Origin of the sequence: Eubacterium sp. Marseille-QA0814, from assembly GCF_965119675.1 — a bacterium.
Taxonomy (GTDB): Bacteria; Bacillota; Clostridia; order Lachnospirales; family Lachnospiraceae; genus Eubacterium_G.
This window is the reverse complement of record NZ_CBCPMG010000001.1, coordinates 1,895,001-1,952,671: the sequence shown is the minus strand read 5'-3', so window position 1 is coordinate 1,952,671 and position 57,671 is coordinate 1,895,001. Positions and strand designations below refer to the sequence as shown.

Genomic DNA, 57,671 nt, shown 5'->3' with positions numbered 1-57,671 from the left:
AAATAACATTTCAAAACTAAACTTAACCGGTTCTTTGTATACCACTTCTGCATTATAACCATTTTTATCCAATATATTTTTTAATGCTGAAACTTTACCTAATTCATTATCCTGTACCATAAAATATCTGGCTTTTCTATCTTTCCTTTTTTCATTTGGTACTATTTCTATATGTCTATTTGGAAACAGGCTCTTCATAACACCATATTGAGTATTATGTTTAGGGTTAATAACCTCAATTTTGCATTGAACATTTCCAAAAGAATAATTATTAAATGTTCTAATCTGTACTGATACATCGCTTTCCTTTGCAAATTTTTCAAGTGTATCAAACCCAACTTGTTTTTCTAATGAGAAATCGGAAATCCTTTCGTCACTAATATAGTTAGATTTATCAACTACAAGTAGCATAAAATATACTGAAAAAATCACAAGCATCACGCCAATTAGTGAGAATATTTTTTTCATAAAGCCTCCCCTATTTATTCATAAAATTAATAGTGTATATTTAGAAAACCTTGATATATCATTATCAAGGTTTTCTATCCTTTAAAGATTATTTTACAGCGACAGCCTTGAAATCTTTATATCCGCATTTTTCTGCCACAAAAGGATTTTTATGAGTAGCTGCTTTTGCAACATGTACTCTTCCTTTCTTTCCTTTAGCAGTCGTTTCACCAGATTTTTCTTTTTTAGGACTCCAATCTGGATCTACCCATACTGTAACATTATATTTTATACCATCTTCTTTTTCATCATACAAATTAGAGTATAATATACCATCTGATGTTTCTCCACCCGTCCATTTTGCTCCGCCACCGTTAAGTGTTTTTGACGCTCCTGCATAAACTGCTGTAGTAGCGCCAAAAACTGTTGCCACCGTACAAACATAAACCATTACTTTCTTCAATTTGTTCACTTTAATTTCCTCCTCTTATTATGTTTTTAAAGAAAATAAATTCTTATAAGATTTTATTTTTCGTTGTTTCAAAACAATCTGAATATATCCTTTTACTTTCATAAACTCAATATCTTTTGCCTAAATGGTATATATTTTTACTTAAATGGTAGTTCTAAATGTGAAAATGTTTATTATTAATATTTTTCCCATACTTTTGTAGCAAAAAAAAGCCACTTGCGTGACTTTTTAACCATTTGCACATTCATATTGTCTTTTCAAAAAAACTTTTTTAAACTCACTGACCTTCCTTCTTGATATATCTATATCATTACCGTTCTTCATATATATTACTGTGCCTTTTAGTGATTCTATTTCGTCCAGATTTACTATAAACGAATTATGGCATCTGTAAAACCATTTATTGTCCAGTTTCTGTTCCATCTCCGACATACTGTCGTTACATCTTTTTACTCCCAATGTCGTATAAATCAGTACCCCATGTCTTTGTGCTTCAAAATAATAAATGTTTTTTAGCGCTACCTCCTGCTGTGCTTCTCCAACGATATTTAAGGTTATCTTTTTATCCTTTTCAAGCAATTTTTTTGCTGAATAAAACGCCTCTTTCAGCTCTTCTTTTAAATTCACTTTGTCCAAATATCTAAATGCATTTACGAGATAACCTCTTCTACTCATTTCCGTATGTGTTGTTAATATCATAAAGATGGTGTCCTTATTTTTCTCCCTGGCTTTTTTAATAGTTTCAAAGCCATCCAACTCATCCATTTCTATATCTATTAAAGATATATCATATTCATCCTTAGATTCCAAATAGGATATTGGATTGTCATACACTGTAATCTCTATTTCATTCTTCATCTCTTCCTTAATGCATTCTTCTGCCTTTTCTCTCCAGTAAGCCTCATCATCAACTATTGCAATTTTCATGTTATTTACCTTTTTATAGAAATAGTTTCCATAAACTCTTCCTTCCCTATCTCTATGTATATAAGACCATTATTCCTTTCTACACATTCTCTAACATTTTCAAGTCCGAAACCATGATATTCTCTGTCACTTTTTGTTGTAACCAGATTCTTATTTTTAAATTGTCCATTATCCTTATAGGTATTTCTTATGTTTATAATTATGTTTTCATCGTTGTATCTGCAATCTAAATAAATCTGTTTCTTTTTTGACTTACCTGCAGCTTCAATTGCATTGCTTAAAACATTTGAAAATATTGTACATAAATCATAAGCATCAATCCTACACTCTGTAGGTAAAACACCTGAAACTTTCATTTTTACACCTGAATCTATTGCCTGATAATAGTATTTATTCACTATTGCTTCCGCTATTCCGTTTCCGATGCTAACTGCATTTCCCAACTCATCTATTTTTATGTTTATTTTTTCTAAATAGTCATTTACTTCTTCATACTGTTTGCTATTTATAAGTTTTGTAAGCAATTCTAAGTGATTTCTAACATCGTGTCTGAACTTTTTTGTGTTTTTTTCACGTTCTTCAAGATATTCATAATAGTTTTGCTGCTCCTTCAAGTACATTTTTGTTTCCAGTTCTCTTTCCTGAGAAACATTTTTTGAAACCTTAAGTAGAATTACTGCCCCCAATTGTATGAATATCCCAACTATAACAGCTATGAACGCACCTGAAAATACTAGTTTATGTTTTTCAGACAATTCAATTGTTGCAACTTTTGCAACCGTCATCACCACAATGGAATTTACAACAATTAGCACTGTCAGTAATACCAGATTTTTATATTCTATTTTTTTCAATCCGTATTGATAATGTTTCCTATAAATATAGCCTACCGTATAAATAAACATTAACGATAAAACTGACGCCATAAGTTCTTCAAAACTCTTAATGCCAAACGGTAAAAGTCCCAAAAAGAGTTTTACCAAAATTAAAAACATAGTGTCTATCATAGACATCATAAATGGAATCCATATAGAAAATAAAAGCAATAATTTTCTTTTTTCTGCATACCACATTCTAAACACTGAATATGTTGTAATAAAGTATACAATTGAACCAATCTTCATTTTCTCATCAAAGTAAATAATACCTGATGCCAGTGCTATGATTGCAGCTATCAATATGATTTTATACTTATTAATTCTCTCTTCAAAATTTCCAAACAAATTCATTGCCATTATTATTTTTATAAAATGGCTGAAATCTGTTAATATTGCTATAAATAGATTCATATATTCCTCTTGCTGTTACTAAGTTACATCCATTATAACAAAATAACCTTCATTGCAAAAGGAATATATAATAACATTTTATATATTAATAATATGTGTTTCTAGAAAAATCTAAGAAACCATTTGTAAATGTATGAGTACAATACTTTTCCTTCCCGTATATACTAAAGTATTGTCCGGACAAGTACATATTACTTTTATTTTTTCTAATGTAAATGGATTTTTCCTAAGTGTATGTCTTAATTTCCTAAATGGTATCAATATACGCTTAACAAAATAATTTATGAATAGATATAAGAAAATATAATCGAAAATAACATTCTTCCCACAACTTGTGGGAAGATTTGTGGGAAAGATTTACATAACATCGATTTTTTCAAACCTTTTTCCTCCTAATTTAATCTAATTTTTATCGATGTTTTTTAATGTTGATGTTGTTGTCACATTAATTTTTTAATAATGATTTTAAAACTGAAATATGTAGATTGGTAGTTATTTTAAGATTGTATTTTTCAGGGGAAAACAAGTTACTTTTATGTTTCAGAGAAGTTTCTGGTTTTATAAGTGATTTTGCGGAATGTGCCTTTAAATAAGGCAGTGCACAGCTCGATTGCACTTCGCTTCATTTCGCTGATGCGGCATTCGCCGATTACCCACCACTTCAATGAGTCACATACAGCTCGATTACACTCCGCTTCATCTCGCTGATGCGGCATTCGCCGATTACCCACCACTTGAATGAGTCACATACAGCTCAATTACGCTTCGCTTCATCTCGCTGATGCGGCATTCGTCTCCAATGATTTGCTATAAGCAGTACACAGTTCGATTGCGCTTCGCTCCATCTCACTGATGCGACATTCGTCGCATAAAAATAAGAGAGCAGACTTTTCTCGGAATACAAGTATTCCTCTCTAAGTCTGCTCTCTTATTTTTGTACTGCTCATTGTTTACGCACAAAGAAAAGTACCACCCCAGGCAATTTAATGTCCGAAACGGTACCCGCAAGTGCGCCTCCAGGGGCTCGAACCCTGCACACCCTGAAAGCCCTAGTGCATTTTATATCAGTTTATTAAACATTATTTTGTATTATAAAAATGCCCGCAATTCCTTTGTTTATCGGGCATTGCAGGCAATATAAAACTTTATGGTATTTTATAATAAAATGTAAAAAGTTCAAGTGTTTGTGGGAAGGATTTTAGGTTTTTATATAAACAACATCTATTATTATAAGTTGCTGTGTTACGCTGAACAAATTTAACTTTGCTACTCATTAAAATTTTAACTTCACTATGACTTGCTCTTTTTACCACTAGTATATTTTTTTCTAAAAAGCTCTACCATATCTTCTAATTTATCTAAATTATCAATATCACTTTCTGTCACATAAAGGTTTATATAGCCTTCTACTACATTTCTAAAATCTAAAATTAGTCCTTTTTTCATTAATTCATAGATATTATTAATTCTATCCTTTATAAATTCCATATTTTCGTCCTGATCATTTTGATTTATAATAATCTTACAATACGAGAATTTCTCAATAATATAACCCACAATTTTTTTATACTGTTCCACATCATCCATATATATGGTATTCCAAATACCATCATCATGACACAAATATGCAATCGTATTGTTTATTGTTTTTATTTTATAGGAATTCAAAGGATTTTTCATATGACACATATATAGCAATTCAGCTAATTCTTCTTTTTTTACGCACTTAAGAACATTCTGATCTACAAAATTTACCCAACAAAAATCTCCCCAATTTTCAACATCTTCACTTACAAATTCTTTTCTATTATCTCCTGAAACATACTCCAAAAACAAATCTGTATTAAATTCCGAATTTATTGGCTCTCCTGCTAATATTAAATAATTATCACAATATCCTAATGCCTCTGTAAATTCATGAAAATCTATACCAGATGAAACTATTTTGTTTTTTTTTGTGTATATTTTTAAATATATAAAATCACTCCACATATAACCTCCTATATCAATTACATTTTTATTCCAAGCAATTACATGCCCCTGTTGAAACATTATTACTATTTGCACTAAAAAGTTTATCGCATTTCATATTAACCAGATATACCTTCCTATATCCCTTTTCATACATTATGTTAAACATTTCACTCGCTCTATTACCACTATAACACATTAAAACAATTGTCTTTTCATCGTATTTATTGTCATATAAAAATTTAAAAAATATATCTTCTTTCCCTTCTGAATATGGTATATTTACAAAATTATCTAAATGACTCTTAGCATAATCTTCTTCATCCCTTAAATCAACAAATAATAATTTAGGTTGATTTGAATAATATATCTCATTAAATTCTTTTTTTTTCGTAAGTATCTTTATATCACTACTGTCTTTATTCGCTAAAAATATAAAAACTAAAACAATTATTGTCATTGCCACTAATATAATTGCCTTTATTCTATTATTCATACTTTTTCCTTACCTTTGAAATATTTTTATAACTAGTATACTCATATATAATTCCAGCAAAAAATATACTCATAATACCTGATACTAGTAACACTAACACCTTATGCCAATCACAATTATACGTTGTTGCCGTTATTATTTCGCTATATAAAATATAATATATTTCGTCTTTATAATATCCAAAGATATTATAAAAACTACCACCTGATGCTATTACAAAGATTACAATAAGTACAACTTGAAAAAACATTGCTACTATTTTTTCTAATTTAATTATTTTACATATACACGCATATATTATTCCTATACCATACACAAACCAAAGTGCAACTAAATAGATAAGCATTAAATACATATAATTTATTATAGAATATTGCACACCCGTCATTATAATAAATGATATTGCTAAAACTATTGTCATTAACATATTAGCTACTGAACTTATTAAAAATCTACTACATAAAATTTGTTTTTGACTCTTGATGCTGATAGTTATATTATACAATACTTTATTCTCATACTCTTCTTTAAAGATTTCTCCATATGGTGTTGCAATTCCATTTGAAACAATCCTTAGAATAATTAAATAATATATCAAAGTAAAGTAAGTTAAACGCTCATAGTTATTTATATTATATCCCTCAATTTTAAAATAAACTCCTAAACTGCATAGCAAAAGAAGAGCCATAAACATCAATGTATACTGAATAAAATGTCTTTTAAACTGCATGCAATATCTTCTTAATTCGACAAACAAACTTTTTATCATTTCATACTCTCCTTCTTGTCAATTGTTAATACTTTATAACCTATTTCTTCTACAATGCTTTTCTTAGTATGAGTAGACATAATAACACTTCTTTCCTTTATTTTGTTTATATCATCATAGAATCTTCTTAAAGTTTCTTCATCTAAATTTTTATCTGGCTCATCTAATAAAATTAAACTTTTTGTTGTATTTATTGCAAAAATAATCACTAGTTTTTGCCTGGTTCCTTCTGATAAATATTTAATAGGCTTGTTTAATGATTCTCCTATTTTGTATCTGATTAAATCATCATATATTTTAATTCTGTTAAAATCTCCAATTTCTGAAAAGTACTCTATGTTATCTTTAATTGATAACTCTTTATAAAAAAAGGAAGAATTATCTAGATACAACACACTTTTTTTAATAAATCTTTCCCATTTTTTATAACTTAAATAACTCATTGGGAACTCAATCTTAATTTCTTTATTATATTTTATTATTCCAGACTTAGGAACATAAAGTCCAGATAAAGCTTTCAGGAAAGTAGTCTTTCCCGATCCATTTTGTCCCAAAACAGCAATTTTATCATTTTCCTCCGTAACAAGTTTTATTGTACTTTCTACACCTTCTATGTCTATACTAATTTCCATCTATATTCCTTATCTATTAAAGGGGATATTTTTCAATCCCCCTTATTCTCCTTATATTTTACCACGCTAATGCTTTTAAAAAGCACGCCCAAGCGACTGCATCATCAGCAACCCCTGTAAATATATTAAATAATGATAATACAACCAAGATTGCCGAAACCGTAACTGCTCCCACTTTGAGTATCCACTTAAATACACTACTTCTTTCAACTTTCGGATTATATGTTTTTACGGCACTTTGAACCTTTTTGTGTTCCATTACCTTTTCCATTACTTTTCTAGGTACTTTGTCTTTACCATTTTTTCCATCACAATATTTGAAATTATTTAATTTTAAACAATATACATGTTTACCTTTCTGATAAAAATGCAAGTGCCAATAGGTTTTCCCATCTGTATTAGGAGAATCGAGTCTTACTTTCCAATCCCCCTTATTATACACATATGTAGTACTTGCACTAACTATAGTTGTCCCAATAACCATAAGTAAGATTGTCATCAACACCAATATTATTCTTTTAGTTTTTTTCATATTTCCTCCTATCACAATCAACTTTGTATTTAAATCTCTAATTTCACAACCATATGGTAATCTTTCTTGTAGATTTTGTCAAATTATACCATATTCAACTTTAATTATGCAAATAATTTATTTAATGTATTCTTTTGCTAACATAAAAACAACTAACGCAACTCCAATCCCCCCACTTATTAATATCAGCACATAATTTCTTCTAACTATATCTTCAACATTCACCATCACTTTTATAATGGCATAAATCACCAACACAACCATTGCACCGATAACTAAATTGATTTTCCATAAATTATTTATTACATCTCCAAAAATAATTATTGCCAGTAATTCTGTTAATACAACTATAGCTGCGTTTCTATCTAATACTTTATTTCTAATCAGCTTTACGATTTTTATAACTAAAACCATTATTAACATAACGATCAACAAAAGCATTATTGTTATTCCAACATATGCCAATATTTTCACACCATCTTCCATGTTTTTGTTACCTATATTACAATTTATTTCCAATCCAACAATGTTATATGCTTTTTTAATTAATCTAATTACTCTAATAAATATATTTTTAATCCAATTACCAATTTGAAAAATGTCTTTTTTCAAAACACTATTTCTATATGCAACGCATAACGAAAATACAATTCCATATGTAAATAATATAAAAATCAATCCCTTATACCTTTTCTCCATTTGGTTTTCTGTTTTCAATTTTTCCATCAGGACTTGTTGACTTACTTCTTTTTGTAAGTCCTGCTTTCTTAATTCAAGTTTTTTCTCTTTTTCTGACAATTTTATTTCTTTATTTTCAAGTAATTTCTTTTGCACCTTGATTTCGTTTATTATTGCGTTGTTATCTTCTCTTTGCCTGTCTGTCTGTTCTTTTATTTTCATTGCTTCTTTCATCATTTCTTCTGCTTTCCTCAACTGCAAGTCGCTCTCGCTCAAGCTCTCTATTTTCTCGTTCAACGATTTTATTTTCTCTGCTTGATTCTGAATCTGCAATGATGCTTTCTGCAATGTCTGTTGCAGTTTTAAGTTGTCTGATGATTGTTTCTGTATCTTTGCTTTCTGCGTTAATATTGTTGTTTCCATCTGCTGTAACTCCGCTGTCAGTTCTTCTGCTAAGTCTGCCAGCTCGTTCATTTTTAATTTTTCTGATTCTGTCATCTATCTTACTACTCTCCTTCCTCATTCTTCTTTTGATTTCAGCAATTGCTGATTCTGTTGTTTTAATGTTTTGTTCTGTTCTATTAATTTTCTGTTCTGTATCATTAATGAATCTACCTGTTGACTCAACAGACTGTTTTCCTGATTCAGTTCTTCCATTAGGCTCAATGTATCCCCTACCTTTTCTATCACTGCCAATACTTCCTTTAACTCTTCCAACTCTTTCATATATCTGTTCAACCCTTTCCTTTAATATTTTTGTTATTTCAGCAATGCTCTTCTTAATCTGCATTACCAGTTTATTTGATTCCTTAACTTTTCTGTTATACTCACATCTGTCTGATACTTTTCCCTTTTGTTCCATTTGTCTTGCTGCATAGCCTTCATGAATTGTAGGTTCAATATCTAATCCCTGCTCTTCAAAACTTCTATGATCTATTTTTTGTTCCTCTATAAGAAATTTATTGCAATAATCAGCCCAGTTTTTTCTCCATTCCTTAAGCTGTTCTTTTGAATTCCATTGATTTTGAATCACATCAATTCTTTTCCAAAGTTTTTCTTCGCCCTTTCCTTTTCTGATTCTTACCTTTTGTTTTCCATTTTCATCAAGCAATGGTATTTTGTTTCCATTATCATCACGTGCGAACTCTGTCTTTCGCATATTTGACCAACTTCCATCTTTATTAAATGCTCTCATTGTACACATACAATGCACATGATGATTTCCTTCTTTTTCATGATATGCCCAGTCTGCTGCCATTCCTTTATTTACAAAATTCTCCTTTATAAATTCCCGCATTCTTGAAATTGTCTGCTCCCGATTCCACTCATTGGGAACTGCTATTTCAAACTCTCTTGCATACTGACTGTTTCGTTTATTTTCCCTTTTTTCAACTGCATTCCATAAAGTTTCTCTATCAGCCAAATCTTCAGGTGCATTTTTAGGTAAGAGTACTTCTGCAAATACAACTTCTTCTTTTCTTGTATAGTTAAAAGATAAACCAAGTCTTGTATCCTTTAATTTTTGTCCTGAAATATATGCAGCTGACGCAACAGCACATTTTCCAATACTTGATTTAATTATTCTTGTTGTAAAATGATATATTGCCATATTTACACCTCCATCCAAGTGAAACTTGGTGCTATCCAAACGCATAGTTTGGCTCCCTCTGAGTAAGAGCGCACAATGAGCAACGCGAATGTTTATAAACGTTGGGCTCCGCCCACGTATAAGTGCGCCCTTCTTAAAAGAAGAAGGGAATAGAAAAATATCTACTCCCTTTCACAAACTACTTATTTGAATTAACATTTGTTTCCTTAACTCCCATTGCTGTTGAAAAATATTTACCATTTTGTTCCTGCTTGTTTAAAAATCCTATCAATTTAGGTATGTCATCTTTTTCAATAGGTTTTCCCAAAACTGATTCAACTGCTGCACCTACCTCAATTAACCTGTGATTTCGCTTTCTTCTATTTTCCTCAGCCTGCTTCTTTTCCAACTCTTTAATCTGTTCCTTTAAATTGTTTGCCTTTTCCAAATATGCAATTTGTTTCTTTGAAAGTTCATCTTTTCTTTCTTCATATGTTCTTTTTGCCATTTTAAATTCCTCCTATTATTTAATTGCTTCAACATCATTTCTTATTCTTAAATCTCTGCCTTCATTTTTTGACAAAAAATTTTCCAGCACATCTTTTTTAATAAGAAACTTTCTGCCTACCTTTATTACAGGTATTTTTTTCCACTCAATTAGATTTCTTAAAGTATTCTTTCCTATACCTGTAGATTTTGAAGCTTCTTCTACTGTATAAGCTAATTTGGCATTTTGCATGTTTATCATCTCCTTTCTCACTTGCATATTGCAATTATTGTTTTATAATATAATTTGCTTTTTAAAATTTGTCAATATCTTTAGCAAATTAATTTCAATATTCAATATTGCATTATGCAAATATGTATGATATTATTTTGTTATCTTAAAGAGAGGAGTTTATTCCTATGAGAGATAAACAATTATGTGCTGATATTGGAAAACGTATCAAGCAAAGACGTAAAGAATTAAATCTGAGTTTAGGATATATAGCTGACAAAATGGGCGTTAATATATCCACAGCTCAAAGATATGAAGCAGGACTTATTGATAATTCTAAAAAAATTGTTGTGGACAGTCTTGCTGAAATACTTCACACTACACCGGAATGGTTACGTGGAGAAACATCAGATTTGAACTCTGATGTAAAAGATTATATGGAACTGAAACTAATTGATTCATTCAATTCAGTTTTAAAATCTTTCTCTAATAATTTAACTGAAGACGCATCAATGTTTTCTAAAAACATGTTTTTATTATTATTAAATGAATTTGCAGAATTTAACAAATCTTTTGAATTTGCTCTTTCTAATTATTCTAATAATGATAATAGTGATATTGCTAAAACTATTGGGTTTAGTTCTTCAAATGAGTTTAATGAAGTTATGTTTTTAAGAGAGCTTAACAGTACAATAAATACTTTTACCGAGTTAAGCGATATTCTTAGAACTTATGCAAAAAATCCAACTGTTGCAAACAACAGACTTAACGCTCTTTTGAAGCAATAATATTTAAATAATTTTATGTAGGAGGTATTTCACATGGTTACAAAAAAATAAAAAGTTAATTACTTGAAGAAAAATGATATATTAACCTATTATCCTTTCCCAAGTACTTAACTTGGAAAGGAAATAATATGAATAATTTTGAATCACTACAAACAGGAAGTGTAAGAAAAAAAGGTTCTCAATGGTATTACCGATTTAGAATAAAAGATCAGGATGGAAATTGGAAAATGCATGAATTCAAGGGCGGTCAAACTAAAGCCGAAACTACTTTTATGCTAAAGCAGGCTCTTGAAGAATATCGTCAGGATGGTTCTATATTTTATGCTGGTTCCTTAACCGTAGGACAGCTTGCCGATATGTGGTACAATGCCGAAATTGAAAATAGTAATCTTACCACTAATGGCAAATACGGATATAAAAATGTAATAAATAATATTCACAATAATCCTTTTTCTCAAATCAAATTAAAGGATTTAACTATAGAAGACATTCAGGAATATGTTGACGGATTATATTTTGGCGTTTATGACAATGAAGGCAATCAGATTGCCAAACCTTATGCAAAAGCAACTATGAGGAAATTTTTTCTTGTTCTTAACAATATGTTTAAGTATGCGGTCTATCCCAAAAAACTGCTTAGAGAAAATTTAATGCAATATGTTAAAAAGAGAAAAGTTGCAAAAGATAATTCTCTTTTTGGTAACTCTAATGAAGCTAAAATACAAACCATAACGCATCAGGAATTTTTAAAAATAATTAACTACTTATCTTCCGTAGAAGATTATTGTTATTTGGCATTACCAATTCAAATTGCTTACCATACAGGTATGAGAGCCGGAGAAGTATGTGGACTAACTTGGGATGATATTGATTTTGAAAATCAGGTTTTATATGTTAGACGTTCGATGTATTATGACAAGGATTTGAAAACTTGGGAGCTGAAAGTTCCTAAAAATGGCAAGCCACGAGCTATAGATTTTGGAGATAGTCTTGCCCATATTTTATTAATTGCAAAACACGAGCAACAACGAGACAAAAAAATCTATGGCGATTTGTATCAGAATCAGTTTTATCATACAACCGAAATAAGAGGTAAATCACATTGTCAGATTTATACGGACTATAACGAATCTTATATTAAGAATTCCACACGTTTTTGTCATGGAATTCATGTGGATGATATTGATTCCAACGTTTCACTATCTCCTTTAACTTTTGTATGTACAAAGCCTGATGGAGAATTACTTACAACTCAAACTCTCAAATGGTGTAACAAAGTAGTTCAGAAGAATTTGCCTGAAATCAGTCACTTTCATTTTCACTGTTTAAGACATACTTACGCTTCTACATTAGTATTAAATGGTGCTAACATTAAAGATGTACAGTCACTACTTGGACATTCAGATATAAAGATTACTCTGAATACTTATTCTCATGTTACTGAAAAATCCAGAAAGAAAGCTGTCAATATATTTGAGAATGCTATTTCTGATAAGATAGGATAGGATAAGATGAGATAAGATTTTTTACAAAATAATTTATGAATAGATATAAGAAAATATAATCGAAAATAACATCCTTCCCACAACTTGTGGGAAGATTTGTGGGAAAGGTTTACATAACATTGATTTTTTCGAACCTTTTTCCTTCTAATTTAATCTGATTTTTATTGATGTTTTTTAATGTTGATGTTGTTGTCACATTAATTTTTTAATAATGATTTTAAAACAGAAATATGTAGATTGGTAGTTATTTTAAGATTGTATTTTTCAGGGGAAAACAAGTTACTTTTATGTTTCAGAGAAGTTTCTGGTTTTATAAGGGATTTTGTGGAATGTGCCTTTAAATAAGGCAGTGCACAGCTCGATTGCACTTCGTTTCATCTCGCTGATGCGGCATTCGCCGCATTAAATAAAAAGAAAAAAGACGCTCTGTCTTGAATGCAAGCATTCAGACCATATCGTCCTTTTTCTTTCCATTTTACACTGCTCATTGCTTACGCACAAAGAAAAGTACCACCCCAGGCAATTTAATGTCCGAAACGGTACCCGCAAGTGCGCCTCCAGGGGCTCGAACCCTGCACACCCTGATTAAGAGTCAGGTGCTCTACCAAATGAGCTAGAGGCGCTTGTTTTGTTTTTGTCACTTCATCAGCGACAAGTGTTATTATATACTAGCCTTCACACTTTTTCAAGAGTTTTTTCAATTTTTTTTAACTTTTTTGTAATTTTTTATTTTTTTGCCTTACTTGATGTAGTTTCTACCTATTATATATGAATTTATTTTACCATAAGTACAACTTTTACCCTTGTACTTATTTCATTTTATATTTATACTTAACAGTGTCAAAAAGTTATTAGCCTACTTGTGCTTGCACAAAAGTGGGAAATGAAATTGAATTTTTTAGGAGACTTATATGAGCGATAACAAAAACAAATTCGAAGGTAACAGTAGATATTTTACTATTTGCATTTACAGCACTGTAACTGTTTTGATTATGGCTATTATTATTAGAGCTGTTTTCTTTTGGGAATCAACTTCAGCCACCCTTAATACTCTGTTATCTACTTTGTCACCTTTTTTTATGGGTATTTTAATTGCCTTTCTTATTAGTCCTCTTGTTTCTTGGATGAGAAAGACTGTTTTTAAGAAATGGCTTCACATTACAAATAATGCATTAAACAGATTACTTGCAATTCTTTTTTCCTATTTGCTTGTTATTTCTGTTTTGGTAATTGGCTTGGTTTATCTTATTCCTGAGATTATTGACAGTTTGACGCAGTTGCTTGACAAAATGCCTGATTGGGCAAACAGCATTATGGATTTTATCAATAATCTTTCAAAAAGATATCCTGATATTGATTTTAAATATATTCAGAATACCGTTACTAACGCTGATACTACTTTACAAAGTACATTAAGCAAATTCATTTCAACACTTACAACTACTATTGTTACAACCGGTGTTTCTGTTGTGAAGTTTGCTATTAATTTTATTGTAGCCATTATTGTCTCATGCTACCTTATTATTGATGAAAGAATGCAGGCTCGTGGAATTAAACGTGTTGTTTTTGCATTTTTCAAAAAAGAACGTGCTGAAAGAATCTGGTATGTGACAAAACGTTCAATTAAAATTTTCAGTGATTTCTTTGATGGCAAAATGGTAGACTCACTTATTATTGGTCTTTTATGTTTTGTTTCAATGATTGTAATTTCGTTCTTTGGTGTTAAAGGATTTTCCGATTGTGCTTTGCTTGTAAGCATTGTTGTTTGTATAACAAATATGATTCCATATTTTGGACCGTTCATTGGTGGTGTACCAAGTGTTTTACTTCTTTGCATTTACTCGCCAAAGAGTGCATTGGTATTCGCTGTTTTAATTATTATTATTCAGCAGCTTGATGGTAATGTTATTGGTCCAAAGATTCTTGGTGACTCAACAGGTCTTAGACCTTTATGGATTATTTTTGCCATCACTATTGGTGGATGGTTTGCCGGTGTTATCGGTATGCTGCTTGGTGTTCCATGTGTTGCGGTTATTACCGGTTTAACTGAGGATGCCGTAGACAAACGACTTAAAGAAAAGAATATAGACCTACCAATTTTAACTAATGAAAAGGTACGAAAAAATAAACCTGATAAAAAATTATATAATAAATTAAAAGATAGATTTAAAAATCAAACAGAAGAAAAATAAATTTTTACTATATAAAAGAGGAAAGATTAAGTTTTTTGCTTATCCTTTCCTCTTTTTAACTTCCTAATAAATTATCTTTTGGCAATTAGCTTGTGTATTGGATTTCCCATTTGTGAAAATTTGCTTTCGTATTCAGTCATAACATTTCCCTGCATTAATCTTTCATCATTATGTAAATCCCATGTTTGTTCTATTAATTCCCAGCCGGCTTCCGGAACCTGCTCTAATGAAAACTGGAATAATAAATCATTGTCTGTTTTAAATTCAACAATACCATCTTTTTTTAGAATTACATCATAACGTTCAAAAAACTGTTTTGAAGTTAATCTTCTTTTAGCATGTCTGTCCTTTGGCCATGGATCTGAGAAATTTAAGTAAATTCTATCCACTTCACCTTTTTCGAAAACATCACAGATATATTCTGCTTCCATTCTTATAAATCTAAGGTTAGGTACTTCAATCTCTTCACATCTTTCGATTGCTCTAATAAGTACACTTGAATATTTCTCAATTCCAATATAGTTAATGTCTGGATTTTCCATTGCAAGAGTTGTAATGAACTTTCCCTTACCCATTCCTATTTCAATTCTAATAGGGTTGTCATTTCCAAACTCTTCCTTCCACTTTCCTTTAAGTTCTGTTGGTTCATTAATTGCCATATCGTTATCGGCAATGGCTTCTCTTGAACCGGGTACATTTCTTAATCTCATGAATTTCTCCTTTTGTGTATATTTTAACAATTTTTAAAGTATTATATTCATATATTATTGTCTCTAAGGATTTTATGATTAATTGCACAATTTTTCAAGTTTTTTATTGTAATTTCTTGTAAAAGTGCTAAAGTTAAATTGTGAGATTTATTACTCATGTATGATTTTTAAATACCGGTACAAAAACCGGTTCTTTTATATTTACGGCATATTAATTTATAAAACTTCCTATATTTATCATATGTTTTATGAATTTGTAATGCCAATCAAAATAAGGAGGACCTACTATGAGTCAGGAACTTAACAGTATTATCGACCAACTTGCAAACATTGACTCTGCTTCTGCTAAGATAATGCAGAAAACTCAGGATGAAAAAGCCAAATATGCTGACTACATTAGCAAGGAAAAGCAGGCTTTTGACCAGAACTTAGAAGATCAGGTTAATGCGCAGGTTAATGAATACGAGAAGACTCTTGCAAAGGAAAGCGAAAAGGAAATCGCTAAATATCAGAAAGACTGCAACGCTGAACTTGCCAAGTTAGAGTCTGCATATAATGAAAAAACTGAATCTCTTGCACAGGAGATTTTTAACAATATTATTAAGGAGTAGTCAATGAAATCAGGAAAACTCACTGCTTACAGTGGTATGACTACCAAAATAAGAGCTATGAAGAAACGACTGCTTTCTTCCCAACAATACGAAGAAATTACAGGACTAAAAACTGTGTCTGAACTACTTACTTATCTTCAGACTTTTCCGGCATACTCGGAAGTTTTATCCGGAATTGATTCTACTCAGGCTCATCGTGGTGAAATAGAAAGTCGACTGACTTTTTCAACTTATCATGATTTTTCCAAGATTTTTCATTTTGCAGGAACGTCACAACGAAAATATTTGGAATTTTATTTTATGAAATATGAAATTGCCACATTGAAAGCCTGTATGCGTAATATTATGGACAGTCGTAGCAGCACTATACCGATGTTGGTAGACAAACACTTTAAGCGAAATTCAAAATTAAATATTGATAATTTGGTTAATTCTAACACAATGGAAGAATTTATAAGCAATCTAAATGGTTCTGTTTATGAGAAAGTAATTAAGGCGGTATCCAATTTGGAGAACCCTGTTTTATTTGATTACGAAATGTCTTTAGATTTATTTTTCTTTAGTTACATTTGGAATCATGCAGACTCATTTGTACCAAAGGGCGAGAAGAAATATTTTATTAACTCCTTTGGTTCTCAGGTTGATTTGCTTAACATATTGTGGATTTACAGAATGAAACACTATTACTCAGTTTCTCATTCTCAAATCTACTCGTTTTTAATTCCAATATATTATAATCTTGACCGTTCTAACATTAAGGCTTTTGTTGAATGTGAAAGTGACGGAGAATTTTTTGAACTTCTTAACAAATGCTATTATGGCAGGACCTACGGTTTTAATGATTATGATGATATGGAAACACAATTTGGCAGCGTTTTAAATACCATATATATGAAAGATTTTAAAACTGCCCCATACTCTTTGGCAGCCATTAATGCTTACCTACATTTGAAAAGTTTGGAAGTTGCCAAAATTATTACTGCAATGGAATGTATACGATATGGTTATGACAGTGAAAACATTGCACACTATATTAATAGGAAGAAAGGGGTGTTATAATGATTGAAAAAATGAGTTTTGTCACTCTTGCCGGTCCCAAAACTGAGATTGATAATTTGGTAGAAAATTATTTAAGCAAGCATGACATTCATCTTGAAAATGCCCTAACGGAATTTAGTTCTAACGAACAATTTACTACTTTTTCTGAAGAAAATCCTTTTAAAGCTGCACTTAACAAAAGTCACGAGTTAATGCAACTTGTTAAGGAACCTGAAAAAGCTAAAGTTTCTAATGTTGGTGTAAAGGATGCTGAGAAGTTCCTTTACAAAATTGATGACAGTCTGGCTGACGTTAGAAGTGAAATTGATGACTTAGACAAAGAAATAGAAAGTCTTAACACGGACTATGGCATTTTAGCACCTTTTAAGACACTTAATTATACTCTTAAAAGAATTTATGACATGGAATTTTTCAAATATCGTTTTGGTAGAATTCCAAAAAGCAGTTTCGACAAGTTTGAATCTTACTTAGATCCCGACATTAATGCGATTTTCATATCAACTCTTAATGATACGGATTTTGTTTATGGTGTATTCTTCGCTCCATTAGATTATTTTGATGAAGTTGAGAAAGATTTCCATAACATTAGATTTGACGAAATAGCTATACCAAAGAAATATAAAGGCTTTCCTAATGACGAATGTTTGGAAATAGCTAATAAAAAAACTGAAATAGAAGAAAAGAAAAAACAAAAAGAACAGGAAATAAATCAGATTATCGAGAAGAATAAGGATAAACTGGTTTCAGCCATTAGACGAATTGAGTCAGCTTACAGCAATTTTGATGTTAGAAAATTAGCTGCTGTAACAAAAGATTCCGGCGTTACATTTCAGGTTCTTTGTGGTTGGATGACAAGTAAGGAAGCTAAAAAGCTTTTAAAGGAAACAGACAATGACGTAAATGTTGTTTGTATTGTAAGCGATGATGTTGAGGATCACAAAACAACTCCTCCAACTAAGCTTAAAAACTTTAAATTTGCCAAACCATTTGAACTTTTTGTTCGTATGTATGGCTTACCAGGTTACAATGAATTTGATCCTACCCTGTTTTTGACAATTACCTATGCACTTATATTTGGTGTAATGTTTGGTGATTTAGGTCAGGGCTTATGTTTAGTAATCGGTGGTGGCATTTTATACAAAGTTAAGAAAATGGATCTTGCCGGCATTGTTTGTGCCGCCGGAGTGTTCTCATGTATATTCGGTGCCCTGTTTGGAAGTTTCTTCGGTTTTGAATTTGAATCAGTTATAAAACCTTTGGATTCCATGATGACACTTCCATTTTTAGGTGAGATTAACATTGTTTTAGTTGCAGCATTTTTATTTGGTTCATTTGTTATTTTAACAACCATGATTTTAAACATTGCTACAGCCATAAAACAAAAGAATTTAGGGAAAGCGTTGTTTGGACCTAATGCTGTAACAGGATTTATTTTCTACGGTAGTGTGATTCTTGTTATTCTCTTATACATGACAGGTCATCCATTACCTGGAACTGCTTTGCTGGTAGTTATGTTTGTTATACCACTAATTTTAATATTTTTAGAGGAACCTTTGAAAAACATACTGGCAAAGAAGAAACCTATTGATGATTCACCGGGAATTTTTGCAGCCACAGCATTTTTTGAATTGTTTGATTACTTAATCACTTATTTATCAAATGCCTTATCCTTCCTGCGTATTGGCGTTTTTGCAATCAGCCACGCAGCCATGATGCAGGTTGTAATGACTTTGGCAGGTGCGGAAAATGGTGGCAGTGCTAATATTTTCGTTGTAATTATCGGAAACATCATTGTTTTAGCAATGGAAGGTCTTGTAGTTGGTATACAGGTTCTTCGTTTGGAATATTACGAAATCTTTGGTCGTTTCTATGAAGGAAATGGCAGGGAATTCGTTCCATATAGAAAAAGAAACAAAAAATAATTTTAAACATCAGGAGGAATTTTAATATGTTAATTAATGTTTTATTTTCAGTAGCTTTATTACTTACAATTGTTTTACCATTAGTAGTTTACTTTGTTGGAGAACAGAGTAAAGGTCGTTTCAAAAGAACAGTTTTAACAAACTGCTTAACATTCTTTGGAACTTTCCTTTTAGGAACTATCGTTATTTTCAGTAACACAGCAAGTGCCGCTGTAACAAGTGATGCAGCTTCTTCTAACGGTTTAGGTCTTATTGCCGCAGGTCTTGCAATTGGTCTTTCATGTATAGGTTCAGGTTACGCAGTTGCAAGCTCAGCTAGTGCAGCTCTTGGAGCATTAAGCGAAGATTCAAGCATTTTCGGTAAAGCACTTATCTTCGTTGCCTTAGCAGAAGGTATTGCTCTTTGGGGATTTATTGTTGCATTCCTTATTCTTACACACGTTGCATAAATTCATTTGTACACAGTGTTTAGGAGGCTTTTATGAAAATGTATTTAATCAGCGACAATGTAGACACTTTAACAGGCATGCGTTTAGCCGGTGTTGAAGGCGTAGTTGTCCATGGTCGTAAAGAGGCAAAAGCCGCAGTTGAAAAAGTTCTGGAAGATAAAAATCTTGGAATTTTACTTATAACAGAAAAATTAAGTTTTGAAATTCCTGAAGTAATAGACGACATAAAACTTAACAAGAAACAGCCTTTGTTAGTAGAAATTCCCGACCGACATGGTCTTGGTCGCCAAAAGAATTTCATTACTAACTATATTAACGAGGCTATTGGAATCAAAATTTAGAAAGGATACAGGGCTATGACTATAGAAGAAAAGATGGAGCACTTTAGAAGTATTTCCTTAGAAAGTGCCAACAACAAAAGCGCTGAATCACTTAGTAGCTACAAGGCATCTTTAGATGATGAACTGGCAATTCACAAAGAAAATGCCACTCTTTTATCAGAAGAATCTAAACGTGCCAGAATGAATCAGGTTAAAGCTAATTCAAAAAAGGAGTTAGCTTCAGCCCAAATGCTTATTAAGAAACAAATTACAAATAAGCAGTCGGAATTAAAATCCAAAGTTTTCGAATCTGTTAGGGGAAAACTCATAGCATATAGAAAAACACCTGAATATGTTAAACAGCTTGAAAACCAAATAGATAAAATCATTAAGGAATATGGTGACTTAAACATTACTATTTACATTGATCCTGAAGATTCTCATTTACTTAACGTTTTAAAAGAATCTTTTAATGTAAATATTGAAGTTTATAAAAAAGAATTTCTAGGTGGGACAAGAACTATCGTTCCTGAGAAAAATATTCTTATAGACAATTCTTTTAAAACACGCCTTATTGAAGAACAGGAACAATTTACATTTACATTTTAGGAGGCAGTCAATTGGAGAAAACAGGAAAGATTTATGGAATTAACGGGCCTGTTGTTTATATTAAAGGTAAAACAGACTTTAAAATGGGCGAAATGGTTTACGTTAGTTCTGAAAGATTGGTTGGTGAAGTTATTGGTCTTTCATCTGAAATGACTACCATCCAAGTTTATGAAGAAACCAGTGGTCTAAAACCCTGGGAACTAATATATGGTACAGACAGTGCTATTTTCGTTACTTTAGCTCCTGGTATTTTAAATAATATTTTTGACGGTATTGAAAGACCACTTAGCGAAATAGAGAAACAGTCAGGTGCATTTATTTCCAGAGGAGTAAATGTAAACTCACTTGATATAACAAAAAAATGGGATGTACACATTACAGTAAATGTAGGTGACTATGTCTCAGGCGGTACAATTATCGCCACAACTCAGGAAACAAGAGCTATTGTTCACAAGTCAATGGTTCCACCTTACATTAAGGGAACTGTTGTAAGTGTTGTGGATGATGGTCAGTATACAATTAACGACACTATTGTAACCATTAAGAAAGATGATGGTTCTACTTTAGACCTGACTCTTACACAGAAATGGCCAATCAGACAGCCTAGACCAATTAACAAACGATTTGGTACTACTGCTCCATTGGTTACGGGACAAAGAATCATGGATACTCTTTTCCCTTTGGCAAAAGGCGGTACTGCAGCAATACCCGGTGGTTTTGGTACAGGAAAAACAATGAACCAGCATCAGATTGCCAAGTGGGCTGATGCAGATATTATTATTTACATTGGTTGTGGTGAACGTGGAAACGAAATGACTCAGGTTCTTGATGAATTTTCAGAACTTGTTGATCCAAAGTCAGGTAATCCACTTATGGACAGAACAACACTTATTGCAAATACAAGTAACATGCCTGTAGCAGCCAGAGAGGCTTCAATTTACACAGGTATTACTTTAGCAGAATATTATCGTGACATGGGCTATCATGTTGCAATTATGGCAGACTCTACATCAAGATGGGCTGAAGCTCTTAGAGAATTATCAGGCCGACTTGAAGAAATGCCTGCTGAAGAAGGTTTCCCTGCATATCTTGCCAGCAGATTATCTGCTTTCTATGAAAGAGCCGGCTATATGGAAAACCTTAACGGAACTGAAGGTTCAATTTCAATTATTGGAGCTGTATCTCCACAGGGTGGTGACTTTTCAGAACCTGTTACACAGAACACAAAGCGATTTGTACGCTGCTTCTGGGGACTTGATAAATCACTGGCTTACGCAAGACATTTCCCTGCCATTCACTGGCTTACAAGTTACAGCGAATATGCTGATGAATTAACTAATTGGTACAACACAAACGTTGGACCTGATTTTTCATCCTGCAGAGCACAGGTGCTTTCTCTTTTAAATCAGGAAAGTTCATTAATGGAAATTGTAAAATTAATTGGTAGCGACGTTTTACCTGATGACCAGAAACTTACTTTGGAAATTGCCAGAGTAATACGTTTAGGATTTTTACAGCAGAACGCGTTCCATGATCAGGATACATGCGTTCCACTAAAGAAACAGCTATTAATGATGAAAACAATTCTTTATTTATACGAAAAATCATCAAAACTTATAGCAATGGGAATACCAATGTCCATACTTAAACAAAATAACATTTTTGAAAAAGTTATTGCCATTAAATATGATATTCCTAATAACAAACTTTCAATGTTTGACGATTACAAAGTGGCAATTGATGATTTCTACGCAAAAATTATTGAGGAACAGGCATAAGGAGGTGCAACATGGCTATAGAATATTTAGGATTAAGCGAAATAAACGGGCCTTTAGTTGCTCTTGAAGGTATAAAAGATGCCGCTTATGACGAAATTGTTGAATTTAAAATGAACGATGGAGAAGAGAAAAGACTTGGACGTATTATCGAAATCAATGAAGACAAAGCTGTTATTCAGGTTTTCGAAGGTTCCGAGGGCATGTCTCTTACCAATACACATACAAAACTAACAGGACACCCTATGGAAGTTGCCCTGTCACCGGATATTTTAGGCCGTACTTTTAACGGTGTAGGTAAGCCTTTAGACGGGCTACCACCTATTAACGGAGAAAAAAGAGACGTAAACGGTATGCCTCTTAACCCTGTTAGTAGAGAATATCCTAGAAACTACATTAGAACAGGAATCTCAGCCATTGACGGTTTAACAACTTTAATTCGTGGTCAGAAGCTTCCTATTTTTTCAGGAAACGGTTTGCCACATGACCAGCTGGCAGCCCAGTTAGTTAATCAGTCATCTTTAGGTGATGACACCAACGAAAAGTTTGCTGTTGTGTTTGCAGCCATGGGTGTAAAAAACGACGTTGCCGACTTCTTCAAACGTTCTTTTGAAGAATCAGGTGCCTTAGAACATACCGTAATGTTCCTTAACATGGCAAATGATCCTGTAGTAGAACGTCTTATTACACCGAAAGTTGCTTTAACTGTTGCAGAATATTTAGCTTACGAAAAAGATATGCACATTCTTGTTATACTAACCGATATGACTACTTTTGCGGAAGCTATGCGTGAGGTTTCCTCTTCAAAAGGTGAAATTCCTTCAAGAAAAGGTTATCCGGGTTATTTATACAGTGAACTTGCAACTATTTATGAACGTGCAGGTATTATAAAAGGTGCCAAAGGTTCTGTTACACAGATTCCTATTTTAACAATGCCAAATGATGACATTACCCATCCAATACCTGACTTAACAGGTTACATTACTGAAGGTCAGATTACGTTGGATCGTTCATTATATGGTCAGGGCATTTATCCGCCTATTAATGTTCTTCCATCACTTTCACGTCTTATGAAGGACGGCATCGGTGAAGGATTTACAAGAGAAGACCATCAGGATGTTGCTAACCAGCTTTTCTCTGCTTACGCAAAAGTTGGAGATGCAAGAGCCTTAGCTTCAGTTATCGGTGAAGATGAATTATCACCAACTGATAAAAAGTATCTTGAATTTGGTAAAGCTTTTGAAGCTGAATTTGTTGGCCAAGGTATGGGTGTTAATAGAAACATTATAGAAACATTAAATTTAGGTTGGAAATTACTTCATATTCTTCCTAAAGAAGAACTTGATAGAATTGATACAAAGATTTTAGATAAATACTACAACGCATTTACAGATTAGTTAGGAGGTGGCACAATTGAATTTGAATACAGTACCTACTAAGGGTAATTTAATGGCCGCCAAAAGTTCACTGGCTCTGGCACGACAAGGCTACGAACTAATGGACAAAAAAAGAAATATTCTTATACGTGAGATTATGGACCTAACAGAAAAAGCTGAATTAATTCAGCATGAAATTGATAAAACTTTTACAGATGCTTATGCAGCTTTGGAAAAAGCCAACATTGAGCTTGGCATCAAAAACGTAGAGACTTTTGCCTTCAACGTTCCACCTGAACAGGATATTCACATAAAAACACGAAGTGTTATGGGAACTGAAATTCCTCTTGTGAAACATAAAGAAGAAGTTCAAAATCCTGTTTATTCCTTTTACGGAACAACAGAATCTTTGGACGAAGCAAAATCTCATTTTGAGAAAGTAAAAGACCTTACAATTAGGTTGTCCATGATTGAAAATGCCGCCTACCGTTTGGCATACAACATTAAGAAAACACAGAAACGTGCTAATGCTCTTCAAAACATAACAATTCCTAACTATGAGGTACTTGTTAAAACTATTGAGAATGCACTTGAAGAAAAAGAACGTGAAGAATTCACACGACTAAAAGTTATAAAATCAAGAGTTCATTAATAATAAGTTTATAAGATTATTTTGAAGTGCAAATAACATAACAAAAAGTTAAGAAAAGATTAGGGTGTTTTAACATTCTAATCTTTTTTGTTTTTTTAATCTTTTCTTAATTAAGTTAATAACACATTTTTCATACTTTTTTCACTATTTTACCAAGGGGATTACTGTTGATTTTTTTACATGTTCCTAGTAAAATAATATGAGACATATAAAAAGAATTAAAGAGGATTTAAATGAAGAAATTTTTATCATATATATTATCAGTTTTTATGCTTGTTACTTTTGTGGGGCAGGCGTTTGGTGGCTGGCAAACAGATGTGTCCGCCGCTACTAAGAAAAGTTTACCAAAAGCTCCATCTATTATTGGAGAATCAGCAATTCTAATTGAACCAACAACAGGTACAATTATTTACGAAAAGGATCCACATAAGAAAATGTATCCTGCAAGTATTACAAAGATTATGACTGCTTTACTTGCAATAGAGAATTGCAAAATGAATGACACTGTAGTTTACTCAAAGAAGAATTTAGACAGTCTTACTGCTGAGGATTCTAACATTCAGTGTCAGGTTGGTGAGAAAATGAGTGTTAAGGATTGTTTATACGCATTAATGCTTTCCTCAGCCAACGAAACAGCTACAGCCTTAGCAGAACATATTGCAGGAAGTTCAGAGGCTTTTGCCAAGCTAATGAATGAACGCGCTAAACAGGCTGGCGCTACAGATACTCATTTTGCTAACCCAAATGGTTTACATGATGATAACCATTATGTAACAGCTTATGATATGGCAATGATTATGAAAGCTGCCATACAGTACTCTGTTTTTTTGGATGTAATTCATACAACTGAATATACAATTCCTGCAAATAATAAGAGAACTAAACCTTTCCAGTCATATCAGAGACATAAGATGATTTTTACAACCAGTCCATATTATGACGCTGATGTAATTGGTGGCAAGACCGGTTACACAGACCAGGCTGGAAAAACACTTGTGACTTATGCAAAACGTGGAAATGTTTCACTTATATCCGTTGTGCTGAAATCTAACGGTGAGCAGGTTTTCGACGATACAAAGAAATTACTTGATTACGGTTTTGATAATTTTAACTACGAAAATGTATCCGAAAATGATAGTCGATTTAACTTCGACACTTCTAATGATTTTATATCGCCTTTTTCTGATACAATTTCAAATATTACAGTAGACAAGAATGCATCAATTCTAATTCCAAAAGGAATTTCATTTAGCGATTTAGACACTGATGTATCTTTCAATTTAACTGATGGTTCATTTGCATCAATTACCTATAAATATGGGGATATGGTTCTTGGAACTGCAAATATTAACTATACACAGTCTAAAGACAATGATGAGACTAAATCTGAGGAAACTACTTCAACTAATAACATAGTAACAAATGCTGTTAGTACAACTACTAAGGCTCCTGAAAAAGCCAATAATAGTAAAACAACTACAAATAATTCAAAGAAAACATCATTTAATTTTCTTCCAATTATTTTAATTGTTTTATTTATTGCAATAGTTGCTGCGGCTATCATTGCTATTAAAGCACATCAAAGAAAATTAAATAAAATTCGAGATATGAAAAGACGTTATAGGCATTAATATTTTAGGAGGTATTTATATGAATTGGGTTGCACCTATTAAGGACTATGAAACACTAGAAAATTTTAAGAAGGTTCTAAAAGATATTGATTACAAATATTATATTATGTTTGAACTTGGTATCGGTACAGGTCTTCAACTTCAGGATATTCTTACATTTAAGAACAAAGATGTTAGAGGTAAATCTGAAATCACTGTAAAAATTGGAGCAAAGAATATTGAAAACACATTTACAGTTCCTGAAGAATTACAAAAAATCATTACAGACTATACAGAAGGAAAGGATCCTGACGCTTATCTTATTTTAGGTCACAAGACACAGAATCGTCCTGTTTGTCGTGAACAGGCATACAGAGTGCTTCGTGCAGCCGGTCACAAAATTGGACTTAGCTCAATTGGTGCCCAGACAATGCGTAAGACATTCGCTTGGAACTATTATAAGAAAACAGGAGACATTTATCATCTTCAGCATTTATTTAATCACGCTTCACCATCTATTACATATAGATTTATTGGTGAAAAGCCAAACATGGAAGTTGTTTTAAAGAAAATGACACCACAGGAAAATGCACGTAGCAGATATATGTTATATCTTAACGGAAGTGGTAAAAAGAGACTTACAGATATAATTGATACTCTTACATCTATTAAAGAAGATTTTGACAATCCTGCAAACAACGATGCATTCTACGGAACAGTTGAATGTCTTCTTGATGAATTAGATGCACTTATTACTAATTACAAAGAAACAAGAGAATCAGAAAATCCATTCTAAGGAATTTATATTATATAATAATGTTGCTTGCGACATTCTACGTGCCGAGCGTGTGTTGCTTTAGCAACATTTTTCCATTCGCGCGAGTGCGCATCCATAGTGGAACGTTTTTTATGTAATAAGAAATTCTGAAGGAATTTCTTATTACATAAAAAAAGAGCAGTTAATCATAATTGATTTACTGCTCTTTTTTTAATCGTCGTCTTCTTCGTTTTCATCCCATATTTCTTCAACGACTATTTCTTTATCCAGAGACCTCTGTCTTCTCTCTCGTCTCTTTTCCCTAATTGATTCCTGTTTTTCATGTATTGAATTAGCACCTTCATCATCAGTAGATTTCATAATCTTAATAGCAAAGAAACTGTCTTCTTCTAATTTTTTTACTCTAATCTTTCCCCTAACATAACCATGCTCAGGACATTTTCCTAAACAATAGTATGTTCTACCGCTATCAGAAAACCAGTCGATAATAACTTCAAGTGGTTTATCGCACTTATTACATAACATTGAACTGATTTCTTCTTCTTTGAACATTTCGTCTTTGTCCAAGAATTCTCTTGTTACTAACTTAGTATACTCATCAAATCTTACAAAGATTTCTTCCTCTTTGATTCTTGGAGAATAAAAAGTATCAATTGATAATCTTCCCTTATACTTTTCATAATCCATTTTTTGTAATACTTTTGCGGTATAATAAGCATCACTTAATGCTCTGTGGAACTCTCCGTCCTCCGGAATTTCCAAATATTCAACTGCGCTTGTCAAAGTTCTTTTCATGTGTCCATCATCATATCGTAGACTAAACATTTTCTGCAAATCCACGTAAAATAACGGAAAATCTAAAATTCTCTCTAACTTATAATGCTTCATATTTCTTTGGAGTTCTGTTAAGTCCATGGAGCCCCATGTACAAAACATGTAATCATCACCACACCAGTCCAAAAAATCCAAAACGGTTCTTTTGAAATCCTTACCATGACTTAATTCCTCATTAGTGAAATGAGTAATCTCCTCAATCTTATGATGAAGTTTCTTATATACTCTTGGCTTAATTACCTGTTGATAAGAATCTATTATCTCTTTCCTATCACCACTTACTTTTACCGCGCCAATTTCTATAATTTCAAATGGTAAATCTGAATGTTGATGACTTTTTCCGTAAGGATTTTGGTTCCATTCCAAATCCATTACAATATATTCCATCTTTTTTCTCCATTTATATTATTAGCATATTTATAAATATACATTACTTATATTTCTAAATGTATGTTACTTCAATATGCTAAAGCCTCAGGCTTTATAATACCATTTAATAGTATGTTTTACAAGTGTGCATCCCTAGTGGAACGTTTTAATATAATAGTAAATTTATATGAAATTTACTATTATATTAAAAAGCAGCTACATAGTAGCTGCTTTAACCCGTCCCAGACAGGAATCGAACCTGCGACGTTTCGCTTAGGAGGCGAACCCTCTATCCTACTGAGGTACTGAGACATTTATAATCAATTACGGCAAAGAAACATCTTCGCCGTAACTAATATATCATATTAACATTTTATTAGGTATTACATATTTTATTATCATAAATATAAATTGTATAGAAAATATGTTAATAACTTAATTATTTTACTTCGATTTTTTCTTTTCCACCCATGTATGGTCTTAAAACTTCAGGTATGCTTACGCTTCCATCAGCATTAAGGTTATTTTCTAAGAATGCAATAAGCATACGTGGTGGAGCAACAACTGTGTTGTTAAGTGTATGAGCAAAGTAGTTTCCATCTTTACCCTTAACTCTAATTCCAAGTCTTCTTGCCTGAGCATCTCCTAAGTTAGAGCAGCTACCAACTTCAAAATATTTCTTCTGTCTTGGTGACCATGCTTCAACGTCAACTGACTTAACTTTAAGATCTGCTAAATCACCTGAACAACATTCTAATGTTCTAACAGGAATATCCATGCTTCTGAATAAATCTACTGTATTCTTCCAAAGCTTGTCATACCACATCATACTGTCTTCAGGTTTACAAATAACAATCATTTCCTGTTTTTCAAACTGATGAATTCTGTAAACTCCTCTTTCTTCAATACCATGAGCTCCTTTTTCTTTACGGAAACATGGTGAATAACTTGTAAGTGTGTATGGAAGATTTTCTTCATTTGTATGTGTTCCAATAAACTTACCAATCATTGAATGTTCGCTTGTACCGATTAAGTAAAGGTCTTCACCTTCAATCTTGTACATCATCTGATCCATTTCATCAAAACTCATAACACCTGTTACTACGTTACTTCTAATCATAAAAGGTGGTACACAGTATGTGAAACCTCTATCAATCATAAAATCTCTAGCGTATGAAAGAACTGCTGAATGAAGTCTTGCAATATCTCCCATAAGATAGTAGAAACCATTTCCTGCAACATTTCGTGCAGCTTCTAAATCTATGCCATTGAATTTTTCCATAATTTCTGTATGATATGGAACTTCAAAATCAGGAACAACAGGTTCACCAAATCTTTCAAGTTCAACATTTTCGCTGTCATCTTTTCCAATTGGAACTGATGGGTCAATAATATTTGGAATAACCATCATTCTCTTCTTAATTTCTTCTGCTGTTCTCTTTTCTTCTGCTGTAAGTTCATCAATCTTAGCATTACCGGCAGCAACTTTTGCCTTAATTTCTTCAGCTTCTTCCTTCTTGCCTTCCTTCATAAGTCCACCAATCTTCTTTGATAAACTATTCTTTTCAGCACGAAGTGATTCAACTTCTTTTTTGATCTTACGATTCTGATCATCTAATTCTATAACTTCATCAACTAATGGAAGTTTCTTATCCTGGAATTTGTTCTTAATGTTCTGTTTAACAATATCAGGATTTTCTCTGACAAATTTAATATCTAACATATTTATTACCACCTATTTTCTATGTTTTTTCGCGCTTTTTTATTATTAAAACGGTATTTCGATTATACCCCTAACATACTATTTTTGCAAGGTATAGCCTTATTTTTTCAAGGATTGTAGCCAAGATTTTTTAATTGTGATATACTAATTTGGAATGTAAATATATATTTAAGAGGTTTACTTATGAATTTTGAAATAATTAACACAAGACGTAACAATAAAATATACACTAATGGAATTGATACATATAAGGTTTTCAATGAAAACTATGACAAAAGATTAGTTTTTTTAGAATCATTTATTACAACTGAAGTTGAAGCCGCAGGTGTCAAAGTTCCTTCTATTAAAGAAGTAACTTTTAATGACAACCACTGGTGTTTTAAATCAGATTCCATTAAAGGGGACACTTTATTTTCTTTAATAAAAAATGATTCTGATAATGTTGATAAATATTTAGACAAAATGGTTGAAGTTCATACTTCTATTCATAAATTTAAATGTCCTAAACTTCCAATTCAGAAGGACAAGCTTACAGATTATATTAAATTATCAGACTTAGACGAAGGTATGAAAATTGACCTTTTAGATATGCTTAACACATGTCCAAAACACAATAAACTTGTTCATGGTAATTTTACACCACACAATGTTTTGGTATCTGATAATGGTGATTACATTTTAGATTGGAATCATGCAGCCCAGGGCAGTGCCAGTGCCGACGTAGCCCGCACTTATATTTGGATGAAGATGAACATGCCAGAATACGCTGATTTATATTTAACCAAATTCTGCGATGCAACTAACACAAGTTCAAAGTATGTTCGTAACTGGATTCCAATTGTGGCAGCCGCAAGACTTGGCAAGAAGAATCCCGGAGAAGAAGATTTGTTAAATAGTTTAATTTCTATTATAGAATATTAAGATTTATATAACTTTAATAAACAAAAAAGACATGGAGTTCATATTAATTATAGGCAGCTAAACTTTCTATGATTACAATCTGAACCCCATGTCTTTTTTAATGTATCTATCTAATATTATTTATTTAATATTTATATTTAATGTTTTTATCTAATATCTTTAATGTATTATTCTACACACCAAGTGCGTGCCCGTCCACAACTATTTTCTTTTTGCACGAGTGTGCATCCCTAGTGGAATGTTTATTAGATTAATCTATTCTTATTTATACCCTGATTATTTCAACTCCTGCAGCTCTTACAATTCCACTAATAACCAAAGTAACATCATTTACTGCCATGTCTATGTCTGCCGGTTCTTCAACAACACCTACAAAACAGTCGATGTTATTCTGAACCTTCCAATTTTTTGGTATATATATTTCCATGCCACCTGCTATACATTCAATTCTCATGTATACTTTATCTCCTGCAGCTTTGGCATTATCTAAATACACTTCCATGCCACCTGCTTTGTTAATAATCTCAACGCTTTTTAGATTCTGTGAATCAATGTATTTTTCTGCACCTGAAAACCTATTCATATGATAAACATGTTCACCATCAACGTGACTTTCGTGTGGTTGTGATGTTCCATATTCTGTGTTCCTTTCATCTGTTGTGTTATTATCATTTTCAAAATTATTATTGTTTTCATTAAACTTTTTTTGATAGTTATTATCATAATTATTATAATACTTATGCTGCCAATTTTTTCTTTTGCTATCTTTAAATATAAATGAAACTCCGATTGTTAAAAAAATTGCTGCTCCCATAACAGGCCATGGTGTTATCGCTTCTATACCAAGCTCTTTGTTCCATACAATTGCAAGAAATGCCAACGACATAAAAATAGAAAAACTTTTTCTTTCTATGCATCCCTTAATCAGCCACGCTATCCATAATATAGACACTATAATATGTCCTGTTATTACATCACCTATATAGCCCAGTTTACTTAACATCCACAAAATTGTTGCTGCTATAATTAAAACTCCACAAAAAATATTACTTGCTCTTTTTTTCATGTTATACTCCTTATCTCATCTATCTTATTTTTTAATGGCTTAAAATATCCTCTTGATACAAAGATATTTTTATGAGTATTTTTAAATTCAATTTTTGAAGAAGCTGTTATGTTTTTAGTAATAGAATATATTTCTTTTACATTAACAATTGCCGACTTTGATATTCTACAAAAATAACATGGCAAAATCTGTTCCAGTTCATAGAGTCTGCTTTTCGTTTCAAAAATATTATTTCTTGTATGAGCTTTTACAACATCACCGTCAGTTTCGAAAAATATTATATTTTCTAACGCCTCATAAAACTCCACATTATTTTTATACAACTCAATTTTTGTATTTATGGCATTCCTGGTCGAAAGTATCTTCTGCAAATTAATTATTTCTTCATTAATTTCAGAACATTTTATTACAACCTCATTTTCTATGTAGTTTTCATCCACATCAACTGTAATTTTCATAAGCTTCCTCTTAAATTTTCTTTAACATACATACATTCTATTAATTGTCTGATGAATTGTAAATACAATTTTGCTAAGTGGTAAAAATAAGACCTTAACAGGTAAAAAATATCCTGCAAACAAAAATGGTTGAGTGTTTTCAAAACTTCTTGTAGAAAACATTTTGTATAAAATTTTACTTTGTAGTTAAATTTTATGTAGTTTTCAGACCTTTCCATTTTTAATCTGCAGGATATTTTTATTCTTATTTAATTTTTTTATAATTTATATTTATTTTGTTCTATAATTCTTTTATAACTTTTGTTATTAATTTAACTATTCATTGCTTTTTCTAAGGCTTCTTTTTCTTCCTCACCTAATGTAGCATAAGCTTCGCCTTTAGTAATTTCCTTAATATAAGTATAACTACTATCTCTACCATGCATTGTATTTAGGATAAAACCTGTATTTGTGTCATCAAGCATGCAGAGAGCAAAACTTAAATTTCCACCCATTTCCTTAAAAGCATCATACTTTACAATTCCTAATTTATGGAATGTTGATGTTAAATTATGCAATGTTTTATCCATTTTTTCTTCATTAGATGTGTATGCCTGCTGAAGTTTATCCATCTGCTGGAAGTTTTCTTCAATTGCTGCTGATAAATTTTCAGCATTCTTACCTTTCATGAACTTTTCATATCTGTTCATAAGTTTTGTAATTCTGTTGTTTTGCTTAATATGTAGAATTAAAAATACTACAAACATTACTGCTATTATTCCTAAATAAATATAATCTTTCATTTTTTACTCCTTTTGTTTTGTTCTTTTAATTAATTGATACTATTCTATTTTGTTAATTCGAATTATTCTTCAATGTCATCAAACATTTCAAGTAATCTTTCTAATTCTTCCTGTGAATAGTATTCAATTTCAATTTTTCCTTTACCATTTTTCTTGTGATTAATTGAAACTTTTGTGCCCATTTTTTCTCTTAACTTATTAGCTATAGCATCGTATATAGCTGCTTCTGCTGATGGAATTGGAAGTTTAACCTGCTTTGGATTAAGAATTGACTTTACTAATTTTTCAGTATCACGTACACTTAATCCCTTGCTAACAATAGTCTTTGCCGCTTCAATTTGCAAATCTTCCTGTTCCAAAGTCAACAAAGCTCTCGCATGTCCCATTGAAATTTCGTCATTAATCAGCATATTTTGAACACTATCTGTTAATTTTAACAATCTCATAGAATTTGCAATTGCAGTTCTTGACTTTGACACTCTATTTGCAAGTTCTTCCTGTTTTAAACTATATTCATCAATTAAACTCTTATAAGCTAAAGCTTCTTCAATAGGATTTAAATCCTTTCGTTGAATATTTTCTATTAAAGCAATTTCCATTACTTCTCTATCTGAATATTCTTTTATAATAACAGGAACTTCCTTTAATTTTGCAAGCTTTGCGGCTCTCCATCTGCGTTCTCCTGCTATAATTTCATAATAATCATCTTTCTTCTGTACAACAATTGGCTGAATAATTCCAAATTGTTTAATAGAATCAGCTAATTCCTGTAAGGCTTCCTTGTCAAAATTCTTTCTTGGCTGTTCTCTATTAGGTTCTATGTCTGATATTTTCATCATTGTATCTCCGGGAACCGGAACTTTTACTTCTTTAATTACTTCCTTTACAACCTCTTTGACAACTTCCTTCTTCTCTGTTTTCTTTTTAGGTGTAGACCTTATAACATCAGTTTCAGGAATTAAGTTATTTATGCCTTTCCCTAATCCTTTTCTTTTTGCTGCCATATAAACTCCTTTTCATGTCGTTTATATATGTACATCATCTTTGTAACTATAAATAAATAGATAAACAAATGAACATTTACCTATAATTTTATCTATGTACATATATTTTATTAACATTTTACCGTATAATTTCTATATTTATGATCATATTTTGATAATTTATTAACCTTTTTTTATAAAAACTTCTATACTATAATACGAAATAATAATGTAATATAATATAATAATATAAAAACTGATAAATTATTCTTCTGCTATAACTTCCAATGCCAGATTGTTATAAGCAATAGCTCCAGCCGATTTACCATCATACATATGAATTGGTAATCCATAGCTTGGTGCTTCTGCTAATCTAACATTTCTTGGTATTACAGTATCATAAATCTTAATTTGTATGTTTTCTTTAACATTTTCAATAACTTCTGTTGATAAATTAGTTCTTTTATCAAACATTGTGAATACAATACCATCTATTTCGAGATTCTCGTTTAATCTCTCTTGAATCAGATTAATAGTATGTATTAATTGAGACAATCCCTCTAATGCATAATATTCGCACTGAATTGGAACTATAACTGAATCAGCTGCCGCCATGGCATTAACAGTTAAAATATTTAAAGATGGAGGACAGTCAATAATTATATATTCATAAAGATCTCTCACCATCTCTAAAGTCTCTTTTAATATAAATTCTCTTCCATCAACGCCTATCAAATCAATTTCTGCCCCTGATAAATTAACATTTGAAGGTAAAACGTTTAAATTTTCCACTACACTTTGTGTTAAGCACTCAGAAACAGTGCATTCTCCCAAAAATAACTCATAAATTGTATTTTCAAGATTCTGTTTTACTATTCCAACTCCACTTGTTGCGTTTCCCTGCGGATCTATATCAACTAATAATACTTTTTTTCCATTCTCTGCTAAACAAGAAGATAGATTAATTGCTGTAGTTGTTTTGCCTACACCACCTTTTTGATTTGCAATTGCAATAATTTTACCCATTTTCTATCTATCATTAGTATAACTAATGCCTTTCTTTCTTATTTTTAAGTCAAATTTCCCCATCTAGCTATTTTACCACAATAATATACGCTTTTCTATATATTTGTAAGATTAATTAGTTCCTTTTGGCATCTATTATATATATTTAACTGTATTTTTCCAAAATGTTTCACGTGAAACATTTATTTTTATATTTTCTCGTATCTAATCCACTTATATATATTAGATATCTGTATGTATTTATATTTATTTATTTATCTATTTATATTTATATTATTATATTTGTATATACATCTCTTACATTTTTTATATTTTATTGATTTACATTAAATTAAACAATATTTATATAATTCATTTTGTATTTATACATAAATATTGAATGTTTCACGTAAAACATTCAATATTTGCAGTTTTTTTAATAATAAATAGTTATTTATAGATGATTTGATAGTATTTCTATATTTTTTTTACAATATATACTTATTTTTTATTTATATGTATGTTATTTATATGATTTAGAAGATAATTTAAATATCTATTATAGTGCCAGAATGAAGTTTCTTATCCACTTTGCACTAAATATTACATATTCATTATTTTTATTTTGAATCTTACCCCGGAGTAAAGTTTAAAACTATTATTTTGTATTAATTTATACCTATTATATAATATTTTAATGTTATACTACTTATAAACAGCTTCCTTTGGCATTAAAATAAGATGTTTCACGTGAAACATCTTATTTTTCTAACATATTTATTACTTCCCGTATTTTATCTTTGGCTTTATATTTATCAATTTCTATAAGATTTAAACTTTCTGCCAAATTATCAATAATTTTATTATTGTCTATATTCAGATTAGTATGTATACTACTTTTAACAGTATTATTTTCTTTCCTTTCACATAATTTAGTTCCTTGTATATCAAATGTTTCACGTGAAACATTCGATATTTCTTCTAAACAGGCATCAATTAAACTGATTTCATTGGATAATTTGCTAATTTTATCTTTTAAACTATCATTTTCAGTTAAATATGATGATATATGTACTTCTAACTGGTTAATTTCCTGATTATTTAAACCACTATCACCTCTTCCTCGTACGGAAAAAATTTCAGAAGCTTCATCAACCATTGATTCTAAATGGTCTATTTTATTTTTAGACTCAACAATTGAATACATATTATCATTTAATTTATCTTCATATATCTTTAATTTTTCTTGTAATTTGCTTTTTCTATTAAACAGATAATCTTTTGTCACTATTTTCTCCTTATCTTATTGGTTTCTTTGATGGTACCCCTGCTTTTCTTGGGTATTTATTAGATGTAGAACGCTCTTTTTTTATTACAACAAAACTCCTATTAATATCAGAATGTGGTAATTCTTCAATATAAGTGTCTTCAATCTTTCCACCAAGAACTTTTATAGCCTTTTTTGCATTATCAGTTTCTTCTTCACTGAATTCAGACTTGTAACTTATAAATATTCCACTCTCATTTATAAATGGAATACAATATTCAGATAAAGTTGATAAATTAGCTACGGCTCTTGACACACATAAGCTAAATTTTTCTCTATATTCATCCATATGTGCAATATCTTCAGCTCTCCCATGAACAGTTGTTATATTTTTTAAGCCTAATTCATCAATTACATTATTTAAAAACTTTAATCTTTTATTTAATGAATCCAATAACACCACTCTAATTTCAGGAAACATAATCTTAATTGGAATACCAGGAAAACCTGCACCGGTTCCTACATCTATTAGTGAATCAAAATTATTTACATTAATTTTCTTTGCAACTAATAAACTATCAATGAAATGCTTTATTATTACTTCATCTAATTCTGTAATTGCTGTAAGATTCATAACCTTATTAGTTTCTATTAGCATTTCATAGTATTTCATAAACTGGTTAGCTTGTTCTTCACTTATTTCTAATCCAATCTTTTCTATTCCATCAATTAACAATTCTTTGCCGTTCATATAATCTCCTAAATTTTTATTGCATCCAAATAAATACTTTAAATTACATATTATATATTTCTAAATATTGTATATGTGCATATATTACTGTATTCATATACTCATTTATATGAGCAAATATCACTGTATCCATATGCTCATTTATATGTACATATATTACTTTTATTCATGCACTTGTTTATATGTACATATATTGTTTTTTATTCATACACTTGTTTGTATGTACATATATTACTTTTTTATTCATACACTCATTTATATAATCATATACACGCTCATATACTTACTCATATATTTACTCATTTATTTACTTATTTATTTACTCATTTACATATTCATCTAATTATCCAATTACTTATTAATATATTCTAATTAACTTTCGATAACTCTTTACATAAATAAATGTATTTAAATAATATTATTTAAATACATTTATCAATCACTATATTAACTTATTACTCTATAAAAAACAATTACTTACTTTTATGTTGTTCCATATGAATTAACAACACTGAAATATCTGCAGGAGAAACCCCTGAAATACGTGAAGCCTGACCAATACTTAATGGTTTATAGAATTCCAGCTTCTGTACAGCTTCTTTTCTTAAACTATTTACCTTTGTATAGTCAAAGTTTTCAGGTATTTTTTTGTTTTCAAGTTTCTTAAAGTTCTTTACCTGTTTTTTCTGTCTTTCAATATATCCATTATACTTAATGTTTATATTAACCTGTTCTTTAACATCATAAGGAATCTTTGGTCTTTCCTTATCTAATGGAGCAATTTTTTCATAATCAAGCTCCGGTCTTCTTATTAATTCAGCTAAGGTAGTTGCTGTTTTTAATGATGAACTACCTAAATCTGCCAAGATATCCTGATTTTCTTTTGCTGCTCCAATTTTATAATTTTCAAGTCTGTTAATTTCTTCTTCTATTAACTTTTCTTTTCTGCAAATATAATCATAACGTTCCTTTGGAACAAGACCTATTTCATATCCTAACTTAGATAGTCTTAAATCAGCATTATCTTGTCTAAGTAGTAATCTGTATTCAGCTCTTGAAGTCATCATTCTATAAGGTTCATGGCTTTCTTTAGTTACCAAATCATCAATTAACACACCAATATAACCTTGTGATCTGTCAATAACAATGCCTTCTTTTCCCTGAACAAATCTTGCCGCATTAATTCCGGCAACAATACCCTGAGCTGCAGCTTCCTCATAGCCTGAACTTCCATTAAACTGACCTGCACTAAACAAACCTTTTATTGTTTTGAACTCCAAATTTGGAAGTAACTGACCATAATCAATACAATCATATTCTATTGCATACGCATTTCTAACTATTTTGGCATTTTCAAGTCCTGGTACTGTGTGATACATTGCGTCCTGAACATCTTCAGGAAGTGATGATGACATACCACCTAAATACATTTCATTTGTATAAAGTCCTTCAGGCTCAATAAACACCTGATGTCTGTTTTTATCAGCAAACTTAACAACCTTATCTTCAATTGAAGGGCAGTATCTTGGACCTGTTCCCTCAATCATACCTGAAAATAAAGGTGATCTGTCAATGTTATCTCTTATAATTTCATGTGTTTTTTCATTTGTATAAGTCAACCAACATGAAACCTGTTCTTTTTGAATACTTTCCGGATCTGTTGAAAACGAAAATGGAACAATTCTTTCATCTCCAAACTGTTCTTCCATTTTTGAAAAATCAATTGAACGTTTATCTACTCTGGCAGGTGTACCTGTTTTAAATCTTCTCATCTTAATTCCGTTAGCAACTAAAGAATCTGATAAATGATTTGCTGTCATAAGTCCGTTAGGACCAGTATATTCACAAACATCACCGTAAATACACTTTGATTTCAAGTATACACCTGTAGCTAAAACTACTGCTTTTGCATAATAAGTTGCACCTGATACAGTTTTAACGCCCTTTATAACACCATCTTCAACTATTAATTCTGAAACTTCTCCCTGTTTAATAGTTAAATTATCTGTATTTTCCAGAGTGTGTCTCATTTCTCTAGTATAATTCTGTTTATCAGCCTGTGCTCTAAGTGAATGCACAGCCGGTCCCTTTGACTTGTTAAGCATTTTAGATTGAATAAAACTTTTATCAATATTTTTACCCATTTCGCCACCTAAAGCATCTATTTCTCTAACTAAATGTCCTTTAGATGTTCCACCAATATTAGGATTACATGGCATAAGTGCGATACTGTCTACACTTACCGTAAAAACTATAGTATCAAGTCCAAGTCTAGCTGATGCCAAAGCAGCTTCACAACCTGCATGTCCTGCACCAATTATTACTACATCATAATTTTTTTCAATCTTTAACATTTCTTCTCTCTTCTCTTCACTAAATTTATTATTTTCCCATACAGAATTTTGAGAAAATTTCATTTACTAAATCGTCTTCTACACTTTCTCCAATTATAAGTCCCAGTTGTTCGTAAGCATCCATCAAATCTATTGAATAAAAATCTTCCGGCATGCCTGCATCAACAGACTCTTTGACTTTCAGCAAACTATTGTAAGAATTTTCTAATGCTTCTTTGTGTCTTGCATTTGTAATGTAAACCTGGTCATTAAAAGTAATCTCACCTGAATAAAACATATCTTTTATTTTTTCTTCAAGTTCATCCATTCCCAAACCAGCTTTTGCTGAAAATTCAATAATATCCTCTTTAGGTATTTCATTTAATTGTTCTATGTCCACAACGCGATCAATATCAGTCTTATTTAATAAAACAATAACTTTTTTATTTTTTATAATTTCTAATATTTCCTTGTCATTTTCATCTATGTCTTTTGAACCGTCAACTACATAAATAATAAGGTCTGCACCTTCGGCAATCTCTTTAGCCTTATTTACACCAATCTGCTCAACTTTATCATCAGTATTTCTAATACCTGCAGTATCAATAATTTTCAAAGACAAACCATTTAAGTTAATATTTTCTTCTAAGGTATCTCTTGTTGTTCCCTCAATATCCGTTACAATGGCACGTTCTTCTCCTAACATTCGGTTAAGAAGTGAAGACTTTCCTGCATTTGGCTTACCTAAAATAACAGTTTTTATACCTTCCTTCATTATTCTACCATTGTCAAAAGTATCTATCATTTTCTTTATCTTGCTTATATTCTTATTAATCATTTCAGAAATTTCATTATCGTATCCATCAAGACTAATATGTTCCGGATCATCTAATGCTGATTCAATAAAGGCAATATGATAAATCACATCACTTCTAATTTCTTTAATTTTCTCAGAAACTCCACCCTTTAACTGTTCAATTGAACTGTTTAACGCAAAATCATTTTGAGAATTGATTAAATCCATAACAGCCTCAGCCTGAGACAAATCTAATCTGCCATTCAAGAAAGCTCTTTTAGTAAATTCACCTGGTGCAGCTGACTTAGCACCATTCTTAATTACTAAATCCAAAACTTTTTTCAAAATCAACATACCACCATGACAGTCAATTTCTACTGTATCTTCACCTGTATATGAATGTGGATTTTTCATTACAAGAACTAAAACCTGATCAAGAACCTTGTCCCCATCTACAATATTTCCGTAATTAACTGTATGAGATTTAACATTAATTAATCTCTTTCCTTCTTTATTCGACTTAAAAATTTTATCAACTATTTCAATGGCTTCATCTCCGCTAACACGAATAATTCCAATACCCGAATTACCTGTTGATGTTGAGATAGCCGCAATTGTATCTGTAATCTTCATAAATCACCTTAAATTAATATTATTTATAATTGCATAATTACCTAATGTAAGAGTATACCACATTCTCATTATTATAAAAAGGGTAAAAAGAATGTCCCTTGCGACATTCTACGCAACCAGCGCGTGCCTATTTAGCAATATTTTTTCATTCACGCAGGGTGCATCCATAGTGGAACGTTTTTTATGTAATAAAAAACCTGTCAGGTTTAATCAGGTATATCCCAACTTAACCTAACAGGTTATTTAAAACAAATTATCTGTTATTGTTTCTCTTCTTAAGCATTACTACTACGTGTCTGTAAGGTTCTTCGCCCTCTGACTTTGTAGTACAGAACTTATCATTCTGTAAAGCTGAATGAATGATTCTTCTTTCATAAGGATTCATTGGCTCTAATGCTACAGGTTTCTTAATTCTCTTAACTTTTAAAGAAATATTTCTAGCAAGATTTTCAAGTGTTGCTTTTCTTCTTTCTCTATAGTTTTCAGTATCAAGCTTAACTCTGTTAAACTTATCGCTTTCCTTGTTTACTACAAGGCTTACAAGATACTGTAATGAATCAAGTGTTTGTCCTCTCTTACCAATGAGAATTCCCATATCATCACCAATTACATTAATGTTGATTGTGTTTTCCTTTTCACCTTCTTCAACTTTAATGTCTAACTTAACTGTAAGTTCCATTGCACTGAAAACTTTGTTTAAAAATTCAGTTACAATGTCTTCTACTGATTCATTTTTTCTAGCTTTAATAATAGCAGGTTTGCTACCAAATCCTAAAAAACCATTTGAACCTTTTTCTACAACATCGTAATCAAGTTTATCAGCTGCAATACCTAGAGCGACGCATGCATTAGTAATTGCTTCGTCAACGTTTTTTCCTTTATATTCTACATATTCCATCTTTATTACCTCTATTTGCTGTGTTTCTTATTATAATCACTGACCATATTAGCTTTTGCAGCCAATGAACCGGCCTTTGCATTTTCTTTTGATTTTCTGATTTTTTCTTCTTTTTCAGCTGCAGTCATGTTTGAACTACTTTTAACGCTTCTTGTATTTGTTTTTGAAGCCTGTAAAACCTGTTCTCTGTAAATTCCCTGCTTTGCTTTTCTCTTTTCTGCTTTTTCAGCTGCCTTTTCCCTATTTGCTTCTATAATATCATTTACATCCATCTTACCCAGATACAGATTAATGATTACCTGTTGAAGCATCATAATCAACGAACCTGCCATCCAGTATAAACCGATACCTGCTGATAAAATCCAGCACATATATACTGAGAATAATGGCATCATAATATTCATTGCCTTCATAGAGCCTGACATTGGATTATCCTGTGTACTTGCAACACCATTGATTTTCTGTGAAAGCTGTACACTTAATAACTGGAATATACCGGAAAGAATAGGAATAATTAAAGCAACGATTAATGTTACTGTTCCTGCCTTAAACATTGCACTTGGTGATATGCCAAGGTTTAAACCAAAGAAACTGTTAAGACTGTTAATCTTGTCCGCAGCACTTGTGTTTGGTGAAGCTGATAAAACATTGCTTGCATCAACACCCTTTGCCAAATTAATAGCACCTTTAGTTCTTGATGAATATCCTGTTAAAGCATCAATACACTGTGTAATCTGTGAAGCTTTTAACTTTGAACCTGCTGTGTTAATACCAAAGAACTGGCTCATCTGTGATGCATTTAAACTTGTGATTACAGAAGAATATAATTCTTTAATAGGCTGAACATACGCAGGTATATTCATAATTACTCTGTATAATGCGAAAAGAATAGGCATCTGAATAATAAGCTGTAAACAACTACCTGTTGGTGATGTTCCATATTTATCATAAACAGCCTTCATTTCTTCCTGCATTGCTAACTGTGACTGTTGATCTTTCTTATCCTTGTACTTTTTCTGAATTGCCTGAATTTCAGGTGTCATAACAGAATTCATTTTTGTAAACTTCTGTTGCTTAATTGTCATTGGTAACATAAGCATTCTAACTACAAAAGTAAATACAATAATTAAAAGACCAATATTATAAATACCAAAAAAAGCAAAACCATCATATAAAACTTCAAGGATTTTTCCTAAAATCCATGCAAATGGTTTTAAAATACCACCAGTCTGAGTGGCGATAATCAAATTATCCATTTAATCCTCCTTTAAGGAACTGGATCGTATCCTCCTTTATGGAAATGATTGCATCTCAATATCCTTCTTATTGCAAGATAAGATCCTTTTAAGGGTCCATATTTTTGTAAAGCTTCTATTGCATACTGAGAACATGTAGGAATGTATCTGCAAGATGGCATTCTTTTCATAGGTGAAATATACTTCCTATAAATTCTAACCATTCCAATAAGAATTAAATTAATAAATTTTCCTATCTTCTTAAAAATTTTCTTAACCTTATCCATAACATTATTCCTAATATTTACTCACTAAGTCATTAGCACTTTATTTTCCATTTAGTTACAAACTTCATCCTGCCAAACTAATTACGTCCAATATTAAATAATACTTCACTTTATACTAAATAACACTTTCTTTAGTTTGTATTTTTCTGCAAGATGTTCTGAATCTTTCCTAAGTGCATTAAAGCACTTTCTAATGAATGATAATTTTCGTCCCTAGCAGTGGTTCTCACTACTACGACTATGTCCAAACTACTATTGAACATATTACTATTTAGTCTATAGCTTTCCCTGATTAAGCGGGTTAGGTGATGTCTTACTACACTATTTCCTACTTTTTTACTAACGGATATACCTAATCTGTTAATGCCTAAATCATTTGGTAAAACATACATTACTAAATATTTATTAGCTTTTGATTTTCCTTCCTTATATACTTTTTGAAAATCGATATTCTTTTTTAATGAAGTATAATCTTTCATTTTCATATTTCACCAACCTCTCAATTGCATATAAAGAAAGGTCACATTATCTGTGACCTAAGCTGATAATTTCTTTCTTCCTTTTGCTCTTCTGCTAGCAAGAACTTTTCTTCCGCCTGCAGTGCTCATTCTCTTTCTGAATCCATGAACTTTTGATCTCTGTCTTTTCTTTGGCTGAAATGTCATTTTCATAATACGGCACCTCCTTTTCTGTTCTATAGTAAAACATCATTACAATTACCATAATAAAAATAATCGCAGTCATTTACTGATTAAACCACAATTTCCATATAATTTCAAGTGTTTTAAATTAATTTTTTTCATGTCCTTTAACACACTATGATGAAAAATGGAGTAATTATCAAAAGTTATCAACTAAATGTTAATAACATGTTAATAACTTTTGCTGTTTTAGCCTTTTTTTGGGTATTTTTTCTATTTTATTATCTCAAATGTTAATAACTGTAAAAAAGTTATTGTCATTATTTGTCGAAAAAAAATTTTTGTTATTTTGCTGTTTTTTTATGATTTTTGTAACTTTTTAAGATTTTTACTTTCTTCCTATTATAATATATATGTTTATTTCTTTTTTGTAATATTGAAAATTTGCCCTTTTTGATGTATTATATTTTTATATATGGGCTTTTGGGCCTTTTTATACTTTGAGGAGGACAATATGTTAGATAATTTAAAGGAAAAATGGCCTGAAATATTGGATTATTTAAAAAAAGAATACGACATCCAGGATATTACTTTTGAAACGTTCATTTTACCCTTAAATGTACAATATTATAAGGACGGATTAGTCAAACTTGTTTTCACAGGAAATAGTGGTAGCAGTGGACTACAATATATTAAGAAGAAATATTTTGATTTTCTTAAACTTTCCCTTGCCCATTTTTTAGGTGAAAACACAGATTTACAGATTTTATTACCTGGAGATGCTTCTTTAGAAGACTCTTCTGACGAAAGCGACGAAGAAAACGCGGCCAATTCAGAAGACTTAATTCTTGAAAGAAGAATTTTAGAAGCTAACCTGGACAAGAAATACACTTTTGATTCTTTCGTAGTAGGTAACAACGCCATTGCACAGGCAACTTCACTTGCCGTTGCAGACTCACCAGGTGAAGCCCACAATCCATTATTTATATTTGGAGGGGTTGGTTTAGGTAAGACACACCTTATGCAGTCAATTGGTAACTATGTACTTAAGTCAAATCCTAATTCTAAGGTTTTGTATACTACAACAGAATCTTTTACTAATGAAATTGTTGATTTGCTTGGTAAACAAAAGAAAGACCAGGACGAAATTATTCAATTTAGAAAGAAATATCGAAACGTTGATGTTTTATTAATTGATGATATTCAATTTATATCAGGAAAAGATAGAACACAGGAAGAATTATTCAACATTTTCAATGAATTATTCTTAAAACATAAACAGATTGTTTTTACATCAGACAGAAAACCTAATGAAATAGAAGATATTGCAGATAGACTTACAACTCGTTTCCAGCAGGGACTTACTGTAGATATACACAGTCCTGACTATGAAACACGTATGGCTATCTTAAAGAAGCATGCCCTTTCTAAAGGAATTAAGGTTACTGATGACAAAGAAGATGTAGATAATGCTAATTTATTAGAGGCTTTAGATTACATTGCTACTAATTTTGTATCCAATGTAAGGGAACTTGAAGGCTCTCTTAATAATGTAATAGCTTTTTCAAAAGTTAATCGTGTTCCTATTACAAAAGAATTTGCAATGGAAACATTAAAAGTAGACACTACTGAAGAAAAAATAACCTGTCAATCAATAATTAATACAGTAGCTGAACATTACCAGATTTCAGCAGCTGACATTTGTTCTAAGAAAAGAAGCAGCGATGTTGCTTTTCCAAGGCAGGTTTGCATGTATTTATGCAGAGTTTACACTGACGAGAAGCTGGAAACTATTGCAAAATATCTAAGAAAGAAAAACCATGCCACTGTTAGCTATGGTTATAATGAAATAAAGAAGGCTATGGAAACAGATCCTTCCATTAAAGCAACTATTGAAGTTCTTAAAAAGAAGATTAATCCTAATTAATGTTAATAACTTTGTTAATTAGTGCCGATTTTAGGTTAATAACTAGGTTAATAGTACATTAATAACTTAAAATTTCAGATTTTTTGATTATAGCTTTTTGATTATAATTTTTAAGAAGTTGTTAATTAAATTTGAGTTATTAACATGTTATTTTTTTAGGAACTTCCCATAAATAGGGCGTTAAAACGTTTTTTTAACATATTAACGTGCCTTATTATTATTATTATCTTAATATTTATATATTTATACGAAATTTGAAGGAGATTTACCCATGAAGTTAATTTGTAAAAAATCAGATTTGATAACTGGTATTAACATTGTAATGAAAGCTGTTTCATCAAAAACTACAATGTCTATATTAGAATGTATCCTTATTGATGCCACTGAAGGTATTATTAAATTTACTGCTAATGATATGGAACTTGGTATTGAGACTACAGTACAAGGTGAAATTGCTGAAGCAGGAAGCATTGCTATTGATGCAAAGATTTTTTCAGAAATCGTAAGAAAGCTTCCGGACAATGATGTAACTATAGAAGTAAAGGATGAAAGTACTGCTAATATTACATGTGAAAATGCTAAGTTTAACATTCTCATAAAGTCAGCAGAAGATTTCTCATATCTACCTGTTATTGAAAAAAAAGACAAAATTACTATTTCACAGTTTTCATTAAAGGAAATTATCAGACAAACAAGTTTCGCAATTAATGATGCTGAAAAAAATAAATTACTTACAGGCGAATTATTTGAAGTAAACGGAAGTAAGCTTAAAGTTGTAGCTTTAGATAAATTCCGTATTGCAATTAGAAATATTGAACTAAAAGAAAACTATGGAAATTACAAAGTATTAGTTCCAGGTAAATCACTTAATGAAATCAGTAAAATTTTAAATGGTGGAGTAGATGATGATGTAAATATTTACTTTACTTCAAATCATATTCTTTTTGAATTCGATAACACTATTGTAGTTTCAAGATTAATTGAATCAACTAACTTCTTTGATACAGACAAGATGATTAGCAATGATTACAAAACAAGAATTACAATTAACAAGAAAGAAATGGCTGATTGTATAGACAGAGCAACTCTTTTAATAAAAGAAGGAGACAAGAAACCTGTATTCTTATCAATGAAAGATACAGAAATGGAATTAACTATTAATACATTTATAGGTTCAATGGATGAAAGTATTCCAATTACAAAGGATGGAGACGATTTATTAATAAGCTTTAACCCTAAGTTCCTTATTGATATTTTGAAAGTTTTAGATCAGGAAGAAGTAAGCATGTTCTTTACTAACCCTAAAGCTCCATGTTTTATTAAAGATGAAGAGGGAAGCTATATTTACATTGTTCTTCCTGTAGTTCAGTAAAAGTCACAATCAGACTAAGACAAAGAAAGGAATATTATTCAGCACTGAATAATTTGGATAAAAATGGAAGATTTGAGTATTACTATAAAAGATGATTTTATAAAATTAGGCCAGGCTATGAAATTAGCAGGCATTGTTGGTTCTGGTGTGGATGCAAAATTCTTAATTCAGGATGGACAGGTAAAAGTGAACGGTGAAGTTGATACAAGAAGAGGTAAGAAACTTTACCCTGGAGATACATTTGAATTTGAAGGAACTGTGGTTTTAGTTAAGTAATGATTGTAAAAAAAGTAGAATTAAGTAATTTTAGAAATTACAAATTATTGAAACTTGATTTAGATGAAAAAACAAATATTTTGTATGGCAACAATGCCCAGGGAAAAACAAATATATTAGAATCAATATATGTTTGCAGCACTACAAAGTCTCATAGAACTAATAGGGACGCTGAGTTAATTAACTTAGATTCAGGTGAGGCACACATTAAGTTATATTTGGAAAAAAACAACAGGGAACAGAGAATAGATATTCATTTGCGCAAGAATAAAACAAAAGGTATTGCTATAAATGGAATACCAATAAAAAAGGCAAGTGAACTTTTTGGGCTTTTTAATGTTGTTATTTTTTCTCCAGAGGATTTGGAAATTATCAAGAAAGGTCCATCGGAGAGAAGAAAATTCGTAGATATGGAATTGTGCCAGTTAGACAAAATATATGTTTATAATTTAACCAACTATAACAGAATTATTGCTCAAAGAAATAAATTATTAAAAGATATTTATTTTAAACCGGAACTAAAGCAGACACTTGATGTTTGGGATGGACAATTAGCACAGTATGGTTCAAAAATTATTGAAAGAAGAACCAACTTTATAGAAAAAATAAACGAGATAATTAAACCAATACACAAACAACTTACAGGTGGATTGGAAAATATTAATATTGTTTATAACAAAAATTGTGAGGCAGAAGATTTACTAAGGCGACTTGAAGAAAACAGAGACAGAGATATTAAGTATAAGTCAACATCTATTGGTCCACATAAAGATGATTTGTTATTTTTTAATGACAACAAGAATATCAGAATTTATGGAAGTCAGGGACAGCAAAGAACAATTGCTTTATCTCTAAAGTTAGCAGAATTAGAGTTAGTAAAGAATCTAATAAATGATACACCGGTATTGTTACTTGATGATGTTTTGTCGGAACTTGATTCAGAGAGACAAAATCATTTACTTAACAGCATTGATGATATTCAAACTATTATTACATGTACCGGGTTAGATGAATTTATAGAAAACAGATTTAAAATAAATAAGGTTTTCCAGGTAACAGAAGGAAAAGTAGAAGAAAAGACAGTTTAACTGAAAGGAGTTACTAATGGGTAACAACACAAATGTAGAAAATGAGTATGGAGCAGATCAGATTCAGGTTTTAGAAGGACTTGAAGCAGTTAGAAAAAGACCGGGAATGTATATTGGTTCAACATCTTTAAGAGGTCTTCATCATTTGGTTTATGAAATTGTTGATAATGCAGTAGATGAAGCTTTAGCCGGATACTGCGATACAATTGATGTGCAGATAAATGAAGATAATTCAATTACAGTAAAAGATGACGGCCGTGGAATTCCTACAGGTATTAATACAAAAACAGGAAAATCAGGAATAGAGTTGGTATTTACAGTGCTCCATGCCGGAGGAAAGTTTGGTGGAGGCGGATATAAGGTTTCCGGTGGACTTCATGGTGTAGGTGCGTCAGTAGTAAATGCCTTATCAGAATGGCTTGAAGTAAAGGTATGTCGTGATGGAAAGATTCATCACCAAAAATATCAAAGAGGTCATGCATTAGGTGAACTTGAAATAATTGGAGAGTGCGATCCTGAATTTACAGGAACAGAGGTAAAGTTTTTACCAGATAAAACAATTTTCGAAGACACAGTTTACGATTATAGCGTGTTAGAAACAAGATTAAGAGAAACTGCGTTCCTTACAAAGAACCTTAAGATTATTTTAAGAGATGTAAGACCTGAGGAGCCAATTGAAAAAACATTCCACTATGAAGGTGGTATTAAGGAGTTTGTAACTTACTTAAACAAGGGCAAGACTCCTTTGTATGAAGATGTAATATATTGTGAAGGCACAGTAAACAATGTTTATGTTGAAGTGGCAATGCAGCACAATGATGCATATAACGAAAATTCTTTCAGCTTTGTAAACAACATTAACACACCGGAAGGTGGTATGCAGGTTGAAGGTTTTAAGAGAGCTTTAACAAAAACATTAAATAACTATGCCCGTCAAAATAAGATTTTGAAAGAAAAAGAAGATAATCTTTCAGGTGAAGATTTCAGAGAAGGCTTAACTTCAATCATTAGTGTAAAAATCGAAGATCCTCAGTTTGAAGGTCAGACAAAACAAAAATTAGGAAACAGTGAAGCCAGAACTGCCGTTGATAGTGTTGTAAGCGAACAGCTTACATACTTTCTTGAACAAAATCCTGGTGTGGCAAAAATAATTTGCGAAAAAGCTGTACTCGCACAGCGTGCCAGAGAAGCAGCAAGACAGGCAAGAGAAACTACACGTAGAAAAACAGTTTTAGATGTAGCAGCACTTCCTGGAAAATTATCTGACTGTTCAGATAAGGATCCAAAAAAATGTGAAATCTTTATAGTAGAGGGAGATTCTGCCGGTGGCTCAGCCAAAAAGGCAAGAGTTAGAGCAACTCAGGCTATATTACCTCTTCGAGGAAAAATCTTAAATGTAGAAAAAGCAAGATTAGACAGAATTATGCAGAACGAAGAAATCCGTTCAATGATTACAGCATTTGGTACAGGAATTTATGATGAATTTGACATTAGCAAATTACGTTATGACAAGATTATCATTATGACTGATGCCGATGTTGACGGTGCTCATATTGATACACTTATGCTTACATTCTTTTATAGATTTATGCCTGAACTTATTAAGGATGGCCATGTATATTTAGCAATGCCACCACTTTATCAGGTAACAAGAAATAAGAAAAATTATTATGCATACAGTGATGCAGAACTTGATAAGATTCTTACAGAAATTGGACGTGACAATCAGAACAAGATTCAGCGTTACAAAGGTTTGGGAGAAATGGATGCATCCCAGCTTTGGGATACAACAATGAATCCTGAAACAAGAATTTTAAAACAGGTAAAAATAAACGAAGATACATTAACAGAAATGGATTTAACATTTACAACTCTTATGGGCGATGATGTTGAACCAAGAAGAGAATTTATTCAGGCAAACGCAAAGTTTGTTCAAAACTTAGATATATAGGAGGAACATTAAGTGGACGATAAGATATTTGATAGAATTCATGAAGTAGACTTAAAGGAAACAATGGAAACCTCTTATATTGATTACGCCATGAGTGTAATCGCAGCAAGAGCTCTTCCTGATGTTAGAGATGGTTTGAAGCCGGTACAAAGACGTGTGCTTTATTCAATGGTTGAACTTAACAACGGACCTGATAAGCCACACAGAAAGTGTGCCCGTATCGTTGGTGATACAATGGGTAAATTCCATCCACATGGTGATAGTTCAATTTACGGAGCATTAGTAAATATGGCTCAGGACTGGAGCACAAGATATCCATTAGTTGATGGTCACGGAAACTTTGGTTCAGAAGATGGTGACGGCGCTGCCGCAATGCGTTATACAGAGGCACGTCTTAGCAAGATTTCCATGGAAATGGTTAGAGATATCAACAAAGATACTGTAGAATTTATACCTAACTTTGATGATACGGAAAAGGAACCTTCAGTATTACCTGCAAGATATCCAAACCTTCTCGTTAATGGTACAAGTGGTATTGCCGTAGGTATGGCTACTAGTATTCCACCTCACAATTTAACTGAAACAATTAATGCAATCGTTAAGATTATTGATAACAGAGTTCAGGAAAACAGAGACACTGAAATTGAAGAAATCATGGAAATTGTAAAAGGACCTGATTTTCCAACAGGTGCTACAATTCTTGGTAGAAAAGGAATTGAAGAAGCTTACAGAACAGGTCGTGGAAAAATAAAAACGCGTGCAGTCTCTGAAATTGAAACAATGGATAATGGTAAGAGCAGAATTGTTGTTACTGAACTTCCATACATGGTAAATAAAGCAAAACTTGTTGAAAAGATTGCAAGTTTAGTAAAAGAAAAGCGAATTGATGGTATCACTGACCTTCGTGACGAATCAGATCAGGAAGGTACACGTGTAGTTATTGAGGTGCGTCGTGATGCAAATGCAAATGTAATATTAAATCAGTTGTATAAACATACACAGTTACAGGATTCATTTGGTGTAATAATGCTTGCGTTAGTAAATGGAGAACCAAAAGTTCTTAATTTACTTCAGATGTTAGATGAATATTTAAAACACCAAAAGGATGTTGTTACACGTCGTACAAAATTTGAATTAAATAAAGCTGAAGAACGTGCTCATATTATTGAGGGCTTATTAATTGCACTTGATAATATTGATGAAGTTATTCAGATTGTTAGAAGCTCAAGAACAACAGCAGATGCCAAGGCAAAATTATCTGAAAGATTTGGTTTATCAGATGCTCAGGCACAGGCTATTGTTGATATGAGAATCAGACAGTTAACAGGTTTAGCAAGAGAAGACCTTGAAAATGAATACAAGGAATTAATGGAAAAGATAGCTTACTTAAAGTCTATACTTGCAGATGAAAATAAACTTTTAACTGTTATCAAAGAAGAAATTGAAATTGTCAGAGACAAGTTCGGTGATGATAGAAGAACAAAAATCGGTATCGACATTGATATGGACGATGAAGATTTAATTCCTGAAGAAGATACAGTTATTGTAATGACTAATTTAGGCTACATAAAGAGAATGACTGTGGATAACTTTAAGGCACAGAACCGTGGTGGTAAGGGTATTAAGGGAATGCAAACTATAAATGATGACTTTATGAAAGACATGTTTATGGTTTCAACACACGACTATATTTTATTCCTTACAAATACAGGTCGTATATATAAATTAAAAGGCTATGAAATTCCGGAAGCAGGAAGAACTGCCAGAGGCATGGCTATTGTAAACTTATTACAGCTACAGCCTGGAGAAAAGATTTCTGCAATGGTCCAGATGAGAGAATTTGAAGATGACAAGTATCTCATTATGGCTACAAAGAATGGAACAATTAAGAAAACACCTATTAATGCATATACTAATATTCGTAAGAGTGGTATACAGGCTATAACTTTACGTGAAGGCGATGAATTAATTGATGTGACAATATCAGATAACACACATAACATTATGCTTGTTACAAAGAATGGTCAGGGAATTAAGTTCCGTGAAACAGACGTTAGAGAAACAGGTCGTTCAGCAATGGGTGTTAGAGGTATTGAACTTAAAGGTAACGATGAAGTTATCTCAATGCAAATTGACACAGAAGGAGAATATATTCTTATTGTTTCAGCAAACGGAATGGGTAAACGTACACCATTTACTGAATTCAAATTACAGAATCGTGGCGGTAAAGGTGTTAAGTGCTACAAGATTACAGAAAAAACAGGGGAAGTTGTTGGAGCAAAGGCTGTTAATGATGGCAACGAAATAATGATGATTACGAACGAAGGTATTGTAATCAGAATGTTTGTAGATGATATTTCAGTTTTAGGTAGAGTAACTTTAGGCGTTAAGCTTATGAATACCGGAAACAAAGATGATATTGTCGTTGCAAGCATTACAAAAGTAAAAGAAAGTGTAACTCAGGCAGATGCAGAAGAAGCTGAAAGATTAGAGGCTGAAAATTCAGAAGAAACAGATGAAGAAAATTCTGAAAATGAATAATTCAAAATGCCAAATGTTTGAAAAGAAGCGGCATTATGTCGCTTCTTTTTTGAAATACAAAATAAAAACACACATAATTAAATTAAAAATGTATTATTAAACTTCTAAACTAAGCTATTTATAATCGTTTGATAATTATAATGTTAATTAAAGCTAATAACTATTAAGTTTTTTCAAGGGAATGTTAATAACAAAGGAGAATTACATAAAATGAGAGAGGTCCATTCAGAAGAAATAACCAAAAATATAAAGGAAATGTGTATAGAAGCAAATCATTTTCTATCACCTGATATGAAAAAAGTATTTGATAATGCAAGAAAAAATGAAAAATCACCATTAGGATGTCAGATTCTTGAGCAATTAGATGAAAACCTGAAAATTGCAGGTGAGGACATGATACCAATCTGTCAGGATACAGGCATGGTAGTTGTTTTTATTGAAATTGGTCAGGACGTACATATTGTAGGTGAGAATATTGAAGATGCAATTAATCAGGGAGTTAGAGAAGGATACGTGGATGGATTTTTAAGAAAATCAGTAGTAAAAGATCCAATTTTAAGAGAAAACACAAAGGACAATACTCCGGCGGTAATCCATTACAGCATCGTACCTGGCGAAAATGTGAAAATAACAATTGCACCAAAAGGTTTTGGAAGCGAAAACATGAGTAGAGTATTTATGTTAAAACCTGCCGACGGCATAGAAGGTGTAAAAAATGCTGTTCTTACAGCAGTAAAAGATGCAGGTCCAAATGCATGTCCGCCGATGGTAGTAGGTGTAGGCGTGGGTGGAACTTTTGAAAAGTGTGCAATTTTGGCTAAAAAAGCTTTAGCACGTCCAGCTGACAGTAGCTCTACAATTCCATACGTAAAAGAAATGGAAGAAGAGTTGTTAACTAAAATAAACAAATTAGGTATTGGTCCGGGAGGCTTAGGTGGAACTCAGACAGCACTTGCTGTAAATGTGGAAACATATCCTACACATATTGCAGGTTTACCGGTTGCAATAAATATTTGCTGTCATGTAAACAGACACGTAACAAGAACAATATAATTAAAGGCTAATATACTTTAGCCAATAGAATTAAAGCTTATTAGATGTAATAATAGTTTTAAAGGAGAATTAAATGGACAATAATATAAAAGCTCCAATTTCTGATGAAGTTGCAAAAGAATTAAGAGCAGGAGATTATGTATATATAACAGGAACTATTTACACTGCAAGAGATGCTGCACACAAAAGAATGTGGGAAGCGTTAGAAAAAGGCGAGCAGTTACCAATTGAAATGAACAACAATATTATTTATTATATGGGACCATCACCGGCAAGAGAAGGCAGACCAATTGGTTCAGCCGGTCCTACAACGGCAAGTAGAATGGATAAGTATGCCCCTAAACTTTTGGATTTAGGTTTAAAAGGCATGATTGGAAAAGGCAAACGTTCAAAAGAAGTAATTGACGCAGTAGTAAGAAATAATTGTGTATACTTTGCTGCAGTAGGTGGAGCAGGTGCAATTTTATCAAAATCCATAAAGAAAAGTGAAGTTGTAGCTTATGACGATTTAGGAACAGAGGCTATAAGAAAACTTTATGTGGAAAATTTTCCTGCAATAGTTGTAATTGACAGCGAAGGAAATAACTTATACGAAACAGCTATAGAAGAATATAAAGAAATCTAAGGGCAGTAGCAACTACAAAAAAGTGTAATTATTATTGGGATATTTTGACATTAAAAATATTGTTAAAGATAATAACCAGTATAATAATCAGCATAATAATAAAAAGAATGGAACATATTCATGAAAGTAAATAGAATTACATATTTAGTAACACGAAGATTTTATAAAGTTCCCTGGCTTTTTCATCAAATAAAATTAGCCGGTAAAGAGAACAAATACACAATTGATGAAAGATACAAAAAGGTTCACGATGTATGTCACAGAGTAAATAAATATGCTCATGTAAACATAACATGCACAGGACTTGAAAATCTTCCAAAAGAAAACGGATACATCTTAACACCAAATCATCAGGGCTTATTTGACGTCCTGCTTATTTGTGATACACACGAAAGACCAACATCTTTTGTAATTAGAAAAGATTTGGAAGACGTAATCTTACTAAAGCAGGTAATAAAAGCACTTGATGCAAAAGCATTGGACAGAGATGACCCACGTCAGGCAATGAAAATAATAAAAGAAATGACAGAAGGAATAAAACAAGGCAGAAACTATATAATATTTCCTGAAGGAACAAGAAGCAAAAACGGAAATATACTGGGAGATTTTAAAGGTGGTTCTTTTAAAAGTGCCACAAAAGCCAAAGCTCCAATTGTTCCAGTAGCACTTATAGACTCTTTCAAACCTTTTGACATAAAAGATACATCAGAAGTAGATGTGCAAATTCATTACCTTGAGCCTTTATATTATGACGACTACAAAGACTTAACAACAGTGGAAATTGCAAAAACAGTTAAGGAAAGAATAGAAGCAAAGATAAAAGAGTGTGTATAGAAATTTACAAAGAATCTGAAAAAGAAAAGTTAGTGTAAAATTTTAGTTGGCAAAAAATAAATAAAAAAATGGGAAGTAGAAAAAACCACTTTCCAATCATACAGTTTTTCTTTATGATATTAACTGCTCAGAAAAATACGTAAAGGAGACTGTATGATGTTTAATAGTTTAGCTGAAAAAGAGATTTCTTTCAAGGAGTTAGAGAAAAAAGTGTTTAAACATGTATGTGAACTTGGTTGTGAAATTACAAAGATGATTCTGGAAACATATGATGACGAGCTTGCAAAACAAAGAGAAAGAAAATCTTACAGGGATAAGGGAAAAAGAAAAACCAACATAAAGACAGTTTACGGTACTGTTGAATACAGTCGGAGAATATACGGAACAATCACACCGGATGGAGAAAAGGCATATGTATATCTGTTGGATGAGGCAATGCAGATGGATAAGATAGGTATGATTTCCAAAAATCTTGCGGAAAAGATTGTAATGGCGGTAACGGAGACACCATATCGTGTAACTGCGGAAACAATAAGCAGTACGTGCGGTCAGAGCATAAGTGCCGCAGGTGTGTGGAACGTGATACAGCGTCTTGGAGAAAAAATAAGTGAGGAAGAAAAACATGCGGTAAAACAGATGAATGCGGATCAGTCGGAAGGGAAAAGGGAGATACCAGTGCTGTTTGAGGAAATGGACGGTGTGTGGCTGAACATGCAGGACAAAAAGCATAAAAAGACAAAGAAGCAGGAAATGAAAGTTTTCACGATGTATGAAGGTTGGGATGAGGAAAAGGAAAAACAGAAACGAAGCACTCTTGTGGGAAAACACATGCTTGCGGGAATGGAAGAAAGCAGTGAGTTTCACCAAAAACGTGAGGCATGCATCAGAAAGAAATACAATGCTGATGAAATCGGACAGCGAATACTTAACGGAGATGGAGGGAGTTGGATAAAAGACGAATACGATCCTGATGTAATTTTTCAGCTTGACCGTTATCACATATATCAGGAAATACTGAGAAAAATAACGGATAAGAAGGCACAGACAGACATAAGGCAACTGTTTGAGGAAGAGAAAATGGAAGAAATGCTTAAATACATCCAGATATACGCAACAAGTGTTGAAAGTCCGGATGAAAAAGACAACCGAAGTAATAAAGCAATGAAGTTATATAAATATCTTGCCAATAACAAAGAAGGACTGTTACCTTATGACAAAAGGGGAATAGAAATATCTGCCCCACCAAAAGGAATGGTATATAAGGGGTTGGGAGTTCAGGAAAACCAGAACTGTACGGTAATAACATTAAGAATGAAACATCGTAGAATGAGATGGTCAAAATCAGGAGCAAATAACCTGGCAAAGGCATTGTATCGAAGGGAAAACAGGGAATTGATAGAAACTATAGACAGATATACAGACGGACTGGTATTCACGATGCAGATGCAGGAAATAATAGAAACCATAAGTGCAGCAAAGGCTCCGAAAAAAGACGGAAAGGGAAACAGATACATTGACTTAATGAATGGAAATGTACCGATAAGGGATGCAGTGCAGACTGAATCAAGAAAAATATTTAAGAAAGTATTCTGTTAAAAAACATAAAGAGAAACCCGACAGGGTTTATTTGGCATACAAAAAAGTAGATAATAATCGTATAGAAAAAGAGAAAAGGAAAGTTGCCAACGATTACTTGACACAAACAAAAGAAAAATATTGTTTGACAAATAAAAACACCTATATTATAATAACAAATGCACTGCGAAGTGCGTAATTAAATACTGATAAATAATCAGGCAAGGAGAAGTACTCAAGTGGCTGAAGAGGCGCCCCTGCTAAGGGTGTAGGTCGTTTGCGCGGCGCGAGGGTTCAAATCCCTCCTTCTCCGTCTAAAGCTCAGACAGTTTTGTCTGAGCTTTTTACATATAATAAAATTTATAAATATAAAAAATGATATTTGTTTAGGAGAAAAAATGAAAAAAATTTTATGCTCTACAGGAGCATTAATAGGAATGCCTAATAATCGTGATTTTTCATTAATAAAAAAATGTGTGCCAAACATAAATAGTGATGGATTTGAATTTATGATGTATAGCACATGGTATGACAAGGTTCCTAATTTATTGAAAGAATTAAAGAAATGTGAA

The 57,671-nt window shown here is 31.7% G+C and carries 56 protein-coding genes and 3 tRNA genes (2 of these 59 cut by a window edge); 27 read left to right on the top strand and 32 right to left on the bottom strand.

Going from position 1 to position 57,671, the window contains the following annotated elements; all coding sequences use genetic code 11:
* From ACQY63_RS09050 to ACQY63_RS08990, 13 genes are all read right to left on the bottom strand, one after another.
* Positions 1-468, bottom strand: the 5' end (the start) of a protein-coding gene (locus ACQY63_RS09050; protein ID WP_022164552.1) for an ABC transporter permease. 1,395 nt of this gene lie to the left of the window's left edge; 468 of the gene's 1,863 nt are visible here — the first part of the coding sequence; the start codon lies at positions 466-468; the stop codon falls past the left edge of the window.
* Positions 469-556: 88 nt separating this feature from the next.
* Positions 557-919 carry a hypothetical protein gene (locus ACQY63_RS09045; protein ID WP_302690391.1) on the bottom strand — a complete coding sequence of 121 codons (363 nt, stop codon included), beginning with the start codon at positions 917-919 and terminating at the stop codon, positions 557-559.
* A gap of 228 nt (positions 920-1,147) precedes the next feature.
* Positions 1,148-1,846, bottom strand: a complete 699-nt coding sequence (locus ACQY63_RS09040; protein WP_256279007.1) for a LytR/AlgR family response regulator transcription factor — start codon at positions 1,844-1,846, stop codon at positions 1,148-1,150.
* Positions 1,847-1,851: 5 nt separating this feature from the next.
* Entirely contained in the window at positions 1,852-3,135 is a 1,284-nt protein-coding gene (locus ACQY63_RS09035; protein WP_428245070.1) for a sensor histidine kinase, read from the bottom strand.
* Between the two features lie 1,290 nt (positions 3,136-4,425).
* Positions 4,426-5,127, bottom strand: coding sequence for a hypothetical protein (locus ACQY63_RS09030; protein ID WP_021953567.1), 702 nt, complete (start codon positions 5,125-5,127; stop codon positions 4,426-4,428).
* 25 nt (positions 5,128-5,152) lie between these two features.
* The gene (locus ACQY63_RS09025) at positions 5,153-5,602 is read right to left on the bottom strand and encodes a rhodanese-like domain-containing protein (protein ID WP_428245069.1); all 450 of its coding nucleotides are present in this window, start codon (positions 5,600-5,602) and stop codon (positions 5,153-5,155) included.
* Complete coding sequence (locus ACQY63_RS09020) at positions 5,595-6,371, bottom strand: hypothetical protein (RefSeq protein ID WP_302668764.1); 777 nt, start codon at positions 6,369-6,371, stop codon at positions 5,595-5,597. The genes ACQY63_RS09025 and ACQY63_RS09020 overlap by 8 nt, the downstream gene beginning before the upstream one ends.
* A complete protein-coding gene (locus ACQY63_RS09015) occupies positions 6,368-7,003 on the bottom strand; it encodes an ATP-binding cassette domain-containing protein (RefSeq protein WP_021953570.1) in 636 nt (211 codons plus the stop codon). Before ACQY63_RS09015 ends, ACQY63_RS09020 begins: the two co-directional genes overlap by 4 nt.
* Before the next feature lie 58 nt (positions 7,004-7,061).
* A complete protein-coding gene (locus ACQY63_RS09010) occupies positions 7,062-7,535 on the bottom strand; it encodes a hypothetical protein (RefSeq protein WP_021953571.1) in 474 nt (157 codons plus the stop codon).
* A gap of 117 nt (positions 7,536-7,652) precedes the next feature.
* The gene (locus ACQY63_RS09005) at positions 7,653-8,447 is read right to left on the bottom strand and encodes a DUF6040 family protein (protein ID WP_428245068.1); all 795 of its coding nucleotides are present in this window, start codon (positions 8,445-8,447) and stop codon (positions 7,653-7,655) included.
* On the bottom strand, positions 8,395-9,822 hold the full coding sequence (mobQ, locus tag ACQY63_RS09000; RefSeq protein WP_021953573.1) for a MobQ family relaxase: 1,428 nt from the start codon (positions 9,820-9,822) through the stop codon (positions 8,395-8,397). Before mobQ ends, ACQY63_RS09005 begins: the two co-directional genes overlap by 53 nt.
* A gap of 178 nt (positions 9,823-10,000) precedes the next feature.
* Complete coding sequence (locus tag ACQY63_RS08995; RefSeq protein WP_021953574.1) at positions 10,001-10,309, bottom strand: hypothetical protein; 309 nt, start codon at positions 10,307-10,309, stop codon at positions 10,001-10,003.
* 15 nt (positions 10,310-10,324) lie between these two features.
* Positions 10,325-10,540 carry a helix-turn-helix domain-containing protein gene (locus ACQY63_RS08990; protein WP_021953575.1) on the bottom strand — a complete coding sequence of 72 codons (216 nt, stop codon included), beginning with the start codon at positions 10,538-10,540 and terminating at the stop codon, positions 10,325-10,327.
* Positions 10,541-10,707: 167 nt separating this feature from the next.
* On the opposite strand from ACQY63_RS08990, the gene ACQY63_RS08985 reads away from it, so the two are divergent.
* Positions 10,708-11,307: a helix-turn-helix domain-containing protein gene (locus ACQY63_RS08985; RefSeq protein ID WP_021953576.1), complete on the top strand. Its 600-nt coding sequence runs from the start codon at positions 10,708-10,710 to the stop codon at positions 11,305-11,307.
* Positions 11,308-11,435: 128 nt separating this feature from the next.
* Positions 11,436-12,812, top strand: a complete 1,377-nt coding sequence (locus tag ACQY63_RS08980; protein ID WP_021953577.1) for a tyrosine-type recombinase/integrase — start codon at positions 11,436-11,438, stop codon at positions 12,810-12,812.
* 550 nt (positions 12,813-13,362) lie between these two features.
* On the opposite strand, the gene ACQY63_RS08975 is transcribed toward ACQY63_RS08980, so the two are convergent.
* Positions 13,363-13,435, bottom strand: a tRNA-Lys gene (locus ACQY63_RS08975).
* Between the two features lie 288 nt (positions 13,436-13,723).
* Here ACQY63_RS08975 and ACQY63_RS08970 point away from each other — a divergent pair.
* Positions 13,724-15,004, top strand: a complete 1,281-nt coding sequence (locus ACQY63_RS08970; RefSeq protein ID WP_412622729.1) for an AI-2E family transporter — start codon at positions 13,724-13,726, stop codon at positions 15,002-15,004.
* Between the two features lie 71 nt (positions 15,005-15,075).
* Here the strand turns inward: ACQY63_RS08970 and trmB are convergent, their stop codons facing one another.
* Positions 15,076-15,714 carry a tRNA (guanosine(46)-N7)-methyltransferase TrmB gene (trmB, locus tag ACQY63_RS08965; RefSeq protein ID WP_118000007.1) on the bottom strand — a complete coding sequence of 213 codons (639 nt, stop codon included), beginning with the start codon at positions 15,712-15,714 and terminating at the stop codon, positions 15,076-15,078.
* A gap of 287 nt (positions 15,715-16,001) precedes the next feature.
* On the opposite strand from trmB, the gene ACQY63_RS08960 reads away from it, so the two are divergent.
* The 11 genes from ACQY63_RS08960 to ACQY63_RS08910 all read left to right on the top strand — a co-directional run bounded on the left by ACQY63_RS08960 (position 16,002) and on the right by ACQY63_RS08910 (position 26,893).
* On the top strand, positions 16,002-16,325 hold the full coding sequence (locus tag ACQY63_RS08960) for a hypothetical protein (RefSeq protein ID WP_412622727.1): 324 nt from the start codon (positions 16,002-16,004) through the stop codon (positions 16,323-16,325).
* Positions 16,326-16,328: 3 nt separating this feature from the next.
* Positions 16,329-17,384, top strand: a complete 1,056-nt coding sequence (locus ACQY63_RS08955; RefSeq protein WP_022165206.1) for a V0D/AC39 family V-type ATPase subunit — start codon at positions 16,329-16,331, stop codon at positions 17,382-17,384.
* Positions 17,384-19,306, top strand: a complete 1,923-nt coding sequence (locus ACQY63_RS08950) for a V-type ATP synthase subunit I (RefSeq protein ID WP_412622725.1) — start codon at positions 17,384-17,386, stop codon at positions 19,304-19,306. Before ACQY63_RS08955 ends, ACQY63_RS08950 begins: the two co-directional genes overlap by 1 nt.
* 26 nt (positions 19,307-19,332) lie before the next feature.
* Positions 19,333-19,755, top strand: coding sequence for an ATP synthase subunit C (locus tag ACQY63_RS08945; RefSeq protein ID WP_118000010.1), 423 nt, complete (start codon positions 19,333-19,335; stop codon positions 19,753-19,755).
* Between the two features lie 32 nt (positions 19,756-19,787).
* Positions 19,788-20,096: a V-type ATP synthase subunit F gene (locus tag ACQY63_RS08940; RefSeq protein ID WP_022165203.1), complete on the top strand. Its 309-nt coding sequence runs from the start codon at positions 19,788-19,790 to the stop codon at positions 20,094-20,096.
* A 15-nt stretch (positions 20,097-20,111) separates the two neighbouring features.
* On the top strand, positions 20,112-20,684 hold the full coding sequence (locus tag ACQY63_RS08935) for a V-type ATP synthase subunit E (protein ID WP_302690221.1): 573 nt from the start codon (positions 20,112-20,114) through the stop codon (positions 20,682-20,684).
* A gap of 11 nt (positions 20,685-20,695) precedes the next feature.
* Positions 20,696-22,462, top strand: a complete 1,767-nt coding sequence (locus ACQY63_RS08930) for a V-type ATP synthase subunit A (protein ID WP_428245067.1) — start codon at positions 20,696-20,698, stop codon at positions 22,460-22,462.
* Between the two features lie 11 nt (positions 22,463-22,473).
* A complete protein-coding gene (locus tag ACQY63_RS08925) occupies positions 22,474-23,856 on the top strand; it encodes a V-type ATP synthase subunit B (protein ID WP_302690222.1) in 1,383 nt (460 codons plus the stop codon).
* Between the two features lie 16 nt (positions 23,857-23,872).
* On the top strand, positions 23,873-24,487 hold the full coding sequence (locus ACQY63_RS08920; protein ID WP_022165199.1) for a V-type ATP synthase subunit D: 615 nt from the start codon (positions 23,873-23,875) through the stop codon (positions 24,485-24,487).
* A gap of 233 nt (positions 24,488-24,720) precedes the next feature.
* A complete protein-coding gene (locus ACQY63_RS08915; protein ID WP_428245066.1) occupies positions 24,721-26,118 on the top strand; it encodes a D-alanyl-D-alanine carboxypeptidase family protein in 1,398 nt (465 codons plus the stop codon).
* A 19-nt stretch (positions 26,119-26,137) separates the two neighbouring features.
* Entirely contained in the window at positions 26,138-26,893 is a 756-nt protein-coding gene (locus ACQY63_RS08910) for a tyrosine-type recombinase/integrase (protein WP_022165197.1), read from the top strand.
* 192 nt (positions 26,894-27,085) lie between these two features.
* On the opposite strand, the gene ACQY63_RS08905 is transcribed toward ACQY63_RS08910, so the two are convergent.
* From ACQY63_RS08905 to serS, 3 genes are all read right to left on the bottom strand, one after another.
* The gene (locus ACQY63_RS08905) at positions 27,086-28,096 is read right to left on the bottom strand and encodes a 3'-5' exonuclease (protein WP_022165196.1); all 1,011 of its coding nucleotides are present in this window, start codon (positions 28,094-28,096) and stop codon (positions 27,086-27,088) included.
* Positions 28,097-28,316: 220 nt separating this feature from the next.
* Positions 28,317-28,390, bottom strand: a tRNA-Arg gene (locus ACQY63_RS08900).
* A 127-nt stretch (positions 28,391-28,517) separates the two neighbouring features.
* Positions 28,518-29,801 (bottom strand): serine--tRNA ligase, encoded by a 1,284-nt coding sequence (gene serS, locus ACQY63_RS08895; RefSeq protein WP_022165195.1) that lies wholly within the window; start codon positions 29,799-29,801, stop codon positions 28,518-28,520.
* 183 nt (positions 29,802-29,984) lie between these two features.
* On the opposite strand from serS, the gene ACQY63_RS08890 reads away from it, so the two are divergent.
* Positions 29,985-30,722, top strand: coding sequence for a phosphotransferase (locus ACQY63_RS08890; RefSeq protein ID WP_022165194.1), 738 nt, complete (start codon positions 29,985-29,987; stop codon positions 30,720-30,722).
* 265 nt (positions 30,723-30,987) lie between these two features.
* On the opposite strand, the gene ACQY63_RS08885 is transcribed toward ACQY63_RS08890, so the two are convergent.
* The 14 genes from ACQY63_RS08885 to rpmH all read right to left on the bottom strand — a co-directional run bounded on the left by ACQY63_RS08885 (position 30,988) and on the right by rpmH (position 43,887).
* Positions 30,988-31,788 (bottom strand): LiaF transmembrane domain-containing protein, encoded by an 801-nt coding sequence (locus tag ACQY63_RS08885; protein ID WP_428245065.1) that lies wholly within the window; start codon positions 31,786-31,788, stop codon positions 30,988-30,990.
* On the bottom strand, positions 31,785-32,246 hold the full coding sequence (locus ACQY63_RS08880; protein WP_022165193.1) for a LytTR family DNA-binding domain-containing protein: 462 nt from the start codon (positions 32,244-32,246) through the stop codon (positions 31,785-31,787). Before ACQY63_RS08880 ends, ACQY63_RS08885 begins: the two co-directional genes overlap by 4 nt.
* 311 nt (positions 32,247-32,557) lie before the next feature.
* Positions 32,558-33,028, bottom strand: a complete 471-nt coding sequence (locus ACQY63_RS08875) for a DUF4446 family protein (RefSeq protein WP_022164521.1) — start codon at positions 33,026-33,028, stop codon at positions 32,558-32,560.
* A 62-nt stretch (positions 33,029-33,090) separates the two neighbouring features.
* Complete coding sequence (locus ACQY63_RS08870) at positions 33,091-34,032, bottom strand: ParB/RepB/Spo0J family partition protein (protein WP_022164522.1); 942 nt, start codon at positions 34,030-34,032, stop codon at positions 33,091-33,093.
* A 243-nt stretch (positions 34,033-34,275) separates the two neighbouring features.
* Positions 34,276-35,037, bottom strand: coding sequence for a ParA family protein (locus ACQY63_RS08865; protein WP_176815088.1), 762 nt, complete (start codon positions 35,035-35,037; stop codon positions 34,276-34,278).
* Positions 35,038-35,776: 739 nt separating this feature from the next.
* Positions 35,777-36,304 carry a hypothetical protein gene (locus ACQY63_RS08860; RefSeq protein WP_022164598.1) on the bottom strand — a complete coding sequence of 176 codons (528 nt, stop codon included), beginning with the start codon at positions 36,302-36,304 and terminating at the stop codon, positions 35,777-35,779.
* A 10-nt stretch (positions 36,305-36,314) separates the two neighbouring features.
* Positions 36,315-37,034 carry a 16S rRNA (guanine(527)-N(7))-methyltransferase RsmG gene (gene rsmG / locus ACQY63_RS08855; protein ID WP_022164597.1) on the bottom strand — a complete coding sequence of 240 codons (720 nt, stop codon included), beginning with the start codon at positions 37,032-37,034 and terminating at the stop codon, positions 36,315-36,317.
* Between the two features lie 473 nt (positions 37,035-37,507).
* Entirely contained in the window at positions 37,508-39,388 is a 1,881-nt protein-coding gene (mnmG, locus tag ACQY63_RS08850; RefSeq protein WP_428245064.1) for a tRNA uridine-5-carboxymethylaminomethyl(34) synthesis enzyme MnmG, read from the bottom strand.
* Positions 39,389-39,416: 28 nt separating this feature from the next.
* Positions 39,417-40,796 (bottom strand): tRNA uridine-5-carboxymethylaminomethyl(34) synthesis GTPase MnmE, encoded by a 1,380-nt coding sequence (gene mnmE, locus ACQY63_RS08845; protein ID WP_022164595.1) that lies wholly within the window; start codon positions 40,794-40,796, stop codon positions 39,417-39,419.
* A 253-nt stretch (positions 40,797-41,049) separates the two neighbouring features.
* A complete protein-coding gene (jag, locus tag ACQY63_RS08840) occupies positions 41,050-41,694 on the bottom strand; it encodes an RNA-binding cell elongation regulator Jag/EloR (protein WP_022164594.1) in 645 nt (214 codons plus the stop codon).
* Between the two features lie 11 nt (positions 41,695-41,705).
* Positions 41,706-42,950 carry a YidC/Oxa1 family membrane protein insertase gene (locus ACQY63_RS08835; RefSeq protein ID WP_022164593.1) on the bottom strand — a complete coding sequence of 415 codons (1,245 nt, stop codon included), beginning with the start codon at positions 42,948-42,950 and terminating at the stop codon, positions 41,706-41,708.
* An 11-nt stretch (positions 42,951-42,961) separates the two neighbouring features.
* Entirely contained in the window at positions 42,962-43,153 is a 192-nt protein-coding gene (gene yidD / locus ACQY63_RS08830; RefSeq protein ID WP_370750970.1) for a membrane protein insertion efficiency factor YidD, read from the bottom strand.
* Between the two features lie 194 nt (positions 43,154-43,347).
* Entirely contained in the window at positions 43,348-43,695 is a 348-nt protein-coding gene (rnpA, locus tag ACQY63_RS08825; protein WP_118000041.1) for a ribonuclease P protein component, read from the bottom strand.
* Positions 43,696-43,752: 57 nt separating this feature from the next.
* The gene (rpmH, locus tag ACQY63_RS08820) at positions 43,753-43,887 is read right to left on the bottom strand and encodes a 50S ribosomal protein L34 (RefSeq protein ID WP_021953614.1); all 135 of its coding nucleotides are present in this window, start codon (positions 43,885-43,887) and stop codon (positions 43,753-43,755) included.
* Positions 43,888-44,371: 484 nt separating this feature from the next.
* Here rpmH and dnaA point away from each other — a divergent pair, with 484 nt between their 5' ends.
* From dnaA to ACQY63_RS08760, 12 genes are all read left to right on the top strand, one after another.
* Positions 44,372-45,784, top strand: coding sequence for a chromosomal replication initiator protein DnaA (gene dnaA, locus ACQY63_RS08815; protein ID WP_022164590.1), 1,413 nt, complete (start codon positions 44,372-44,374; stop codon positions 45,782-45,784).
* Positions 45,785-46,055: 271 nt separating this feature from the next.
* A complete protein-coding gene (gene dnaN / locus ACQY63_RS08810) occupies positions 46,056-47,156 on the top strand; it encodes a DNA polymerase III subunit beta (RefSeq protein ID WP_022164589.1) in 1,101 nt (366 codons plus the stop codon).
* 63 nt (positions 47,157-47,219) lie between these two features.
* Entirely contained in the window at positions 47,220-47,432 is a 213-nt protein-coding gene (locus tag ACQY63_RS08805; protein WP_022164588.1) for an RNA-binding S4 domain-containing protein, read from the top strand.
* Entirely contained in the window at positions 47,432-48,520 is a 1,089-nt protein-coding gene (recF, locus tag ACQY63_RS08800; protein ID WP_022164587.1) for a DNA replication/repair protein RecF, read from the top strand. The genes ACQY63_RS08805 and recF overlap by 1 nt, the downstream gene beginning before the upstream one ends.
* A gap of 16 nt (positions 48,521-48,536) precedes the next feature.
* Positions 48,537-50,471 (top strand): DNA topoisomerase (ATP-hydrolyzing) subunit B, encoded by a 1,935-nt coding sequence (gene gyrB, locus ACQY63_RS08795; RefSeq protein WP_022164586.1) that lies wholly within the window; start codon positions 48,537-48,539, stop codon positions 50,469-50,471.
* Positions 50,472-50,483: 12 nt separating this feature from the next.
* Positions 50,484-53,012 carry a DNA gyrase subunit A gene (gene gyrA, locus ACQY63_RS08790; RefSeq protein ID WP_302690244.1) on the top strand — a complete coding sequence of 843 codons (2,529 nt, stop codon included), beginning with the start codon at positions 50,484-50,486 and terminating at the stop codon, positions 53,010-53,012.
* A gap of 210 nt (positions 53,013-53,222) precedes the next feature.
* Entirely contained in the window at positions 53,223-54,065 is an 843-nt protein-coding gene (locus tag ACQY63_RS08785) for a fumarate hydratase (RefSeq protein WP_022164584.1), read from the top strand.
* A 73-nt stretch (positions 54,066-54,138) separates the two neighbouring features.
* On the top strand, positions 54,139-54,690 hold the full coding sequence (locus tag ACQY63_RS08780; RefSeq protein WP_022164583.1) for a Fe-S-containing hydro-lyase: 552 nt from the start codon (positions 54,139-54,141) through the stop codon (positions 54,688-54,690).
* Positions 54,691-54,810: 120 nt separating this feature from the next.
* On the top strand, positions 54,811-55,524 hold the full coding sequence (locus ACQY63_RS08775) for a lysophospholipid acyltransferase family protein (protein WP_022164582.1): 714 nt from the start codon (positions 54,811-54,813) through the stop codon (positions 55,522-55,524).
* 153 nt (positions 55,525-55,677) lie between these two features.
* Positions 55,678-57,120, top strand: a complete 1,443-nt coding sequence (locus ACQY63_RS08770) for an ISLre2 family transposase (RefSeq protein ID WP_117998699.1) — start codon at positions 55,678-55,680, stop codon at positions 57,118-57,120.
* Positions 57,121-57,324: 204 nt separating this feature from the next.
* Positions 57,325-57,412, top strand: a tRNA-Ser gene (locus ACQY63_RS08765).
* Between the two features lie 85 nt (positions 57,413-57,497).
* A protein-coding gene (locus tag ACQY63_RS08760; protein ID WP_022164549.1) for a sugar phosphate isomerase/epimerase family protein crosses the window boundary here: on the top strand, positions 57,498-57,671 show its 5' end (the start). Its footprint extends 660 nt past the window's final position; only the first 174 of its 834 coding nucleotides appear in the window; it begins with the start codon at positions 57,498-57,500; its stop codon lies beyond the right edge, outside the window.

Excerpts from the sequence above, each read along its gene's own strand:
- yidD (WP_370750970.1), bottom strand. The coding sequence starts at position 43,153 with ATGGTTAGAATTTATAGGAAGTATATTTCACCTATGAAAAGAATGCCA.
- ACQY63_RS08960 (WP_412622727.1), top strand. The coding sequence starts at position 16,002 with ATGAGTCAGGAACTTAACAGTATTATCGACCAACTTGCAAACATTGAC.
- ACQY63_RS08905 (WP_022165196.1), bottom strand. The coding sequence starts at position 28,096 with ATGGAATATATTGTAATGGATTTGGAATGGAACCAAAATCCTTACGGA.
- ACQY63_RS09030 (WP_021953567.1), bottom strand. The coding sequence starts at position 5,127 with ATGTGGAGTGATTTTATATATTTAAAAATATACACAAAAAAAAACAAA.
- ACQY63_RS08890 (WP_022165194.1), top strand. The coding sequence starts at position 29,985 with ATGAATTTTGAAATAATTAACACAAGACGTAACAATAAAATATACACT.
- rsmG (WP_022164597.1), bottom strand. The coding sequence starts at position 37,034 with ATGAACGGCAAAGAATTGTTAATTGATGGAATAGAAAAGATTGGATTA.
- ACQY63_RS08910 (WP_022165197.1), top strand. The coding sequence starts at position 26,138 with ATGAATTGGGTTGCACCTATTAAGGACTATGAAACACTAGAAAATTTT.
- ACQY63_RS08925 (WP_302690222.1), top strand. The coding sequence starts at position 22,474 with ATGGCTATAGAATATTTAGGATTAAGCGAAATAAACGGGCCTTTAGTT.
- mnmG (WP_428245064.1), bottom strand. The coding sequence starts at position 39,388 with ATGTTAAAGATTGAAAAAAATTATGATGTAGTAATAATTGGTGCAGGA.
- rpmH (WP_021953614.1), bottom strand. The coding sequence starts at position 43,887 with ATGAAAATGACATTTCAGCCAAAGAAAAGACAGAGATCAAAAGTTCAT.
- ACQY63_RS08775 (WP_022164582.1), top strand. The coding sequence starts at position 54,811 with ATGAAAGTAAATAGAATTACATATTTAGTAACACGAAGATTTTATAAA.
- mobQ (WP_021953573.1), bottom strand. The coding sequence starts at position 9,822 with ATGGCAATATATCATTTTACAACAAGAATAATTAAATCAAGTATTGGA.
- serS (WP_022165195.1), bottom strand. The coding sequence starts at position 29,801 with ATGTTAGATATTAAATTTGTCAGAGAAAATCCTGATATTGTTAAACAG.
- ACQY63_RS09010 (WP_021953571.1), bottom strand. The coding sequence starts at position 7,535 with ATGAAAAAAACTAAAAGAATAATATTGGTGTTGATGACAATCTTACTT.
- trmB (WP_118000007.1), bottom strand. The coding sequence starts at position 15,714 with ATGAGATTAAGAAATGTACCCGGTTCAAGAGAAGCCATTGCCGATAAC.
- ACQY63_RS08950 (WP_412622725.1), top strand. The coding sequence starts at position 17,384 with ATGATTGAAAAAATGAGTTTTGTCACTCTTGCCGGTCCCAAAACTGAG.
- ACQY63_RS08880 (WP_022165193.1), bottom strand. The coding sequence starts at position 32,246 with ATGAAAATTACAGTTGATGTGGATGAAAACTACATAGAAAATGAGGTT.
- ACQY63_RS09020 (WP_302668764.1), bottom strand. The coding sequence starts at position 6,371 with ATGATAAAAAGTTTGTTTGTCGAATTAAGAAGATATTGCATGCAGTTT.
- ACQY63_RS08870 (WP_022164522.1), bottom strand. The coding sequence starts at position 34,032 with ATGGCAGCAAAAAGAAAAGGATTAGGGAAAGGCATAAATAACTTAATT.
- rnpA (WP_118000041.1), bottom strand. The coding sequence starts at position 43,695 with ATGAAAGATTATACTTCATTAAAAAAGAATATCGATTTTCAAAAAGTA.
- ACQY63_RS08780 (WP_022164583.1), top strand. The coding sequence starts at position 54,139 with ATGGACAATAATATAAAAGCTCCAATTTCTGATGAAGTTGCAAAAGAA.
- ACQY63_RS08935 (WP_302690221.1), top strand. The coding sequence starts at position 20,112 with ATGACTATAGAAGAAAAGATGGAGCACTTTAGAAGTATTTCCTTAGAA.
- ACQY63_RS08835 (WP_022164593.1), bottom strand. The coding sequence starts at position 42,950 with ATGGATAATTTGATTATCGCCACTCAGACTGGTGGTATTTTAAAACCA.
- ACQY63_RS09015 (WP_021953570.1), bottom strand. The coding sequence starts at position 7,003 with ATGGAAATTAGTATAGACATAGAAGGTGTAGAAAGTACAATAAAACTT.
- dnaN (WP_022164589.1), top strand. The coding sequence starts at position 46,056 with ATGAAGTTAATTTGTAAAAAATCAGATTTGATAACTGGTATTAACATT.
- mnmE (WP_022164595.1), bottom strand. The coding sequence starts at position 40,796 with ATGAAGATTACAGATACAATTGCGGCTATCTCAACATCAACAGGTAAT.
- ACQY63_RS09025 (WP_428245069.1), bottom strand. The coding sequence starts at position 5,602 with ATGAATAATAGAATAAAGGCAATTATATTAGTGGCAATGACAATAATT.
- ACQY63_RS08770 (WP_117998699.1), top strand. The coding sequence starts at position 55,678 with ATGATGTTTAATAGTTTAGCTGAAAAAGAGATTTCTTTCAAGGAGTTA.
- ACQY63_RS08865 (WP_176815088.1), bottom strand. The coding sequence starts at position 35,037 with ATGGGTAAAATTATTGCAATTGCAAATCAAAAAGGTGGTGTAGGCAAA.
- dnaA (WP_022164590.1), top strand. The coding sequence starts at position 44,372 with ATGTTAGATAATTTAAAGGAAAAATGGCCTGAAATATTGGATTATTTA.
- jag (WP_022164594.1), bottom strand. The coding sequence starts at position 41,694 with ATGGAATATGTAGAATATAAAGGAAAAAACGTTGACGAAGCAATTACT.
- ACQY63_RS08875 (WP_022164521.1), bottom strand. The coding sequence starts at position 33,028 with ATGAAAGATTATATTTATTTAGGAATAATAGCAGTAATGTTTGTAGTA.
- ACQY63_RS09005 (WP_428245068.1), bottom strand. The coding sequence starts at position 8,447 with ATGAAAGAAGCAATGAAAATAAAAGAACAGACAGACAGGCAAAGAGAA.
- ACQY63_RS08885 (WP_428245065.1), bottom strand. The coding sequence starts at position 31,788 with ATGAAAAAAAGAGCAAGTAATATTTTTTGTGGAGTTTTAATTATAGCA.
- ACQY63_RS08785 (WP_022164584.1), top strand. The coding sequence starts at position 53,223 with ATGAGAGAGGTCCATTCAGAAGAAATAACCAAAAATATAAAGGAAATG.
- ACQY63_RS08940 (WP_022165203.1), top strand. The coding sequence starts at position 19,788 with ATGAAAATGTATTTAATCAGCGACAATGTAGACACTTTAACAGGCATG.
- ACQY63_RS09035 (WP_428245070.1), bottom strand. The coding sequence starts at position 3,135 with ATGAATCTATTTATAGCAATATTAACAGATTTCAGCCATTTTATAAAA.
- ACQY63_RS08945 (WP_118000010.1), top strand. The coding sequence starts at position 19,333 with ATGTTAATTAATGTTTTATTTTCAGTAGCTTTATTACTTACAATTGTT.
- gyrB (WP_022164586.1), top strand. The coding sequence starts at position 48,537 with ATGGGTAACAACACAAATGTAGAAAATGAGTATGGAGCAGATCAGATT.
- ACQY63_RS08805 (WP_022164588.1), top strand. The coding sequence starts at position 47,220 with ATGGAAGATTTGAGTATTACTATAAAAGATGATTTTATAAAATTAGGC.
- ACQY63_RS08990 (WP_021953575.1), bottom strand. The coding sequence starts at position 10,540 with ATGCAAAATGCCAAATTAGCTTATACAGTAGAAGAAGCTTCAAAATCT.
- ACQY63_RS09040 (WP_256279007.1), bottom strand. The coding sequence starts at position 1,846 with ATGAAAATTGCAATAGTTGATGATGAGGCTTACTGGAGAGAAAAGGCA.
- ACQY63_RS08970 (WP_412622729.1), top strand. The coding sequence starts at position 13,724 with ATGAGCGATAACAAAAACAAATTCGAAGGTAACAGTAGATATTTTACT.
- ACQY63_RS08995 (WP_021953574.1), bottom strand. The coding sequence starts at position 10,309 with ATGGCAAAAAGAACATATGAAGAAAGAAAAGATGAACTTTCAAAGAAA.
- ACQY63_RS08915 (WP_428245066.1), top strand. The coding sequence starts at position 24,721 with ATGAAGAAATTTTTATCATATATATTATCAGTTTTTATGCTTGTTACT.
- recF (WP_022164587.1), top strand. The coding sequence starts at position 47,432 with ATGATTGTAAAAAAAGTAGAATTAAGTAATTTTAGAAATTACAAATTA.
- ACQY63_RS08980 (WP_021953577.1), top strand. The coding sequence starts at position 11,436 with ATGAATAATTTTGAATCACTACAAACAGGAAGTGTAAGAAAAAAAGGT.
- ACQY63_RS08985 (WP_021953576.1), top strand. The coding sequence starts at position 10,708 with ATGAGAGATAAACAATTATGTGCTGATATTGGAAAACGTATCAAGCAA.
- ACQY63_RS08955 (WP_022165206.1), top strand. The coding sequence starts at position 16,329 with ATGAAATCAGGAAAACTCACTGCTTACAGTGGTATGACTACCAAAATA.